This is a genomic window from Pseudonocardia aurantiaca, assembly GCF_039526725.1.
Taxonomy (GTDB): Bacteria; Actinomycetota; Actinomycetes; order Mycobacteriales; family Pseudonocardiaceae; genus Pseudonocardia; species Pseudonocardia aurantiaca.
Genome location: NZ_BAAAJG010000003.1, coordinates 120532 through 178202 on the forward strand (window position 1 = coordinate 120532; position 57671 = coordinate 178202).

Here is a 57671-nt window from a genome sequence, read left to right on the forward strand (position 1 = left end):
TGCTGCACGACGACGCCGGAACCGGCGAGGAACCCGTGCTCGGTGGACAGCGCGCCGACGACCCGCCGGATCTCGGGGCGTCCCCGGCGCGCAACCCGGGGCCCGCGTCGAGGACCCCGGCCGGCTCGAACAGCCCGGCTACGCCATCGACATCGCGCAGGACGAGAGCGTCCTCCAATGCTGTCTCCAACTCCTCGGGACTCATGGCTTCGACCGCAGCGGATGGCATCGAGACATGTGCGCGTGCAATCTTCGGACGCGGTCGGCGAAGAACCTCTTTGGCCGATGAGACATGCCCTCGACGCTACTAAGAGATCCGCCGAACGGACCATTCCACAAATCTGGTATCTAGCGGCCACGCGAGCCGCCGTACCGTGAGCGGCCATGCCGAAGCCGACCTCACAGCGCGCCGCGGAAAAGATCGCGAAAGTGGCGGCGCGACCGAACGACCTAGTGACCTTGTGGCGGGACGTCACCGACGTACTCGCGGAGGCGATTCCGCACTACTGGGAGCCCTGCTCCTACAGCGTGGACCCCGCGTCCTTGCTGATCACAAGCCACTTCCAGGAGAACCTTGCGGAGTTCCCGCCCGAGTGCTTGACCGCCGAGTATTACGACGATGATGTCAACCAGCTTGCCGACCTGGCCCGGTCGGCCAGCGGCATCACCACGCTGCACGACGCCACCCGCGGCGACCCACGCCGCAGTCCCCGCTGGCACCGGAACATGAAACTAGGCGGCGATCAAGAAATGATCGTCGCGCTGAGGAACCGTTCCGGCGAAATGTGGGGAGCGGCAGCCCTGTATCGAGAACCGGGCCGCCCACTGTTCACCAGCGACGAGAAAGAGTTACTGCGCAGCCTCGCTCCCCACCTTGCCGAGGGCACCCGACGGGCGCTGCTGGTCGGCGCGGCCACCGACCCTGAGGGCCTCGAGTCACCCGGACTGATCATCCTCAACGACCGCGGGGACGTCGAGTCCGCGACGCCGGGAACGGATCGCTGGCTGTCCGAGCTCCCGGGTGGCGACGCCGACGGCGCAGCGCTGCCCCCCGCGGTGCTCTCGGTGGCCACCCGCGCCCTACGCACCGCCAAGTCCCGCGACCGGCCAGGCGAGGTCGCGCTCGCCCGGGTGCTCTCCCGCGGCGGTACCTGGGTGGTGCTGCACGGCGCGAACCTGCTCTCCGCCCGCGAGCACCGAGTCGCCGTCATCATCGAGCCGGCGCACCCAGCGCGTATCTACCCGCTACTGATGTCGGCCTACGGCCTCACCGAGCGCGAGCGTGACGTGACCCGGTTGACCCTGCAGGGCTTCTCCACCGCCCAGATCGCCGACGAGCTCGTCGTCTCCACCCACACCGTGCAACAGCACCTGAAGAGCATCTTCGAAAAGACAGGCGTCCGCAGCCGCCGCGACCTGGTCGGCAAGGTGTTCTTCACCCACTACGAGCCACGCTTCCGCGACAACGAAGAACGCGTGGCGACACAGCGTCCGATCCTCGGCGGACCGGCCCACCGATAGGCCGCGTGACCCGCCCGGTGCCCTCGTGAAGCGCCCGGGTGCGCCCACCAGGCCGCCTGAGCGGTGAACTGCAACCAGAACTGCAACCAACGCAGCAACGCCGGAACGAACACCTCGCCCGTCCCGGCGTTGTTGCTGGTCAGATCAGCGGAAGCGGAGGGATTTGAACCCCCGGACCCTTGCGGGTCTCTCGCTTTCAAGGCGAGTGCATTCGGCCGCTCTGCCACGCTTCCCTGCCCGGAAGCGTAGCCCGCGGAGGGCTCACTTCACCCGCAGGTCCACCCAGGTCGCGTGGTGGTCGGACGCGTCGTTCAGCCGGGCCAGCGGGTCGGCCTTCACGGGCCAGAACACCCCGCTCCCCACAACGTCCATGGGCTTGGACGGCAGGACGTAGTCGACGCGGAGGTTGCCGGGAGCGGGTTCGCCGAAGTCGGCCGTGTCCAGGCGCGGGTCGCCGCGGTGGGTGAGGTTCGGGCCACCCTGCAGCTGTGCCGCCTCGACCGCGCCGTCGGAGCCGGGAGCGGAGTCGATCACGCGGTGCGCGGTGAGGATCTGCTGCGCCGCACCGGGGAGAGAGTCGCCGTCGAGCGGGTCGGAGTTCTGGTCGCCGAGGATGACGAAGCGCTCACCGCCGCCGAGACCACCACGCTTGCCCTTGTCGTCGTAGAGCGCGTCGGCAGCCTTGCCGGGCTGCACGTACTGCCGCCAGAACGCGATCTCGTCGGCGTTGCGCAGGCCGTTGCGGTCCTCCGGGCCGTCGAAGGTGGGCGGCGTCGGGTGGCTCGCCAGCACGTGGACTGTGCGCTTGCCGACCCGCACCGGCACGTCCCAGTGCGACTTGGACGACAGCGGGAGAACCGCCAGCTCCTCCGGCGTGTAGTAGCCGCCCGCCGGGAGCCGCGCGCCGGGGAGGTCCTTCCAGAGGAAGTTCTGGAACGTCCGGACGGCTGCGGTGTCGATCGGGAACCGGGAGAGCACCAGCATCCCGTACTGGCCGGGGAACAGCCCGAAGGCGAGCGCGTCGTCGGGGCCGCCGACGGTGCCGTTGTTGTTGAGATCGAACCCGCTCGGCACCCCCGTGTTGGACGGGGCGATGAACGCGTGCGGGTACTCGATCGGCTGCGCGCCGTTCTGGCCGCGCTCCAGGTAGTTGTCGCGGAAGAGGTCGACGGCGGCGGGCGCGTAGTCGAACTCGTTGATCAGCAGCACGTCGGGCCGGACGCGCTGCACCACCTCGGCCACCTCGCGGGCCTGCGGGTCGTCCGGGTTCGACAGGTCGGCCACCAGCTCCCCTTGGACGGCCCGGTTCAGGGAGGCGTTGAAGGTCGCCACCCGGATCTGGTCCGCCGGCGCGGCGGCAGCGGGTCCGGCGAACAGGACGGGGGCGGCCACCGCGGCGAGCGCGGCAGCGACGGTCAACGCTAGGGAGCGACGCGGCATGGCGTCACACTTTCAGGTGATCATGAACGGAGGGTGACTCCCGACGCGGTCTTCACAACGCCGCGATACGGGTATGTGGTGGGATCACGCCCGACGCGGGAGGAAGCGATGCGGTTCGACGAGAACGCCGATCTCGACACCTCGCAGATCGACGATCTGCGGGGCAGCGGCGGTGGCGGCGGTGGCGGGTTGGGTGGCCGCGTCGCGCTCGGCGGCGGCGGGCTCGGTGTCGTCGGGCTGATCCTGTTCTTCCTGCTCTCCCAGCTCGGAGGCGTCGGCGGTGCCGGCGGCGGCGGGCTCGCCCTGCCCGGTGGCCTCTCCGGGCTCCCGAACGGCCAGACCGCCGACACCTCGCAGGCGGCGTCGAACTGCCGGACCGGCGCAGATGCCAGCACGCATCTGGACTGTGAGGTCGTCGCCGTCGTCAACTCCCTCGACGGCTACTGGAGCGACACGTTCGCCCGCTCCGGCATCACCTACCAGCCGCCGCGCACCAACTTCTTCAGCGGCGGCGTGCGCACCGGCTGTGGCAGCGCCACCTCCGACGTCGGCCCCTTCTACTGCCCGGCCGACAACGAGATCTACATCGACCTCTCGTTCTTCAAGGAGCTGGAGACGCGATTCGGCGCGCAGGGCGGCCCGTTCGCGCGCGCCTATGTCATCGCGCACGAGTATGGGCACCACATCCAGTCGCTGCTCGGCACGTCCGAGCGCGTGCGGCCGGGTGAGACCGGGCCGACATCCGGTTCGGTGCGCCTCGAACTGCAGGCCGACTGCTACGCGGGCGTCTGGGCCAACCACGCGAAGTCGGTGCCGACCGCGTCGGGTCGGCCGCTGATCACCGACATCACCCAGCAGGACGTCAACGCCGCCCTCGACACCGCCGAACGGATCGGCGATGACTTCATCCAGAGCCAGCTCGGCGGCGGGCGCGTGGACGAGAGCCAGTTCAGCCACGGAAGCTCCGCGCAGCGGGAGCGCTGGTACACGACGGGCTACCAGACCGGCGACCCGGCGCGCTGCGACACGTTCGGTCGGGGTGTCGACCTCGGCTGAGGCTCGCGGTTGGGCCGACCTGCCACGCGGCGCCGCGTCAGGCACCGAGGAGGGCGCGGCATGCGTCGAACCCGTCGACCTCCAGGTTCCAGTCCGGACGCACGAACTCCGCCGGCGTGAGGATCAGGCGCACGTCCTCGGTGCGCTTCCCCCGGCGCACCACCGTCGCGGTCCCGTCGGGGCGGTAGCCGAGCCGCTGCGAGACCCGGAGCGAGGCGTGGTTGTCGGAGAACGCCGACGAGCGGGCCTGCGCCGCCCCGAGGTGGTCGAACGCGAACGCCAGCACGGCCGCCCGCATCTCGGTCCCGATGCCGCGGCCCTGGTGCCGGAGCCCGATCCAGGAGCCGGTCACGACCTCCCGCCGGATCCCGAAGTCCTCGCCCGTGAGCCCCTGCGTCCCGACGACACGCCCGCCGACCCGGACGAGGAAGTTGATCGTCCACCGCTCCGGGGCGAGCGCCGCGCGCTGGGACCAGTACCACTGGAGCGACCGCATGCCCAGGTGCTCGGGCTCGGCGTCGGTCCACGGGACGAGGAACGGCATCTCGTCCGGCGGATGGACGCCGAGGTGGGCCTCCTCGACGAGCTGGAGCAGCCCGGCGTCCTCGTCCGGCCGCAGTTCGAGGCGCGGAGTGCGCAGCACCAGGTGGCGCAGGGGCCATGGCTCGGGCGTCATGCCGGCACCCTGCCGGATCGACGGGACCGGGTTCGACCGAATAGCGTCGGCCCATGCATGCGATCACCGTGCGCGAGCCCGGCGGCCCGGACGTCCTCGAGTGGACCGAGGTCCGCGACCCGGTCCCCGGGCCCGGCGAGGTCCTCATCGACGTCGTGGCCAGCGGGGTCAACCGTGCCGACCTGCTGCAGCGCCAGGGCCTCTATCCGCCGCCGCCGGGGGCGTCCGACATCATCGGACTGGAATGCTCCGGCCGGATCGTCGCGGTCGGCGAGGGCAACGTCGCGGGCTGGCAGGTGGGCGACGAGGTGTGCGCGCTGCTCGCGGGCGGCGGCTACGCCGAGAAGGTCGCCGTGCCTGCGGTCCAGGTACTGCCCATCCCCGACGGCGTCGACCTCGTGGCGGCGGCCGGGCTGCCCGAGGTGGCGAGCACGGTGTGGTCGAACGTCGTGAACACCGGGCGTCTCGCCGCCGGCGAGACGTTCCTCATCCAGGGCGGCACCAGCGGCATCGGGACCCACGCGATCCAGGTGGCGAAGGCGCTCGGGGCGCGGGTCGCGGCCACCGCAGGCGCCCCGGACCGGCTGGAGCGCTGCCGCGAGCTCGGGGCCGACATCGCCATCGACTACCACGACGACATCCCCGCCGAGCTCAAGAAGGCCACCGACGGCCACGGTGCCGACGTCATCCTTGACAACATGGGCGCCAAGGGCCTGGCCGCCAACCTGGCCGCCCTCGCCGACGACGGCCGCCTGATGATCATCGGGATGCAGGGCGGCGTGAAGGCGGAGCTGGACATCAACAAGCTGCTGCGCAAGCGGGCCAGTATCACCGCGATGAGCCTGCGGGGGCGTCCGGTGCACGGGCCCAACGGCAAGGGCGCCATCGTCGCGGGTGTGCGCAAGCAGGTATGGCCGATGTTCGCCGAGGGCCGGGTGCGCCCGGTCGTGCATGGCACCGTGCCGATGCAGGACGCCCGCGAGGCGCACCGGCAGCTCGACGAGGGCGGCGTCGTGGGAAAGCTGCTGCTCGTCCGGTAAGCGGTCACAGCAACAGGAAGAGGGCAGCCCCGATACGGTAGATGCATGAGCCAGCCAACGGGGCAGAACGGCAACGAGAACGGCGACCAGCAGGTCATGGTCATCGGACCGGACGGCCGGCCGGTCGGTATGGCGCGGGTCCCGCAGTCGCACGACGACGCGGAGGAGCAGGGAGTCGGCTCCATGGTGGAGCAGCCGGGCAAGGTCATGCGGATCGGCACGATGATCAAGCAGCTCCTGGAGGAGGTGCGGGCGGCGCCGCTGGACGAGGCGTCCCGCAACCGCCTCCGCGAGATCCACGAGAACTCGATAAAGGAGCTGGAGGACGGTCTCGCCCCGGAGCTGCGGGACGAGCTGCACCGTCTGAGCCTTCCGTTCACGGACGACAGCACGCCGTCCGACGCGGAGCTGCGGATCGCCCAGGCGCAGCTCGTCGGGTGGCTCGAAGGGCTGTTCCACGGCATCCAGACCACGCTCTTCGCCCAGCAGATGGCCGCCCGCCAGCAGCTGGAGCAGATGCGCAGGGGCCTGCCGCCCGGTTCGACGCCGCAGCAGCCCGGCCCGGAGCCCGGCCTCGGCCGGGGTACGGGGCAGTACCTGTAGGGCACGGATTCACGCGCGAACGGGTGACGCCGGAAATGCCCGTTCGTGTCGCCGGTCCCGTCGCTCGGGCGCGCCCGGCCCCGGGCCCCCGCTTACGCACTCGGAACGGCCTCCGCACGCAAGCACCGCCCACGAGCCCCGGAGTGGACGCCGGTACCCTCCCCTGGTGGCTCAGACGATGACCACCGGTGACGACCGGGCCGAGGAGGCGACGTCCGTGCCGCCCATCGCGGTCGACGCCCCGGGCTCGCGCAGCTGGCAGCGGGCGTTCGGCGACCTCAGGCAGGGCTGGAAGCAGCGCCCGCTCTGGGGATACCTGGGCTGGCAGGACATCAAGCAGCGGTACCGGCGTTCCGTGCTCGGGCCCCTGTGGATCAGCATCTCGATGGCCGTGATCGCCACGGCGATGGGCATCCTCTACGGCGCCCTCTTCGGCGAGGACATCCGGACGTTCCTGCCCTACGTGGCCACCGGCCTGCTGATCTGGAACTTCATCAGCGGCTGCATCCTCGAGGGCAGCGAGGTCTTCATCGCGAACGAGGGACTGATCAAGTTCCTCCCCGCCCCGCTGAGCCTGCACGTGTACCGGCTGGTGTGGCGACAGACGCTGTTCTTCCTGCACAACCTTGTCATCTGGGCCGTGCTGGTGGTCATCTTCCCGCAGCCGCTCAGCTGGACCGTGCTGCTCGCGATCCCGGCGTTCGCGCTGTTGGTCCTCAACGGAGCGTGGATCGCGGTGCTGTCGGGCATCATCGCCACCCGCTTCCGGGACATCCCCCCGATCATCGCCAGCCTCACGCAGCTCCTGTTCTTCATGACGCCGATCGTCTGGCAGTACGACACGCTGCTGCGCAACCCGGCCGTGGCCGAGCGGGCGCGCATCGCCGAGCTCAACCCGGTGATGCACTTCGTCGAGATCCTGCGCCAGCCGCTGCTCGGCTCCCCGATCGTCGGGCACCATTGGATCGTCGTCGGTGCCATCACCGTGGTCGGCTGCCTCGCCGCGCTCGTCTGCCTTCGCAACTACCGCGCCCGCGTGGCGTACTGGGTCTGAGGGACGCATGGTCAGCATCGACATCGCCGGCGCCGCCGTCGACTTCCCGATCTTCGACGCGAAGACGCGGTCGTTGAAGAAGGCCGTGCTCGGCCGGGCGGGCGGGCGCATCGGCACCGACTCGAAGGTCCCGGTCATCGAGGCGCTGCGCGACATCAACGTGTCGCTGCGCAAGGGAGACCGGGTGGCTCTCGTCGGGCACAACGGCGCCGGCAAGTCCACGCTGCTGCGCCTCATGTCGGGCATCTACGAGCCCACCCGCGGCCGGGCGTCGGTCGCCGGCAAGGTCGCGCCGGTGTTCGACCTGGCCGTCGGGATGGATCCGGAGATCTCCGGGATGGAGAACATCCTCATCCGCGGCCTGTTCCTCGGGATGACGCGCAAGCAGATGGAGTCGCGCATCGACGACATCGCCGAATTCACCGAGCTCGGCGACTACCTCTCGATGCCGCTGCGCACCTACTCCACCGGCATGCGGGTGCGGCTCGCGCTCGGCGTGGTCACAAGCATCGACCCGGAGATCCTGCTGCTCGACGAGGGCATCGGCGCGGTCGACGCGGAGTTCCTCGCGAAGGCACGCGTTCGGCTCAACGAGCTCGTGGAGCGCTCGGGCATCCTGGTGTTCGCCTCGCACTCCGACGAGTTCCTGGCCGACCTCTGCGACACCGCCATCTGGATGGAACACGGCACCATCCGCGAGCACGGCCCGCTGCGGGACGTGCTCCACCACTACAAGGGACGTGACGTGCTGGCCGAGATCGACGCCCGGTGAACTCGACCCCGCTCCCGCCAGGGTCGGTCGTCGCTGTGGTGGTCACCCGCCACCGGACCGAGCAGCTCGTCGACTCGCTGGGGGCGCTCGCGAAGCAGTCGCACCCCATCGCGCATCTGATCGTCGTCGACAACGGACCGGATAAGCCGGCCCGTGAGGTCGTCGAGGCCTGTGGCATGCCTGCGACGTGGGTGCCGTCGTGGACCAACCTCGGCGGTGCCGGCGGGTTCGCCCTCGGGATGCTGCAGGCGCTCGCGATGGGCGCGCAGTGGATCTGGCTCGGCGACGACGACGGCCACCCCGCCGACGAGACGACCCTCGCCACGCTCGTCGACCTCGCGGAGCGGCGCGGGCTCGCCGCCGTCTCGCCGACCGTGGCCGACAAGGACCAACCCGACAGGCTGGCCTTCCCCGTTCGCCGCGGGCTCACCTGGCACAAGTCCCGGGCGGAGCTGGCCGCCGACGTCGAGCACGGCGCCGACGACGAGCTGCTCCCCGGCATCGCCGCGCTGTTCAACGGCGCGCTCTTCCGCGCCTCCACGCTCGACGTCATCGGGGTGCCGGACCTGCGGCTGTTCGTCCGCGGCGACGAGGTGGAAGTGCACCGCAGGCTGGTGCGCTCAGGTCTCCCGTTCGGCACGTCGCTGCGGGCGGCCTACCTGCACCCGGCGGGTGGCAACGACGACAAACCGATGCTCGGCGGGCGACTGCACGCCCGCGACCCCGACGACCCGATCAAGCGGTACTACACCTACCGCAACCGCGGGTTCCTGGTGTCGCAGCCCGGGATGCGCAAGGTCGGGATGCTGGAGGTGCCGCGGTTCGCCTGGTACTTCCTCGTGACGAAGCGCAGCCCCCGGGAGTTCCTGCAGTGGGTGCGGCTGGTGCGCCAGGGCCGGGCGGAGCGGTTCCAACGGCCCTGACGGGCGCTGCGCGTCAGCGGCGGAAGACCACCGTGCGCAGCATCACGAAGTTGATCGCGGTGGCTGTGCCCTGCGCGATGACCCACGCCAGGCTGACGCGCAGCGGCATCGCGGGGAGCACGGCGAGCATGAGCGCGTTCATGCCGATGTTGATCGCGAACGTGGTGCCGTAGAGCAGCACGAACCCGGCGAACCGCGCCGACCCGCCCTGGCTCGCCCCGAACGTGAACCGCCGGTTGAGCAGGTACGCCGTGGTGGTGCCGAGGATGAAGCTGATGGCCTTCGCCGCGTGCACCCACGTGCCGAGGGCCAGAAGGCCCTGGTAGGCACCGAAGTCGACGAGCGCCGACAGCACCCCGACCGCGACGAAGCGGCTCAGCTGGGCCCCCAGGCCGAGCTGGGCCGGGGCTGCAGCGGGTTCGGTCGTGGTCACGCGCCCCAGGGTATCGGCAGCAGCACAACGTCCCGCCCGGGAGGCAGGATGGTCAAAATGACCACCAACGCCTCTGGAACCGGCGTGCGCGCGCTCGCCGACGACTACGTCCGCCGACTCACCGACCTCGACACGCGCTACGCGACCTCGCTGGGAACCCACCCTGGCGACGACCGTGTCCCCGACCTCTCCCCCGAGGGCCAGCACGGGCTCGACGACCTCGCCCGTTCGGTGCTCGCCGCGCTGCCCACGGCAGACGTCTCGGACGACGACGACCGCCGGTGCGCGCGACTGCTGCGGGAGCGACTCGAGGCCCACCTCGCGACGAGCGACGCCGGCGAGCACCTGCGGTCCCTGCGCAACATCTTCGGCCCGCACGCACAGGTCCGGCAGCTGTTCCAGATGATGCCCACGACGACCCCGGACGACTGGGCCGTGGTCGCGCGCCGGATGGCGCGAGTGCCGCAGTCGTACGCCGGCTTCATGGCGTCGCTCAGCGAGGGCGCGAGCCGCGGGATGTTCTCGGCGCCGCGGCAGGCGGAGACCGTGGTGAGTCAGCTCGACGAGTGGCTGGCACGCGAGGGCGGCTCGTGGTTCCACGAGTTCGTCGCTACCGCTCCGGACGGCACATCGGCCTCGCTGCGCACCGAGTTGCGGTCCGCCGCCGACGCCGCCGCTTCGGCCACCTCCACACTGCGCGACCACCTGGCCACCGCGTACCTACCCGCCGCGCAGGGCACCCCGGACGGCGTCGGGCCGGAGCGCTACCGGATCGGCGCTCGGATGAGCACCGGGGCCGACCTCGACCTCGCCGAGGCCTACGCGTGGGGCTGGGACGAGTTCCGGCGGCTCGACGCGGAGATGCGTAAGGAGGCCGACGCGCTGCTGCCCGGCGCCGACCCCGCGGCAGCTATGCGTCACCTCGACGAGAAGGGTGAGGCGGTCGACGGCGTCGAGGAGGTACGCATCTGGCTGCAGAAGATGATGGACACGGCGATGAGCGCCCTCGACGGCACGCACTTCGACATCGCCGAACCGGTGCGCACGGTCGAGGCCATGATCGCCCCTCCGGGCAGCGCCGCAGCCCCGTACTACACGCGCCCGTCGCTGGACTTCTCCCGGCCGGGACGCACCTGGCTGCCGACCCTCGGCGAGACCAGGTTCCCGCTGTGGGGCCTGATCAGCACCTGGTACCACGAGGGTGTGCCGGGCCACCATCTGCAGCTCGCGCAGTGGGCGTACCTGGCCGACCGGCTCTCGACCTACCAGACCTCGGTCGGCTCGGTGTCCGGCAACACGGAGGGCTGGGCCCTCTACGCCGAGCGGCTCATGGACGAGCTCGGGTACCTCACGATGCCAGGCGCGCGGCTGGGCTACCTCGACGCGCAGCAGATGCGGGCCATCCGCGTGGTCATCGACATCGGCATGCACCTCGGGCTGCGCGTGCCTGCCGACTCGCCGCTCCACGCCGGCGAGACCTGGACTCCCGAGGTCGCGCGGGCGTTCTTCGGCGCGCACTCCGGGCGGTCCGCCGCGTTCGTGGACAGCGAGATCGTCCGCTACCTGGGATGGCCGGGGCAGGCCATCAGCTACAAGCTCGGTGAGCGCGCGTGGCTCGCCGGCCGCGACGCGGCCAGGGCCGCGAAGGGTGCCGCCTTCGACCTCAAGACGTGGCACGCGGCGGCGCTGTCGCTGGGCAGCCTCGGCCTGGACGACCTGACCGACGAGTTGTCCCGCCTCTGACACCCCGGGCCGAGCGGCTCAGGAGGGCCCGAGAGCCTCTCGGCCAGGTCAGAAGAAGTGGCCGGCGATCTTGTACCGGCGGCGCACCGTCACCGAGCCCATCCCGGCCCGGCCGTGCACGACGAAGTGCGGAATGCCCGGCCGCTGAAGTGACGGGACGTTGCTCTTGACCGTGCCCATGCTCGCGACCACGCCGTCGACGTTGGCGGTGGCGTCATCGGGCACCAGGAGCTTGGCCGAGCCTGCGCCCAGGTCCACCTCGATGTCGATGAGGAGGTGCGAGATCACCGTGTCGCAGAAGTCGAGGACGACCGAGCCCATGGCGCTCTGCACACGCAGCCGCGACGGGACGTCCCACGCGCCGCTGCGCTTGATCGTGGACATCCCGGCACGCAGCACCACCGGCGGCGCGTCGGCCGGGACCGCGGGCACCGCGGCCGGCGTGATGAGCACCTCGGCACCCGGCAGGTCGGCGAGCGGAGGCACCAGGTCGGCCTCGTACTTCGCCGCGTAGACGACCGCCAACCGCTCCTCAAGCTCGGAGAGGGTGATCCGCCCCTCGGAGAGCGCCTGGTGCAGCCGCTCGGCGGCGCGCTCGCGGTCGGCGTCGGAGATCCGGATCCCGCGCGGCTCGGGAGGCGACGGCTGCTCGCTCACCCGGCCGAGCTTAGGACGTCCGGGTCACGGGCGATTCCGATCGGTGTCCGTTCGGTGCCCGTCGCCGGGCTAGGGCGTGTCCGGTGGATCTTGTTCGATGAGAGCCGTGATGCAGGTGGTTCCTGGCGGCGCCGCCGGATCGCCCTCATACCGGGCGTATCCGGGCGATCCGGCGGTGTCGACAGGGGCCGCCTGGGCGCGGCTATCGCGGACGAAGATCCGCCGGACACGCCCTAGTCAGTCCAGCGTGGCATCGACCGGTCCTCCCTGCCCTGATCGTCGAGCCGGACGCCGTACGCCCTCAGGAGCGCCATGTGCCTGCGCTTCACTCCGCGAGCACCCCCATCGAGCGGGCGGTGCCCGCGATCGTCCGCATCGCGACGTCGAGATCGGTGGTGTTGAGGTCGGGCATCTTCCGCAGGGCGATCGAGCGCAGGGCGTCGCGGGTGAGCGTCCCCGCCGGTTCGGTGCCGGGACGGGCCGAGCCCTTCCTGTTCAGAGCGCGCCGGATCAGGAACGCCGTCGGGGGTGTCCTGAGCGCGAGCGTGAAGGAGCGGTCGTCGAACACGGTGACGACGACGGGCACGACGTCACCCCGCTGCGGGGCGCTCATCTCGTCGTAGCGACGCTTCACCTCGACGAGGTTCACGCCGGTCTGGCCGAGCATCTTCCCCAGGTCGGCGACGGGGGCGGAACCCGCCGTCAGCTGCAGGGTCACCTGGTGGACCTGTCTCTTCGGAGGCATGGGAGCGAGGCTGTGACCTCCATCGGGTGGAGGCTCAAACCCGTTTCCGGTGTGCACCCCTGGGGCGCGTAACCTGTCGCGCGATGACCCGAACGGCGAGCTTGCGCGGGTGGGGACGCACCGCGCCCACCACAGCCACGGTGCTGGTCCCCCGGTCCCCCGAGGACGTGGCCGCGGCGGTCTCCGCCGCCGGTCCCCGCGGGATCATCGCCCGCGGTCTCGGGCGCTCCTACGGGGATCCAGCGCAGAACGCGGGCGGCACGGTGCTCGACATGACCGCCCTTGCCACCATCCACTCGATCGACGCCGAGACCGGGATCGTGGATCTCGACGCCGGCGTCAGCCTCGACACCCTCATGCGCGCCGCGCTGCCGTACGGGCTGTGGGTGCCGGTGCTGCCGGGCACCCGCCAGGTCACCATCGGCGGGGCGATCGGCAGCGACATCCACGGCAAGAACCACCACACCAAGGGCAGCTTCGGCAACCACGTCCGCTCCCTCGACCTGGTGACGGCCGACGGCACCGTCCGCACGCTCACGCCAGAGGGCCCGGACGCCGACCTGTTCTGGGCAACCGTCGGCGGCATGGGCCTCACCGGCGCGATCGTGCGCGCCACGGTCGCGCTGCACCGCACCGAGTCGGCGTACTTCGTCGTCGACACCGACCGCACCGCCGACCTCGACGAGCTGATGGGCCTGCTCACCGACGGCTCGGACGACACCTACGGCTACTCGGCCGCCTGGTTCGACACCACGACCACGGGCGCTCAGCTCGGGCGGGCGGTACTCACCCGCGGCTCGCTCGCCACGGTCGACCAACTGCCGGCGAAGCTGCGCCAGGACCCCCTCAAGTTCGACGCGCCGCAGTTGCTGTCGTTCCCGGAGATCTTCCCGAACGGGCTGGCCAACCGGTACACGCTGCGGGCGTTCAGCGAGCTCTGGTACCGCAAGGCCCCGAAGCTGCAGCGTGGTTCGGTGCAGAACATCACGACCTTCTACCAGGTGCTCGACCTGTTCGGGGACTGGAACCGGGTCTACGGCTCGCGCGGGTTCCTGCAGTACCAGTTCCTGGTGCCGTTCGGCGAGGAGCCGACGTTCCGCAAGGTCGTCGAGAAGATCGCGCAGTCGCCGCACGCCTCCGGGCTCAACGTGCTCAAGCGGTTCGGCGCGGGCAACGCGGCGCCGCTGTCGTTCCCGCAGCCGGGCTGGACGATCACCGTCGACTTCCCGATCGCCCGTGGGCTGCACCGCTTCTGCAGTGAGCTGGACGAACTGGTGCTCGGCGCGGGCGGGCGGCTGTACCTGGCGAAGGAGTCGCGGGCGAGCGGCGAGACGATCCGCAAGGGCTACCCGCGGTTCGACGAGTGGCGCAAGGTGCGCGACGCCGTCGACCCCCAGGGAGTCTTCACCTCCGACATGGCCAGAAGGCTGGAGCTGACGAAGTGATCGACCCCCGGAGCGAAGCGACATGATCGACGCAGTCGGTAATCCGCAGAGCGTGCTGCTCATGGGCGGCACCTCGGAGATCGGCCTCGCTGTCGTCGAGGCGTTCGCCTCCGACCGGCCGCTGCGGGTGGTGCTCGCCGCCCGCCCGTCCGACCGGCTTGACGCCGCGAAGGCCCGGCTCGAAGGGCTCGGGTGCGCCGTCGAGACGGTCGCGTTCGACGCCAACGAGCTCGACACCCACGCCGACGTGGTGCGCAAGGCGTTCACCGGTGGCGACATCGACGTGGCGATCGTCGCGTTCGGCCTCCTCGGCGACAACGAGAAGGCCTGGACCGACGTAGACACGGCGGTCGAGTTGGTACAGGTGAACTACACCGCGGCGGTCTCGGTGGGAGTCGCACTCGCAGAGAAGCTGCGCGAGCAGGGCCACGGCTCGCTGGTGGCCTTCTCGTCGGTAGCCGCCGAGCGGGCCCGGCGCTCCAACTTCGTCTACGGCTCCACCAAGGCCGGCCTCGATGCCTTCTACAGCGGCCTGACCGAGGCGCTGCGCCCGCACGGCGTTGGCGTCACGGTGGTGCGGCCCGGCTTCGTACACACCCGGATGACCGAGGGCATGAAGGCCGCGCCGCTCTCCACCACACCCGAGGCCGTCGCCACGATCGTGGTGGACGCCGTGCGCAACCGCCGCGAGCTCGTGTGGGCCCCGGCGCCGGTGCGGCTGCTGATGAGCGTGCTGCGGCACCTGCCGCGCGCGGTGTTCCGCCGCCTGCCGGGGTGACCCACGTCTCTGCCAAGGGCGCGGTGGCAGATGTCGAGAACGGCGCGGCGGATACGACTGGTTCGCGACGGTGCCGGTCGGCGGCACCGACTCAGCGAGGAGACCAGCCGTGAAGTACATGCTGATCATGCAGATCAACCCCGTGGCCCTCGACGCGCTCACCGATGAGCAGCGCGAGGAGATCATGAAGGGCCACGGAGCGTTCGTGGACACGATCAAGGCCTCCGGCGAGATGGTGGAGACCCACGCCCTCGGCATCCCGGCCGACAGCGCCGTTGTGCGGGTCCGTGACGGACAGCCGGTGGTGACCGACGGCCCCTATCTGGAGGCCAAGGAGTTCATGGGCGGCTACTACATCGTCGACTGCGAGACCCGGGAGCGCGCCCTCGAGCTCGCCGCCCTGATCCCGGACGCCGGCGTGGAGGGCCTGGGCATCGAGGTGCGGCCGATCATGTTCAGCTCGGGGCCCACGGACTGATAGGCGGCGACGGCCCGAGCCTGCATGGCCGCCCTCCCACAGATGAGTGCAGTTCACCCGCAAGAGGGCGGCCCGCGTGTCCCGCACGGAGATATGTCCCGCGGATGTACTCGGCACGCTCGTAGTTGGCCCAGATGCCGGCGCGGTGCGACGGGCGGCGCCGTTGTGCGGTGAGCAGTGCCGTGGCCAACGTGGGCGGTCGAAGCGGGGACGCAGCGTGGGCACCAGTCGTTGCCTCGCCTGCGGAATCCAGCCCACTAGCGATCGCGAGGGCCCTGCGCTTCGCGGCGAACCGCGACGCCGCGGTGGCCAGCGCCCCGTCCGTGGACTCGCCGGCGTCGGGAAGTGGGGCCGGCCGGGCGCGCAGAAACCCGAGCGCGATCCCGGCCCGCACCGGCAGCCTGCCGACGACCGCCGCGGCGCGCCGCATCCGGCGCCGGGCGGGCTCCTCGACGGAGTTGTAGACCCACGCCGCCACCGGCAGTGTCGCGAGCAGCACCAGCACCCCGACGATGTGTGCGAGCACGGTTTGCGGTGCGAGCCATGAGAACCGGTGCAGCGCGAGCCAGTAGATCTCGAACATCGGGATGTGCACCAGGTAGAGGCAGTACGACAGGCGCCCGCCGTGCACGGCCCAGTCCGTGGAGAGGATGCGGGCCGGGCCGCGGTCGGCAATGGACAGGACCCCGACGAGCAGCGGGAACAGCGCGATGACGGCGCCGCCGCGGCCGGGGCCGACCAGCTCACCGGCCAGCAGCCCACTCGCGATCGCAACGGGCAGCACGGCCGCGAGCACCGAGGCGGTGTCCAGCGCCCGGGCCGTCCATCGGATGCGGCGCACCGCCAGGTACACGAACACGCCTGCGCCGAAGCCGCAGAGGATCCGGACCAGCCAGCTCCAGTCGTAGTACGGGCTGCCGGTCGTCAGGTACGCGACGGCCTGCGGGGCCATCAGGGCCAGCGCAGCCGCGGCGAGCACGACGGCCGGCAGGCGCCGGAGGCGGAAGAACACGAGCGCGGCCACCGGGAACAACAGGTAGGCGAGCCACTCGGCGCTGATCGACCAGGTGCTGCCCACCCACGACGCGCCGTCGAAGTACCGGTCGTCCCACAGCTGCACCATGAACAGCTGCTGGACGTACTGGCCCGCGTCGAGCACCGGCTGCACGCTCTGGAACGCGATCGCGCTGTCGGAGCCGAGCACGCTGCGGACGACGAGCCAGATCCCGAACAGGTGGAACACCAGGGCGTAGGCAGGCCACATGCGGCACAGGCGGGCCCACACGAACCGCGCGGTGATCCCGGCGCGGAGCGCCGGCCCGAGCTGGTCGAGGTAGGTGTGGGCGATCACGAACCCACTGAGCACGAAGAACAGGTCAACGCCCAGCGCCCCTGCCGTGAGCAGCGGCCCGAGCACCCCGACCACGTCGGCCATTCCGGGCAGCGCCGTGAAGTGGAAGTGGAAGAGCACCACCCACGCGGCGGCGATGATCCGGAGCCCGGTCAGTCCCCGGAACTCACCGGAGAGGGCGGCTTGAGTACCGGATGGGGTGGTTTGCGGCCGTACTGTTCTCACGTTGAGAAAACGAGAAATCTCCGACCTGCGGTGCTACGCGCAGCCTGAACGTACCGGGATGCGCGCCTTGTGACTGACTGTTCACGCACTGTTCGGCCGTTCGAGTGGGCCCACGTGGGCGTGTCCGGCGCGCCTCCCCCAACCGTCAACGACGCACTGCTACGGCTCGTGCCGAGCGCCGCGCGCCTAGTGCGCCCGCATCCCGCGCCCCTACCAGCGGTCGAGGTGCAGAACCGTGTCCAGCGGGTCACGCGGCGCCGGCTTGAACGTCTCGCCGGTGAAGTACGCCGTCGGCAGTAGCACCCCCTGGCGCACGTTCGGCGGGATGCCCAGCAGCCCGGCGACCTCCTTCTCGTAGCCGAGGTGAAGCGTGGTCCACGCGCTGCCGAGCCCGCGGGCGCGCGCCGCGAGCTGGTAGCTCCACGCCGCCGGGAGCAGCGAGCCCCACAGCGGCGCCTGGTTCTCCGCGGGCAGCTCTGCGCTCGCCGCGATGCAGGCGAGCACCAGCACCGGCACCTCACCCATCTTCTCGGCGAGGTAGTCCGACGAGCTTGCGACGCGCGCCTGCACGGCCTCCCGCTCGGGGCTCAGCTTCCGGGCGCGCGCGGCGCGGGCCTCGCGGTAGAGGTCGAAGGAGCGGCGGTAGTAGTCGCCGATCTGCCGCCGCAGGTCTGCGTCCGTGACCACCACCCAGTGCCAGCCCTGCGCGTTGCTGCCGCTCGGGGCCTGCAGGGCCAGCTCGATGCACTCGCGCACCAGCTGGAGCGGCACGGGCCGCTCCAGGTCGAGACGCTTGCGTACGGAACGGGTGGTGGACAGCAGGTCGTCGGGCGAGAGTGGGAGCGTCATAGGCCCGATCATGCCCCTCCTCGGGCGGCGACCGGCAGTGACTCTGCTTCTCCACAGGCTCCCCCAAAGGAGGTGCCCGGCCGCCGGATGGGTGACAGCGGTCCCTACGCTCTTGCCAGTGTCGACCACCGATCAGGTGGCGGTCGCGGCTCCCCCGGCGATTGCTCCCCCGCCAGTACCGTCACGCCGCAGATACAGCGCTGCGGCAGCGCTCGGCGTGCTCGCCACGGCGCTCGCCGTGGCCTTCCCGTTCATGCCCGTGCAGCAGGACACCGCGACCGTGCTCTGGCCGGGCGCGTCGGGTGACACCACGGCCGTGAACGCCCCCGCCGTTGCGCTGCGACCGCTCACCTTCACCGCGGACGTCGGGTGCGCCGCCATCCGCAGTCTCGACGAGCGCAGTCCCGAGCCCGCGCTCGTCCTGGGCACCACGCCACCCGGTGCTCCAGCCGGCCCGACCGTCGGTCTCAGCGCCGTCGTCGCCGATGGGATGCTCACCGTCGCCGACCGCGGAACCCGGCTGACGTCCGCGCTGCTTCCTGCCGGGGCGTGCGACCTCGCGGTGCTGTCCACCGCCACCGCCACCCAGGTGCGGGTCGGTGGGGCGATCGTCGCCGACGTCGAGGGCGACCAGCGGCCGCAGGTCGTGGGCGTGTACTCCGACCTCGACGGCGCCCGCGACGAAATGGCGGGCACCGCGGTGCGCGTCGAGATCGACAACCGGTTCGACAGCAGCGCGTCGGCCCTCAAGACGGTCGTCGGCACGGCCGCCGTGCTCGCGCTGCTGGCCTGCTTGTGGGCATTCCGGCCGGCCGACGCCGCGCACGGCCGCCGTCCCGTGCGGATCGGGCGGCCGAGCAGGCGCGGGATCGGCCGGGACGCGGTCGTCGTCGCGACGCTCGCCGGGTGGGCCGTGATCGGCGGCATCACCGTCGACGACGGCTACATCCTCACGATGGCCAGGGCCGCCGAGTCCTCGGGCTGGATCGGCAACTACTACCGCTGGTTCGACGTGCCGGAGGCCCCCTTCGGCTGGTTCTACGAGCTGTACGCGGCGTGGGCTCAGGTCAGTGACTCGGTGCTGTGGCTGCGGATCCCATCGCTCGTCATGGGGGTCGCGAGCTGGCTGGTGATCAGCAGGCTGCTGCTCCCACGGCTCGGGCCGGCCGTACGGCGCAGTGCCACGGCGTGCTGGGCGGCCGCCACGCTGTTCGTGTGCTTCTGGCTCCCGTTCGGCAGCGGTCTGCGACCCGAGCCGGTGGTGGTGTTCGGCGCGCTGCTGACGGCGTACGCGCTGGAGCGGGCGCTGGCCACCCGGCGGTTGCTCCCCCTCGCACTCGGGCTCGTGGCCGCGGCGTTCGCCCTGGCGGCCACCCCCACCGGCCTGCTCGCGCCCGCCGTGTACCTGGCCGGGATCCGTCCGCTGCTGCGGTTGCTGAAGGAGCGCGCAGCCCTGACCGGCTGGATCGCGACGCTCACCCCGCTCCTCGGCGCGGGCGCGATCGTGCTGGTGGCGGTCTTCGGCGACCAGACCTGGGCGACAGTGGTCGAGGCCACCCGGGTACGCACGGCGATCGGGCCTGCGTTGCCCTGGTACGCCGAGCTCTACCGCTACACCCTGCTCTTCGCCCCGATCCCCGACGGTTCGCTCGCCAGGCGGTTCCCGGTGCTGGTGATGGTGGTGTGCGCGGCGGTGGTCGCGGTCGTGATGCTGCGCCGGATCCGGATCCCCGGCGTCGCCAGCGGCCCGGCGGCCCGGACCCTCGCGACGGTGGGGCTCGGGTTCGTGGTGCTCGCGCTCACCCCCACCAAGTGGACGCACCACTTCGGCGCCTTCGCCGGGCTCGGGGCCATGGTCGCCGCCCTTGCCGCGGTCGCGACCAGCGACGGGGTGCTTCGCGCGCGCCGCAACCGGCTGCTTGCGGGCTCGGCGGTGCTTGCGGCGACGGCGCTGGCGTTCACCGGCCCCAACAGCTGGTGGTACGTCTCCAACTGGGGAGTGCCCTGGTTCGACCAGCCGCCGCGCCTCGGCGGGGTCACCGTTGCCTCGGTGGCGTTGCTCGGGGCGGCCGTGTTGTTCGCGCTGGCGCTGGCCGAGCACCTTCGCGGCGGCAAGGGGGAGCCGCGGCAGGGCCGTTCCCGCCGGACCGGCGCCGCACTCGCGGTGCTGTGCGGGGCGGTGGCGCTGTTCGTCGTGGCATCGACGGTCAAAGCGGTGCAGCAGGCCGGCGGCTACTCGGTGGCCGCGGAGGTGGTGACGGACCCGGGCGGCACCGGCTGCGGCCTCTCGTCCCGGGTGCTCGTGGAGACCGATCCGGCGGCAGGAGTGCTATCACCCGCCCAGGGCAGCGCACCCGCGCTCGACGGGTTCGGCGCCGGGTGGCTCCCTCCGTCCGGGCCCGGCTCGCCGGGGGACGTCGACGGCGACGGCGGCACGGACCCGGCTGTGGCGGCGCCAGGACCGGTCGGCCGTCCGGTGCTCGGCAGCTACCGGCCCGGCGGCGGCGCCGGTGAGCTGACGACGGAGTGGTTCACGCTCCCGGCCGCCGCGCGGGAGGGCCGGGCACCGCTGGTGGTCCAGGTGGCCGGGCAGGTCGGCGACGGCACCTCCGTCACGGTGGAGCTGGGCCGGTCCGACGGGGACGGCACCACGCTCGTCGACCGGTTCGGGACCGATGCGGGGAGCACGATCACAGCCGCGGCCGACCCGTCAGGCACCGGAGCGGGCGGGTGGGGCTGGCGGGACGTCCGGTTCGACCTGAGCGGGCGGCCGGACGCCGACCAGGTGCGGGTGGTGGCCGAGGACCGGACGCTCGCCCCGGCCGGCTGGGTGGCCGTGGCCCCGCCGCGGATGCCTCACCTGACCCCGCTGCTCGACGTCGTCGGCTCCGCGCCGGGCTATCTCGACTGGCCGGTGGCGTTCCCGCACCCGTGCCTGCGCTCGTTCCCGATCCACGACGGGGTGGCCGAGATGCCCGCGTACCGCGTGCTCGCCGACCCGCAGCAGCGCGGGGTGGGTGAGAACTGGTCCGCCCCGCCGTCCGGTGGGCCGCTCGCGTGGCTGACCGTCGTGGCCCGCCAGCGGGTGGTGCCCACCTACCTCGACGGGCAGTGGGGCCGGGACTGGGGGCAGCTGCGGCTTGTGGAGCCGTACGCACCGGCGGCCCGCCCCGCGGACCTTCAGACCGGCCGTGAGCTGGTGTGGGGCTGGAACCAGGCCGCGCAGATCGGCGCGCCACCGCCGGGCAACGCCGCGGGCTGGCGGTGAGCCTCGCGGGACCCTAGTGGCCGGGGTTCTCGATCACGAAGACGGACGACTCGCCGCTGCCGGGACGCAGGAAGAGCCGGCCAGAGAGGAACTGGACGAGCGACGGCACGGCGTGCACGACCGCGTCGAGGAGCTTGGGCAACCTCGAGTACGGGACGTTCCACAGCCCGTCGCTGCCTTCGCGGAGCACCCGGAACCCGGCGTCGAGGAGGAACTGCCGCCACTCGGCGTGCGGTTTGAGGTTGACGTGGGTGGGGTCCTGGTAGCCGGTCCAGCCCGTGCCCGCGAGTGCGCGCGCACGCCCAGCCGGGTCCGGCATCACGACGAGCGCCCGCCCGCCCGGCACCAGCACCCGCCGCCAGCAGGCCAGCACCGCGGTGACGGTGGCGTCATCGAGGTGCTCGAGGACGTGCACGGCGGTGAGCCCGCGGTACCCGCCGGTCGGGATCTCGTCGAGGGTGGTGTGCACAGGGCAGCCCTCGGCCGTCCTGCGGGCTGTCGTCGCCGAATACGGCGAGATCTCGAAACCGGCGGCGGCGCCGTGCTCGGCGAGCCTGCGCACCAGGTGGCCGGTGCCGCAGCCGAAGTCCAGGTAGGGGCCCCGGCCCACGTAGCGGCGGACCAGCCGCACGTACCAGCCCAGCGCAGGACGGTCGCCCGACTGCCCGTTGCGCGCGTAGTACTCGGCGTCGTAGTGGTCGGCGTGCCCGGCGACGGGCTCGAACTCGGCCGTCATCAGCCCCTCACCCTGCCCTGGTGCACCGCTTTGTCCAGCAGCACCTCGTAGTCGTCCAGCACGCTGGCCACCGAGAACGCCTGGTGGGCCCGGGCCGCACCGGCCGCCCGGTCGGGCGGGTCGGCCTTGAGGGACTGCAGCGCCCTTGTGATCGCGGCCGCGTCGCCCGGCCCGACGACGGTGCCGAACCCGGTCTGAGCCACCGGCTGGCGGACGCCAGGGATGTCGCTGGAGACCACCGGCACTCCGGCGAGCATAGCCACGGCCTGCACGATCCCGAACGCCTCGAACGCGTTGACCGACGGCAGCGTGAACACGTCGAGCGAGGCGTAGAAGTCGCCGATCCGCTCCTCGGGCACGAACCCGAGCAGCCGGATGCGCTCGTCGTCGCCGATGGCCTCGCGCACCTGGTCGATGACACTCCCACCGGCCACGTGCGTGAAGTCGCCCCCGATGAGCAGCCGCGCGTCCGGGTCCGGGAGCGCGCGGAAGCCGCGCACCAGGTACTCCAAGCCCTTCTCACGCACGATGCGGCCGAGGAAGCCGACGTGCAGGCCGCTGGTCTCCCGGTACGTCGGCTCGCCCGGGGGCGGCGGCGCGCACGGCGGCGGGACGACGACCATCGACGGCTCGATCGCCGGCCACATGCGGCTGTGCCGCGCGTAGTCCTCACTCGTGACGGCGACAACCGCGGACTTCTGCATGGCGAGGCGGTTCGACGCGTCCACGACGAGTCGCTGCACGGTGTTCACGAGCCCGGAGGGCAGGGTCACGTCGCAGTGATAGGTGGAGACGATGGGCGTGCGCATCCCCGCGGCGATCGCACCCGCCTCCAGCATCGGCAGCTGCAGCGAGCCCACCTTGGCCTTCGCGATGGTCGCGCGGGCCAGCCGCACGAACTCCGGAGCCACCACCCCGCGGCCGAGCCGGGTGAGCACGGGCGCACGCAGGACCCGCACCCCGTTGATCTCCTCCTCGCGCGGCAGCGAGGAGTCGTAGCGGCTGGTCACGACGGTGACACGGCGACCTCGATCAGCGAGGCCCTCCGCGATGTCGCGCGCCATGTTCGTCAGACCCGAGACGTAGGGCGCGTAGTACGTCAGCGCGATGACGAGGTCGTCACGGCGCCCGTCGGCTCCGGCCACGGCGTCAGGCGACACTCTGCAACACTCGCTCCCGTCGTTCACTGAGCACCAGCGCGGTGCCCACGAGCCACCCGGCGGCGGAGCCGAGGAGGAAAGCCAGCTCGGCACGCAGGAGTAGATCTTGCACTAGTGCCAGCACCACGCCGCCGACGACCATCCCGGACAGCCAGCTCCACGCCACCAGCCGGTGGCGCACCGAAGCCACCAGCACCTGGGTGACCAGCACCAGCCCGATGTAGAACGCGACGCCGACCGCGAGCAGAGCGACGTGCGCACTCGGCAGGACGTACGAAGGCCCGAAGACGAGCCCGGCGAGCCAGGGCCCGGCGAGGTAGCCCAGCCCGAAGGCGAGGCCGGCCAGCACGAGCAGTCCGAGCGCCAGGTAGCGCATGAGCTTGTGCAGGGTGGCGCGATCGCCCGCGTGCAGCGCGCCCGTGAGCAGCGGCAGCAGCGCGCTCTGGAGCGGTACCACCAGGAAGAGCGGCACGCGGGTCAGGGTGAAGACCGCGACGAACTGGCCGGCTCGGGTCGCGTCGATCTCGCTGCTGGCCAGCACCGTCACGAGCACCGGCAGCCCGTTGAGCAGCACCTGCGCGCACAGCGAGCCGAGCAGCAGCGGGGCCACCGCGCCCCACACCGCACGCGGACCGAGCCACCCGGCCCCGGGGTCCGGCTCAGTGGTGGCCCTGGTGCGGCGCATCAGCAGCGACACCAGCTGCGGCGCGTGCGCGAGCCCGATCGCGATGACGAGCGTCCACACGAACGCGGGACTCCCCGCGTCCGTGATCAGCGTCGCGACCAGCGCGGCGAGCCCGACGCGCAGCGCGGAGTCCAGCACCATGATCGCGGCGTGCCGCCCCAACCGGTCCATGCCGATGAGGGCACCGCGCACGACGAACTGTCCTGCGGACACCAGGCACAGCACACCCATCGCGACCACGGTGACGGCCTGGCCGCCGAACGCCTCCGACAGCAGCGGCCATCCCAGCGCCACCACGGCCAGCTGCGCGACGGCCATCGCGGCCGCGGTGATCAGCGCTGCCTTGAGGACGCCGAGCGGGCGGCCGGGCGTCTGGAGCAGCCGGGCCGTCTCCTGCTCGATGGAGAGGAACATCCCGAACCCCGCCACCTGCGCCAGCGACCAGAACGCTCCGAAGTACGCGTACTCGGCGGCCGTCAGGTTGCGCGCGACGATCGCGAGGTACACGTTGATGAGCAGGCCCGAAGCCACGATCCCGAGGCCGACGAGCCCGAGCGACCGCGTGCGGGAAACGGGGGTGGTAGCCAGGACGGACCTCCTCCGAATCCTCAGGACGGACAGATTATGCAGCCGACCTCAGCCAACTCGGGCCTGGGCCGCTACATGACGGCCACGGCGGCGGCCCCGTGCATCTGGATCCCGGCGCGCCACCCTGGTCGGTACCCCCTCGGCGAGCGGTCTCATCGCGGCAGCCGCGATCCCGCCCGATTCATGCCGGCCGGTGAGCACCTCCCCCGGCGGCACGACGTGTCCCGTCGCGAGAAAGTGGCTGTCCCGCAACCGGTCGGTGCACGCCCCGCGCGGGTTGCGCCACTCGTTCCTGAAAGCATGACTAGCTGTGACTGACGTGTCCGACGCCGTGGAGCACGACGCACCGGCACGGGCCGAGGACGTGGACGGCATCCCGCCGCGTCCGGCCGGCTCCACACCCGCCCCCGCCGCCGGCCGGGGCAGGCGCACCGCCGTGTTCGCGGCCCTGTCCGCGCTGGTCGCCGTGGTGTGCGCGGCGATGCTGCCGTTCGCGCCCGTATCGGTGAACGATCCGACCGTGAGCTGGCCGGTTGACCCGGCCCGCCCGCAGTCGACGCTCCTGTCGCTCACCGCGTACCGGCCGCTCGCGATGGACGTCCGGTTCACCTGCGACGCCGCGCGCGTCGCCCAGGCGAACGGGGGCGTCGTCGTGTCGACGGCCGCGCCCGCCGCGCCCACCGCAGGGACCACCGGGATGATCGTCACCGCCCGGGACGGGCAGGTGCAGGTGCGCGGCATGGACGCACTCCTGCTCGATGAGCCGCTTCCGGCCGGTCCGTGCGAGTACCGGATCACCGGGGATAGCCGCGGCCTGCCGAGCTTCGTCCGCCCGGCGCCCGACCCCGCCGACCTCGACGCCCCGAACATGTCGGCGTTCGCCACGCCGGTCAACGCGCACGTCACGATCACCCGCGACGGCACCCAAATCGTCAGCCGTCCGTTCGAGCAGCTCCCCGACGTCGACGTGCTGGCCACGGACGCGCGCGGCCTGCCGAACGGGGGCCTATCGGTGCAGCTGCGCGTGGACGACGAGTTCACCAGCAGCCCCACGCCGGTCAAGAGCGTGCTCATCTGGGCCACGGCGTTCGCGCTGGTCGTCACTGCCCTGCTGCTGATGCAGCTGGCTCGGGCGACCCCCCGTGTGCCCCTGGTCTGGCGGCTCACCTGGCCGCGGCTGGTGGACCTGCTGGTGCCGGCGGTGATCGTCTTCTGGATGTTCGTGGCCCCGGCCACCGACGACGACGGCTACTACGCCGCGATGGCCCGCAACTCGGTGCTCTCGGGGGAGGTCGGCAACTACTACCAGCTCTACGACCAGAACTTCACGCCGTTCACGTGGTTCTACCAGGCGCTGGGCTGGTGGCAGCAGTTCGCGGGCACCGCCCCCGTGCTGCAGCGCATCCCCGCCGCCGTGTTCGGCGTGGTGACGTTCTTCGCGCTGCGCCGGTTCGTGGCGATCGCGATGAGCGAATGGGCGCCGGACAGCCGCCGCGTGCGGGCGCTGGCGCACGCGGTCCTCGCGGTGGTGTTCCTGGCCTGGTGGATCCCGCAGAACATGGGTGTGCGACCGGAGACGGTCGTCGCGATGTGCGGGGCGCTCACGATGCTCACCGTGCTGGTGGCGGGCCGCCGGTCGCACCCGGCGCTCGCCTGGCTCGCGTTCGCGCTCGCCGGTCTCGGCTTCACCGCCCACCCCACCGGCTTCACGCTCTTCGCCCCGCTGCTCGCCGGGCTGCCACTGCTGTGGCCCGTGGTGCGGGTGCCGGGCCACAAGTTCGGCACGGCCCTGCGCATGCTCGCCGTGGCGTCCGGCGGGATGGTCGCGCCGCTGCTCGCGTTCGCCGATGGCGCGCTGCGTGACTTCATTCGCGGGCAGGCGATCTTCCTCTCCCTGCAGGCTCAGGAGGGGTGGACGACCGAGATCCAGCGATACGAGTTCCTGCTCTCGCAGATCCCGATGGGCAACTACGCGAAGCGCGCCGCGATCCTGGTCTGCCTGGTCGCGCTGCTGTGGTTCGCGGTGCTCCTCGTCGCGGCCAGGGCCCGCCGCGTGGCCGTTCCGATGCCGCTGTGGCTGGCCGGGTCCAGCACCGCGCTGGCGTTCGCCGCGCTGTGGCTCACACCATCGAAGTGGAGCCACCACTTCGGCGCGCTCGCGGGTGTCGGCCCTGCGTTCCTCGCGCTGCTGCTCGTCACGGCCGTGCCGCTGACCCGCCGGGTGCTCCAGGACGCGAAGCTGCCCTACGGCCTGCTGGCCGCCGCAGGCGCGTCGTTCGTCGCCGTGATCGCGCTCGGCTGGCACGGGCCGAACCAGTGGCCGTACGCGTCGCTCGAGGGGATGCGCAGGCCGGAGCTCTCGCCCGCGATCAGCAACATCGCGCTGGACAGCGTCGGGCTCTGGGCGGGCGTCGCGGTTGTGACCGGGGCGCTGCTGGTCGGCGCGGCCAAGCTGGCGCGCGGCCCGTCGCTGCGGCTGGCGGCGCTGACCGCCGTACCGGCGGTCGTGGTGCTCTCGCTGCTGGGCACCACCGTCTACACGGTCGGGACGTTCGGGGCAGGGGCCGCGGCGGGGGTTCCCCGCGAGTCGGTGTGGGCGCAGGGGCTGGCCGACCCGGCCGGCACTCGGTGCGGGGCAGCGGGTGTCGTCCGAGTCCTGGACCCGACCACGGCCAGCACGCTCCCGGAGGCTCCCGGCCAACCGACTCCGCCGGCGCCGGTCGGCTTCGCGCCCGGCGCCGGCTACTACGAGGGCAACCGCCCGCAGGGTCGCGCGGCCGCCGAGATCTGGGGCAGCCTCATCGTGCGCGACGACCGTGGCGCCGAACGCAACGACGGGCAGATGACCACCAGCTGGTACACGCTGCCGCAGGGGCTCACCGGAGCGGGCGTCACCGTCCTCGCCGCCGGCACCCTCGACCAGGGGAACTCGCTGACCGCCGTGTACGGCCGCACCAGCGCGGACGGGACCGTGTCCGTGATCGAGGAGAACCCGAACACCAAGGCGGAGGAGCAGCAGTCGCTCACCGACCCGACCCACAGCACCTCGTGGCGCACCTTCACCCTCGAGCCGCCCGCCGGCGCCGACGTCGTGCGGCTGCAGGCGGTGGACGGCACCGGCGGCCTGCACGGCTGGCTCGCGTTCAGCGCGCCCGCCGTCGCGCAGCCGGTGGTGCTCTCCGACTACCTGCCCGCCGCCGCGCCCGTCGCGCTGGCGTGGCCGCTGGCGTTCGCCTACCCCTGCCAGCGGCAGCCCACGATCGTCGACGGCATCACGGAGTCGCCGCAGTACGCGGTGCTGTGGGGCAACGAGCCGATGACCGGACTCGACGACGGCGCCTGGGTGCCGTTCCGGGGCGGGGCGTTCGCGCAGGTGCCGCGCACCGAGTCCGTGCAGCGGCTGGCCGTCGCGCCCGGCACCGACCCGCACATCGAGGTGTACGCGTTCCACACCGACCTGGCCCAGGCGGCGTACACGGTGACCGAGACCCGTCGCACAGTGTCGGGCGCGTCGATCGACAACGAGACCGCCACTGCCCCGAACGGGTAACCCCTTGACGACGGCGGCGACGCCAGCACCCTAGGGTGACCGGGTGCTATCGCCCGCACGGTCGGTTCCCCCGTCCGAGCCGGACAGCAGCAGGCAGGATCCGCATCGCGGCGAGAGCTCTTCCGAGCGATCGACGGAGGCCCGCGGCCTTCGTTGGGCTGTGCTCCTGCTCGGGCTGGTCGCCGCGCTCGCCGCGGTGGCGTTCCCGTTCGCACCTGTCGAGCAGCCCCAGGTCACCTACTCCTGGACGGCGCAGGACGGGCCTGCGGCGATCCCGCTGATGCCGTACCAGCCGGTCGAGCTGACGGCCCAGACGACGTGCGCCGCCGCCCGTGACGGGGACCGGGTGCTGCTGTCGACAGTCCCGCTGCGGACCGACCCGGCCGCCGACCCGCTGTACGGGCTCCGGCTGACGGCCACCCGCGGGCAGGTGGCCGTCACGAGCGCGGGCGTCGATCTCGGCGTGGTGACCCTGCCCGACCGGCCCTGCACGCTCTCGCTGGTGAGCGACCCGTCCCGCACCACCGTGCTGGTGGACGGCGTGCCCGTGCTCACCCACGACGGCGACGTGCGCCCCGACGTGGCCGCGCTGGTCAGTGAGGTGCCCGTCGGCATGGACGTGAGTCTGCAGGCCGACACCCGCTTCCAGACCACGATCACCCCGCTCAAGGCGGGCATCGCCGCGGTCGGCGTGCTGGCGTTGCTCGGCATGTTCGTGGCGCTCGCCCTCGCCGACCGGGCCGCCGTCCCACGCCGGGTGCGCCTGCTGCCACGGCGCTGGTGGCTTCCCCGGCCGGTCGACGCCGCGGTCGTCATCCTCCTCGGGGTCTGGTGGATCATCGGCGCCGTCACCGTGGACGACGGCTACATCGCCGGGATCGTGCGCAGCACCGGAAGCAACGGGTTCATCGGCAACGTCTACCGGTGGCTGAACGCCCCGGAGTCGCCGTTCAGCTGGTTCTACGAGCTCTACTACCTCTGGTCGCTGATCTCGCCGTCCACGCTCTGGATGCGGCTGCCGTCCACGCTGCTGGGCCTCCTGTGCTGGTGGTTGCTCTCCCGGTTCGTTCTGCCCCGCCTCGGCAGCTTCGCCGCCCGCCGGTCGACGCCGTGGCTCGCCGCGCTCGCGTTCGGGACCTGGTGGATCCCGTTCAACCTCGGGCTACGCCCGGAGCCGTGGGTGGCGGTCGGTGCCCTCGCGGTGTTCCTCGCGGTCGAGCGGGCGATGGCCACGCGGCGACTGCTGCCGCTGGCCGTCGGGCTCCTCCTGGCCGGGGCCACCACGGCGATCACCCCTGGCGGGCTGCTCGCCTTCACCCCGTTCCTCGCGGCCGCCGTGCCCGTGCTGCGACTGCTGCGCGCGCGCCGCGACCTACAGGTGCTGCCGGTGCTCGTCGCCGTCGTGGCGGCGCCCGCCGCCGCGGTGTTCCTCATGGTCTACGACCAGAGCTTCGCCGGGATGCTCGAGGCCACGCGCGTCCGCGCCCTCATCGGGGGCGGGCAGCAGTGGTACGAGGAGTACGCGCGTTACTCCAACCTGCTGGAACCCGGCTCGTTCCAAGGCGCGATCGGCCGGCGGGCGGCGGTGCTGTTCACGCTGCTCGCCGCAGTCGGCGTGCTGTGGGCGCTGCGCCGCGTCCCGGCCGGGATCGCGACCGGTCCCGCCCGGCGGCTCGTGATCGGGCTGCTGCTGAGCCTCGCCACGATGGCCGTCGCCCCGACGAAGTGGACGCAGCACTTCGGAGACGTCGCAGGCTACGGCGCCGCCGCGCTCGTGCTGGGCGCGGTCGCCTTCTCGGCAGCACCGCTGCGGGCGCGGCCCCGCGCACTGGTGGCAGGGCTGGGTGCCGCCACGGCCGTCGGCTCGCTGGTGCTGGCCGGCTACAACACATGGCCCTACGTCGGCGACTGGTTCACGCCGACGTTCAGCACGCTCCCCTCGCAGGTCGCAGGCGTGCCGGTGGCCACGATCGCCGCCGTTGCGGGCGCTGTGCCGGTGCTGGTCGTGCTCGCCCGATGGGCGTGGCAGCGCGCGGGTGGGGCCACCGAGGTGATGCTCACCCGCCGGCTGCCGGCCCCGGCGCCGATCGTGGCCGTGGTCCTCGTCGCGGTGCTCGCGCTGCAGGTGCTGGGCCTCGGGCGGGTCGCCGTCACCCACCGCGACAGCTACACACTCGCGTCGGACTCCCTCGCCACCCTGCGCGGCGAGCCCTGCGGGCTGCAGCAGGCGCTCTCGGTGGAGACCGACCCCGCGGCCGGGCTCCTGCCGATCGCCACGCCGTCACCGACGGCCCGCACCCTGCCCGTCGACGTCGGCGGACGGGACCTGCCGGGCGTGGCGGTCGCCGGTGTGATGAACACGCCCTGGTTCAGCCTCGACCCCGAGCAGCGCTCCGGCGCACTCCCCGTCGTGGTCACGACCTCGGGGGCGCTCCGCCCTGGCGACCAGCTCTTCCTGGAGTTCGCCCGCGGCGAGCAGGTGCTCGAACGCCGCTCGATCGCGCCCGAGGGCGCCGAGCCGCGCGACGTGCGCCAGATGGCCCCGGCGCAGGCCGACACCGTGCGGCTCGCCGTGGACGCGCCGAACGCGGGGCCCCGCGCACCCGCCGTCGCGTCGCTGCCGAGGGTGCCACGGCTGACCCCGATGTCGGAGGTGCTGCCGCCGGGCAGTACGGCGATCCTGGACTGGCCGGTGGCCTTCCTCTTCCCGTGCCTGACCCCCGAGCCGCTGCCGCTCGGCACCGCCGGGCTCGCCGAGTGGCGCGTCGGCCCGCCTGCGAGCGACCCGTCGGCCGGGATCACCTACAAGGCGGGCTTCGGCGGACCCTTCACCGCATCGCGGCTGCTGATCACCGAAGAACGAATTCCGACCTACCTCCGCGGGGACCCAATTCGGGACGCCGCGCAGTTGTACCGTTGGATCCCGGTTGCACCGTTCCGCACGCTGGAGCCGATCGTCGCAGCTCAGAGCATCGCAGGCTGGCAATCCGACGGGCATGCCCGGGTGCCGGGGCTCGATCCGGTGGGGTGACCCCGGGCACACCCGACACAACGGGCGCCCGCACAATGTCAACAGGCACGCCCGGACGGGCGGGGCCTGTATTTGCGCAACACCAGATCTCGCCCGCGACCGGAGGACGGCCAGCCCGCATGCTTCGCACATCGGACATCACGGAGTCTGCTGACGCCCTGCCTGCCGCAACGGGGCACGCCGCGCCACAACGCGACCGGGAAGGCTCGCCGTCGCGGTTACTGGCCCAGCGCGGCCTGTTCTTCGGACCATCCGCCCTGGTGCCGGAGGACCTCTACTCGGTGGTCGAGAAGGGCGCGGCCCGCCGCGAGCGCTCCCGTGTGCATCTCGCGCCCGCCACCCGCGTCAGCACCAACACCTACTTCGGCCGGTTCCACGCCACGTACTGGCAGCGCTGGACCTCCGCCGGCGAGATCGAGGTCGACGCCGTCGTCTCCGGCGAGGGACGGGTCCGGCTCATGGCGTCCGACACCAACAAGGTCTGGCGCATCGTCGCCGCCGAGGAGGTCGTGGCCGCGGACGGCGCCGCGATCCGACTGGTTGCGCCCATCGACCGGTTCATCGACGGCGGTGGCATTTGGCTCGAGCTGACCACCGAGACCGGCGAGATGACCGTGGCCGACGTGCGGTGGACGATCGCCACCACCCGCCGCGTACCGCGCACCGACGTCGTCATCTGCACCTACAACCGGGTGGACGACTGCCTCAACACGCTGCAGGCGATGGCCGACGACCCGGAGGCGCTCGCCACTGTCGGCACCGTGCAGGTGGTCGACCAGGGCAGCGACCCGCTGGAGTCCCGCCGGCGGTTCGCGGAGGTCTCGGCGGCCCTCGGCGATCGCCTTCGCTACGTCCGCCAGCCCAACCTGGGCGGAGCCGGCGGTTTCACCCGCGGCCTGTTCGACGCCACCGCGGGCGACCCGAGCGAGCACGCGGACGTGCTGCTGATGGACGACGACGTGCTGCTGGAGCCGGAGATCCTCGTGCGGCTCACGGCGTTCGCAGCGAGCACCCGGCACCCGTCGATCGTCGGCGGGCAGATGCTCAACCTGCTCCACCCGGCCCACCTGCACATCTCCGCCGAGTACGCCGACCCGGAGCTGCTCCAGGTGGGCAAGCCGGTGCCGGGTGCGCTGAAGGAGGCCTACCTCCTCGGCCTGGACGATCGGCAGCTCCCGATCAACCAGGAGCGGCGCGTCGACACCGAGTACAACGGCTGGTGGTCCTGCCTGATCCCGGCCGAGATCGTGCGGGCGATCGGCTACCCGCTCCCGCTGTTCTTCCAGTGGGACGACGTGGAGTACGGCTACCGGGCCCGCGCGCACGGGTTCCCCACGGTCGCCCTGCCCGGGGCCGGCGTCTGGCACGCCGACTTCGGGTGGAAGGACTGGGACGAGTGGCACCGGTACTTCAACATGCGCAACGGCCTCATCACCGCCGCCCTGCACACCGATTTCTCGGTTCGGCGGATCACCCGGCGGCTCGGCCAGCTGCTCGCGCAGTACCTGATCAGCATGCAGTACGGGCTTTCCGCCACGCTGCTGCAGGCGATGGAGGACTTCCTCGACGGGCCGAAAGTCCTGCAGGACGGCTCGGCGGCCGCCGCGGCCGAGATCCGGCGGATCCGCTCGAACTACGCTGAGACCGTCATGCGGCCGATGTCCGACGCGCCTGCGGACTTCCGGGATGTCGAGGTCGTCCGCGCTGCCAACCCGCCCGGCCGGGAGCGGCTCACATGGGCCAAGCGCGCGGCGTACCTCATCGCAGGCAGGGCAGCCCGCCGTTCGGGCTTTGTCCCCGCCGGGGACGCGCACTGGTGGCACATCTCCACGTTCGAGCGCGCGATCGTCACCGACATGTCGGAGCAGGGCGTGCGGATCCGCACCCGCGACAGAGAATTGGCCAGCGAGCTGGCGAAGCGCGCCGCTCGCACGTTCCGCCGGTTCGTGACCGACGGCCCGGCCGCGGCCCGCGCCTACCGGGCCGAGATGGGTCGGCTGACGAGCCGCGAGAACTGGGCTCGCCTCTACGGCATGGACAAGTAGCCGGCCAACGGCTCACCCGACCAGCGCTCCCGCCCCGACCCTGGGAGCGAGAGCGCTGGTCACGCACGCACGCACGCACGCACGCACGCACGCGCCCGCCCAGGCTCTGCACACACATACGCACCCCCGGGCCCGATCACACGAACGGCCCTCTGGTCCGCAGGTTGAGGCGGACGAGAGGGCCGTTCGTGGTTGTGAGGGTCAGCGGTCGAAGACCTCGCGCGCCCACGCCTCCCGGCTGGTGAGCTCCGGCAGGGCCTCGCGGTAGCGACGACGAAGCTCCGGCCACGCCTTCGCGACCTCCCGGTGCTGGAGGATCGCGTTCTTCAGCATCGAGCGGAACAGCTGCGGGTCGCGCCTGCGGAACGTGACGCCGCGCCCGTCCGGCGTGGCGACGGTGGCCGAGTCCAGCCGGGACAGGACGAACCACTGCGCCTGCCGCGACGGCACGTTGCGCTGCGGCACCGCCTGGTGGGCCGGGTCCGTGGGCCGCAGGTTGTGCACGATGCTGCGCGCCAGGCCCTTCGCGATGGCGACCTTGCCGGTCGGCGGGTCGGGGAAGGCCTGGGCAGCCAGTGCGTCCAGGTCGGACAGGGGCACCTGGCTGGCCGAGTCGAGCGGACGGCCGTCGTCATACTCGGCGCGCTTCGCCCTGATCTCCCCCAGCACCGTCGGCAGCTTGGGGAACAGCGCCTCGGGGCCCGCGAGGAAGTCACGCAGCGCCATGTCCTGCAGCGCGACGGCCGAGTACTCCATCAGCATCAGGTGGCGCAACGTGCGCTTGAGCGTGTCGCGCAGCAGCGCCGTCGGGCTCGCGGGGCCGTGCAGGGCCGCCGCGACGAACCGGTTGCGGTAGTGGAAGTAGGCCTGCCAGTCGCTCGTGTCGTCCTTCTCCAGGAACGACATGTGCCAGATCGCGATGCCGGGCACGGTCGCGGTGCGGTAGCCGCGCGCGCGGGCGCGCAGCCCGTACTCGGCGTCGTCCCACTTGATGAACAGCGGCAGCGGCAGCCCGATGTCCTCCGCGACCGAGCGCGGGATCAGGCACATCCACCAGGCGTTGTAGTCGACGTCGGTGCGCCGGTGCAGCCACGGCGATTGGCGCAGCGACTTGTCGGCGAGGTCGTGGTGCGGCTCCGTGCCCGGGGCGTTGCGCCACAGGAACGTGTTCCGGTCGACGACCTCACCCATCGTGGAGAGCTGCGAGCGCGCCTGCAGCGAGAGCATCTGCCCGCCCACGAGCATGGGCTCGCGCGCGTACCGGGAGAACGCCACCGCCCGCAGGATCGAGTCGGGCTCCAGGAGGATGTCGTCGTCCATGTAGAGGATCTGCTCGCAGTCGGTGCCGAGCGCCTCGTACATGATGCGCGCGTAGCCGCCGGAGCCGCCGAGGTTCGGCTGGTCGATCATCTGCAGCCTGTCGCCGAGGACGGCCGCTGCCTGCTCGAAGCCGGGCTCGTCGCGCACCTTCTTGGTGCCCTGGTCCGGCACGATCACCGCGGTGACGGCGGCGAGGACCAGCGGGTCCTCGCCGATCGCGGTCAGGGTGGCGACGGCGTCGGCCGGCCGGTTGAACGTCGGTGTACCGAGCGCGACCGCGGCGCGGCCGGTGGGTTCCTCGGCCGCGTACCAGCCGCCTGCGTGCAGCGTCAGGTCGCCTTCGTCGGTGGTGAGGTCGAACCAGTACCAGCCGCCGTCCTCGAACGGGCGCAGGTCGAGGCGCACGTCCAGCTCATGGCGGCCGGGGCCGCGCAGGATCTCGCCACGCTCGAAGATCGGCGACCCGTCGGCCTTGGTGCGGTAGATGTCGATGCGGCCGCTGCCCTCCAGGGAGAGCTTGAGGTGCACCTCGGTGAGGCGGCTCCAGCGGCGCCAGTAGCCGGCGGCGAAGGCGTTGAAGTAAGCCCCGAAAGACACCTCGCTCTGCTCGGGCAGCACGGCCGACGTGCGCGACGTGGCCTGCAGCCGCCGGCCGCTCATCGAGGAGCCGACGAGGTCCACTCTCGGGTTCGGTGGCGCTCCGACCGGGGCCGGGACAGTGGTCAGGCGGATGCCGGTGCGCTCGTCCATGTACAGCGACCGGACGCTCATCGGGTCCCCCGAGCGGGGCAGGATCACCCGCTGAAGCAGGCTCCCACCGCTCGGGGGCGGTACCGCGCCGGGTTGGGGCGACGGCGACGGGCGAGTCGGTGTCTCGGAGATCGTCATGGCGGGAAGTCCTGTGTCGTCGTCGAGGGCCTGGAGAAGCCGGGAGCAGGGGTCCGGCTGCGCGCCGATGCGTGTACGGCACCCGAGGGTAGCGACACCGGGCGCATCCACCGATCGGTGGGACGCGGGCTGGGCCGCCACAGCTCGAGACCGCGGGCGCTATCCCACACGGTGGTCGATCTGTCAGGATCGTGGTGATGTCCCAGTCAGCCACGCTGCGTGCGCGCCGCCACGTCGACCTCCGTCGGCAGGCCAGCGCGCTCTGTCCGGCACCCGTCGTGCGCGGCTGACCCACCGTCCTGCGGGCCGGGCGCGCCACCGCCGCCCCGTACCGCCGTCGGCAGGGACGCCCGATGACCGCTCTCCTCTCCACCGGCCAGCAGACCACCCCTACTGATGACGGCAGGCGCGCCACCAACGCGGCCGCCGTGCTGCGCGCGGTCCTCGACCGTGGACCGGTGGCCCGCAGCACGGTCGGGCAGGTCACGGGGCTGAGCGCGGCCGCCGTGAGCAGGCAGCTCGCGGAGCTGGCCGACCTCGGGCTGGTCCGCGACCGGCCGTTGCGTGCGACCCGGTCCGTCGTCGGGCGCCCGCATGTGCCGGTCGACGTCGACACCCGCCGCCACGTGGTCGCCGGCATCCACATCGCGGTGCTGCACGCGACGCTTGTGCTGATGGACCTGCGCGGCCGCGTGCTCGTGGAGGAGCGGGTGCCACATCCGGCCGGCCGCCCCGCCGCCGAGGTGCTCGCGGGGCTCGCCGCCCGCATGGCGGCGTTCCTGGCCGAACACGCCGAGGGCAGGCGCCCGCTCGGCGTGGGGGTGGCGACCGGCGGCTGGGTGGACCCGGGGAGGCGCGTGGTCGTGCGCCACGCCCAGCTCGGCTGGCTGGACGTGCCGGTCGGCGCCGTGCTCGAACAGGCGCTGGGGCTCCCGGTCAGTGTGGAGAGCCATGCCAGGGCGCTCGCTCGGGCCGAACAGCTCATCGGCCAGGAGCGCGGACGCGCACGCACGAGCCTCGTGCACCTCTTCGTCGGCAACGTCGTGGATGCGGCCATCGCCACCTGCGGCGCCGTGCACCAGGGCCCGGGCGCCGCGGCGGGCGACGTGAGCCACCTTCCGGTCGGCGCGAGCACGCCGTGCCCCTGCGGTCGCACCGGCTGCTTCGAGGCCACCGTGGCCGAGCGGACGCTCGCCCGGCGGGCCGTGGCCGACGGGAGGCTGGCCGTACCCCGCTTCTCGGACGTGCTCGCCGCGCTGGATGCGGGCGAGCGGTGGGCTGTGGACCTCTTCCGCGAGCGCGCGCGGTCGGTCGGCCGGGCCGCCGCCCTACTGCTCGACGTGATCAACCCGGAGATCTTGGTGCTGTGCGAGGCCGCGACCGCGCGGCACCCCGAGCTCCTCGCCGACGTCCACGACGAGGTCGCCCGGCGCTCGCACGTCTGCACCGACCCCGAACGCGCAGTCGTGGCCGGTTCCTTCGGCACCCGCGCGCTCGGCGTCGCCGCCGGTTCGGTCGTGCTCCATGAGACTTACGCGCGACCGCTCGATCTACCTGCGCGGATTTAATTGCCATCGTCCGAAAATTGACTTCGGACACTTCACAACACACGATTAACGACATGAGCGCACCGCGTCTGAGCAGGCCTTGTCGGCCTTGCGGCGGTTCCTGTAAGCGCTCGTCCAGTCGCTGACCAACCCCCGCGTGGAACTGTCCGGACAATTCGTCCGGACATTTCTCGCGCTCATTCGTGCAATCCATCCGAGAGGACCACCATGACCATCGCACCCGAAAGAACCGGCGTCACCGTCCGGCCGGTCGCCGGACACATCGGCGCCGACATCACCGGCGTCGACCTCGCCGCCCCGTTCGATCAGGCGACCGTCGCGGAACTCACCGCGGCCCTGCATCGCCACAAGGTGATCTTCTTCCGCGGCCAGGACCTCGACCACGCCGCCCAGATCCGGTTCGGCAAGCTGTTCGGTGAGCTGACCTACGCACACCCGCACGACGACGCCCCGCCGGAGGGCTACGCGGAGATCTTCACGGTCGACCCCGAGCGCTACAAGCAGCGCTACGGCGGCGAGTACACCGTGCGTACGCGGCGGAAGTACAGCTACGTCGCGGGCTGGCACACCGACGTCACCGCTGCCGTGAACCCGCCTGCCGCGTCGATCCTGCGGGCCGAGGTGGTGCCGGAGATCGGCGGCGACACCACCTGGACGAACCTCGTGGCCGCCTACGAGGGGCTCTCGGCCCCGGTGCGGGCGTTCGTCGACGGGCTGCGCGCCGAGCACCGCTACGGCGGGTCGGACAAGCCCAAGGGCGACGACGCCTACGCCCGCCGGGTCAACGACAACCTGCTCGTCTCGATCCACCCGGTCGTGCGGGTCCACCCGGTCACCGGCGAGCGGGCCCTGTTCGTCAACCCCGGCTTCACCAGCCACGTCGTCGACGTGGAGCCGCGGGAGAGCAAGGCGATCCTCGACCTGCTCTACGCCGAGATCACCCGCCCCGAGTACACGGTGCGGTTCCGCTGGGAGCCGGGCAGCGTCGCGTTCTGGGACAACCGCGCCACGGCCCACCTGGCCCCCGCCGATCTCGACCACCTCGACGTCCGCCGCACCCTGCACCGAGTGACGGTGATCGGCGAACGGCCCGTCGGGCCCGACGGGTTCGAGTCCGAGATCGTCGCCGGCCGTCCGTTCACGGCCGACCACGCCGTGGTCGTCGACTGACATGACCCTCTCCCGAACACCGCTCGCCGTCGCGGCCGTGGTCGGGGCGCTCCTGCTCGCCGCCTGCTCCGGTTCGCCGGCAGGCGGCGGGCTGGACGCCGCCGCTCCCCTGCCCACCGAGGTGCCGCCGGGCACCACTCTCGTGATCGCCGACCAGGCCGAGGCGCAGCAGGTGGCGCTGCGTGCCTCCGGCGAGCTGGACCGGCTGCCCTTCACCGCCGAGTTCGCCAACTTCACCGGCGGCCCGGCCATCCTGGAGGCGTTCCGCGCCGGCGCCGCCGACGTCGCGAGCGTCGGTGACACCCCGCCGATCCAGGCGCTCGTCGCAGGCGAGGACGTCCCGATCATCCTGGCCCGGCGCACCGACCCGACCAGCACCCAGCTCGCCGTGGCTCCCGGCGTCGGGGCGCGCAAGCTGGCCGACCTGCGCGGCAAGAAGATCGCCTACGCCGAGGGCACGGCCCAGCAGGTGATCGTGCTGCGGGCGCTGGAGAAGGCCGGCCTCTCGACGTCCGACGTGGAACTGGTCCGGCTGCAGCTCGCTGAGTTCAACGACGCCGTCCGCACCGGGCAGGTCGACGTGGCCCCGCTCAACGAGCCCCGGCTCACCCGCTTCCTCACCGAGGCCGGGCCACGCGGCGGAGGGGTGATCGACCCGGCCGAGACCGCCGACACGTCCTCGGGGCTCAACTACCTGTACGCCCGACGGGAGGTGCTGCAGGACCCCGCGAAGGCTGCGGCGCTGCGCGCTTACGTCGAGCACTACATCCGTTCGCAGCAGTGGATCAACGATCACCGGGACGACTGGGTCCAGCAGTACTACGTGCAGAACCAGGGCATCAGCGCCGACGACGGGCACCGGATCGTGGAGTCGCTCGGGCAGATCACCTTCCCGCGGCTGGACCAGGCGCTCGTGCGGCGACAACAGGACACGATCGACGTGATCAACCGGGCCGGGGAGCTCCCGCGCGACGTGCAGGCGACCGACGGGTTCGACCTGCGGTTCGACGAGGTCGTGGCGTCCGCCGTGCCCGCGGCAGGAGCGTCGTTCGAGCCGGAGGGCACAGGGCCATGACCCAGCTTTCGGTGTCCGCGCCACGCGCGCGGACCGCACCCGCCTCAGGAGCCGACGAGCGGCTCGCGGTCCGCCCGCGCGTCCGGCGCCGGCTCGGGCCCGGCCGCACCAGCGCCCGGGGGCTCGCGCTGGGCCCGCTGCTGCTCGTCGTGGCCTGGGTGGCCGGCTCGGCCAGCGGTGCCCTCGACCCGGCCACGCTGTCCCCGCCGTGGACCGTCGTGACGACGTTCGGCGAGCTGATCGCAGACGGGCGATTGCAGTCCAACCTGCTCACGTCCGTGCAGCGGGCTGCGATCGCACTCGTGCTCGGGGTCGGGATCGGGGTGGCGCTCGCGCTCGTCGCCGGGCTGACGCGCCTCGGCGAGGCCGTGGTCGACGGCCCGGTGCAGATCAAGCGCGCGATCCCGACACTCGCCCTGATCCCGCTCGCGATCATCTGGTTCGGGATCGGCGAGGAGATGAAGATCATCATGATCGCGCTGAGCGTGTTCGTGCCGGTCTACATCAACACGCACGCGGCGCTGCGCGGCGTGGACGCCCGATACGTCGAGCTGGCCGAGAGCGTCGGGCTCAGCCGCAGGCGGTTCATCCAGCAGGTGGCGCTGCCCGGTGCGCTGCCCGGGTTCTTCGTCGGGCTCCGGCTCGCCGTGACGATCTCCTGGACGGCGCTGGTCGTCGTCGAGCAGGTCAACGCGACGAGCGGCATCGGCTACCTCATGACCCAGGCCCGCACGTACGGGCAGACCGAGATCATCGTCGTCGGGCTGGTCGTCTATGCCGTGTTCGGGCTGGTGGGCGACATCGCCGTGCGCGCGGCCGAGAGGAGGGCGTTGTCGTGGCGACGATCGCTCGGGAGCTGACCGCCGTCCGCACCAGGGGCCTGACCAGGGGATTCGGTGGGCGCGTGGTGCTCGACGACGTGAGCCTGGAGATCGCGCCCGGCGAGTTCGTGGCCCTTCTCGGGCGCAGCGGGTCGGGCAAGTCCACGCTGCTACGCGCGCTCGCCGAGCTGGACGACGGCGTGGCCGGGTCAGGTGAGCTGCACGTTCCGGCGGAGCGCGCGGTGGTGTTCCAGGACTCGCGGCTGCTGCCCTGGGCCAGGGTGCTGGACAACGTCGTGCTCGGGCTGGACGGGTCTGCCGCGCGGGAACGGGGCCGGGCCGCGCTGGCCGAGGTCGGGCTCGCCGGGCGGGAACGCGCATGGCCCAACGAGCTGTCAGGCGGCGAGCAGCAGCGGGTGGCGCTGGCGCGCTCGCTCGTGCGGGAGCCCGCGCTCCTGCTCGCCGACGAGCCGTTCGGCGCGCTCGACGCGCTCACGCGCATCAAGATGCACGCCCTGCTGCGCGAGCTGTACGACAAGCACCGCCCGGCCGTCCTGCTCGTCACCCACGACGTGGAAGAGGCCGTGGCGCTGGCCGACCGCGTGCTCGTGCTCGACGCCGGGCGGATCGCCGTCGACCGGGCGATCGGGCTGGAACGGCCCCGCAAGCCGAGCGACCCGGAGTTCGCCGCACACCGCACGCAACTGCTCACAGCCTTGGGAGTCGAATCATGAGCGAGCGTCAGCGAGCGAATCGTCAACACAGTGACCGCGCGAAGCGCCGTCTGAGCGTCAGCGAGGACGAGCAATGAGCAGGCAGCTGTCCCTGAACGCCTTCATCTACCCGGCCGGGCACCACGAGGCCGCCTGGCGGCACCCGTCGAGTGCGGCCGAGCGGATCTACGACGCCTCCTACTACCAGGAGATCGCCCGCACGGCGGAGGCGGGAACGCTCGATGCCGTCTTCTTCGCCGACGGCCCGGCGCTGCAGGGCGACGTCGCCCACAACGCCGTCGGGCGACTGGAGCCGATCACGCTCCTCACGGCGATCGCGGCGGCGACCGAGCGGATCGGACTGATCGCCACCGCCTCCACCACCTATTACGAGCCCTACAACCTGGCCAGGCTCTTCGGCTCGCTCGACCACATCTCGGGCGGGCGGGCCGGCTGGAACATTGTCACCACCGCGAACGACGCCGCCGCGGCGAACTTCGGGCTGGATGCCCACCCGGAACACGCCGATCGGTACGCCCGCGCCCGCGAGTTCGTCGACGCGGTTGTGGCGCTCTGGGACAGCTGGGAGGACGACGCCGTCGTTCTCGACCGGGCGGCCGGGATCTACGCGGACCGCTCCAAGATCCACGAGATCGGTCACGCCGGCCGGTACGTGCGCGTCAAGGGCCCGTTCAACCAGCCACGGCCGCCACAGGGTCACCCCGTGCTGGTGCAGGCGGGCGCGTCCAACGACGGGCGGGCCTTCGCGGGGCAGTACGCGGAGGCGATCTTCACCGCCCACCAGCGGCTCGCCGACGCGCAGGCCTTCTACGCCGACATCAAGGACCGCGTCGCGCGGCTGGGGCGCCGGCCCGACCACGTGAAGATCCTCCCGGGGATCAGCCCGTTCATCGCCGGCACCGAGACGAGTGCCCGCGATCTGGAACGGGAGTTCAACGAGCTGACCGTGCCGGCGTACGGGCTGCGCCAGCTCGAACGCATCACCGGGGCGTCACTCGGGCACCTCGACCTCGACGGGCCGGTGCCCGCCGAGCTGTTCGCGGACGCGGGCGACGTCACCGACAACGGGCGCAGCAGGCTGCAGGTGGTGGCCGGGATCGTGGAGCGCGAACGCCCGACCGTCAGAGGGCTGCTGCACCGGCTCGCGGGAGCGCGGGGCCACCGCGTGTTCGCGGGGACGCCGGAGCAGGTCGCCGACACGATCGAGGAGTGGTTCACCGCCGGGGCGGCCGACGGCTTCAACGTGATGCCGCCGTACTACCCCGGCGGCCTCGAGGTGTTCGTCGAGACGGTCGTGCCGATCCTGCGCGAGCGGGGGCTGTTCCGCACCGAGTACAGCGGGACGACACTGCGCGACCACTTCGGCCTGCCCCGCCCGGAGAGCCGGTTCGCTACGCGGGCGGCTGTGGCGGGTGGTTGAGGGCAGCGGCGAAGCGGCGTGCGGATTCGTCGATGATTTGCTTGACTACAAGCAAACAATCGCAAAGCAGCAATCGTCGCCCTTCGTCGGAGGACTCTGATGATCGTCGAGACCGTGCGTGCCTGAGCCCCGGCCGCTGCGACGGCTCGTCGTCCCGGTGTTCCTGCCCGCCGCCGTCTTCGGCGTCGGGCAGGGCGCGTCGGCCCCGGTCGTGGCGCTCCAGGCCCGGGAGCTCGGGGCGTCGGTCGGGGTGGCGGGCCTGATCGTCGCGGTCCTCGGGCTGGGGCAGGTGCTCGGGGATCTCCCGGCGGGCCGCATCGTCGCCCGCATCGGCGAGCGCAACGCCGTGCTGCTCGGCTCTGCCGTCGGCGCCGGAGGGGTGGCGCTCAGCCTCGTCGCGTGGACCCCGGTGGTACTCGGGTTCGGCGTCGGCCTCTTCGGTGTCGCGAGCGCGGTGTGGGGGCTCGCCCGGCAGGCGTACATCGTCGACACGGTGCCGCCGGGCCTGCGGGCCAGGGCGTTGTCGGCGATGGCCGGGCTGACCCGGTTCGGCTTTCTGATCGGGCCGTTCCTCGGTGCGGGCGTGGTGCACCTCATGGGCACGCGCGGCGGGTTCGTCGTGCAACTCGCCGCCGTGCTGGCCGCCGGTGTGCTGATGCTCGCCATGCCCGCCGTCGACGGGGACGCGGGCGGCGCGCGCCCCGGCATGCCGCTGCGGCGTGTCCTCGTCGCGAACCGGCGGGCGCTCGGCACCCTCGGCGTCGGCGCGCTGGTGCTGGGCGCGGCGCGCGCCTCGCGGACGGCGGTGCTGCCGCTCTGGGCCGACCAGATCGGCCTCGACCCCGTCACCACCAGCCTGCTGTTCGGCGTCGGCGCCGCCGTCGACGTCGCGCTCTCCTATCCGGCCGGCCGGTGGATGGACCTGCGCGGACGCCGTCCGGTGGCCGTCGGGGCGCTGTTGACGTTCGCCGCGGCGCACCTGGCCCTGCCGCTGGCCGACGGGCTCGTCGCACTCGGGGCCGTCGCCGTGCTGATGGGCATGGCCAACGGGCTGAGCAACGGCATGATCATGACGATCGGCGCGGACGTGGCGCCCGCCGAGGGCCGCACCGAGTTCCTCGGGGCGTTCCGGCTCTGCCACGACCTCGGGATGCTGGCCGGGCCGCTGGTGATCGGGGCCGTCAGCGCCGCCGCCGGGCTCGCGGTGGCGGCGGCGGCGCTGGGCGGGATATCAGGCGCGGGTGCCGGCGGTATGTGGCACTGGCTCCGCCCGAGCCGGGTTGCGGGTCAGTCCTCGGACTCGGTGCCCGACAGGGCGCGCCCTTCGGCGAAGTAGGGCCGCAGGCGGTTCTCGAACATCGTGAGCGCCGAACCGATCGCCATGTGCATGTCGAGGTACTTGTAGGTGCCGAGCCGGCCGCCGAACAGCACACCCGCGTTGGCGGTCTCCTTGCGCGCGAGATCCCGGTAGCGCTGCAGCCGGCCGCGGTCGTCGGAGGTGTTGATCGGGTAGTACGGCTCGTCGCCGGACTCCGCGAACCGCGAGTACTCCCGGACGATCACGGTCTTGTCAGTGGGGTAGTCGCGCTCGGGGTGGAAGTGCCGGAACTCGTGGATCCGGGTGAACGGCACGTCCGCGTCGTTGTAGTTCATCACCGACGTGCCCTGGAAGTCGCCCGTGTCCCGGAGCACCTCCGTCTCGAAGTCCAGCGTGCGCCAGCCCAGCTCGCCCTCGGCGTAGTCGAAGTAGCGGTCAAGCGGGCCGGTGTACACGGTGGGGGTGCCGGCCGGGATCTCCTCGCGGACATCGAAGTAGTCGACGTCGAGCCGCACGTCGATGTTCGGGTGGTCGGCCATCTTCTCCAGCCAGGCGGTGTAACCGTCGACCGGGAGCCCCTCGAACGTGTCGTTGAAGTACCGGTTGTTGAACGTGTAGCGCACCGGCAGGCGCGTGATGATCGCCGGATCGAGCTTCGTCGGGTCGGTCTGCCACTGCTTGGCCGTGTAGCCCTTGACGAACGCCTCGTAGAGCGGGCGCCCGATCAGCGAGATCGCCTTCTCCTCGAGGTTCTTCGCGTCCTTGGAGTCGAACTCGCCTGCCTGCTCGGCGATGAGGGCGCGAGCCTCGTCGGGTGTGTGGGCCTTGCCGAAGAACTGGTTGATCAGGCCGAGGTTCAGCGGGAAGGGGTAGACCTGCCCGTCGAAGCGGGCGAAGACGCGGTGCTGGTAGTTCGTGAACGAGGTGAAGCGGTTGACGTACTCCCAGACTCGCTCGTTCGAGGTGTGGAACAGGTGGGCGCCGTACCGGTGGACCTCGATGCCGGTCTCCGGTTCCGGCTCCGAGTAGGCGTTGCCACCGATGTGCGAGCGGCGGTCCAGCACCAGCACGCGCTTGTTCAGCTCGGCCGCGGCCCGTTCGGCGACCGTGAGGCCGAAGAACCCGGAGCCGACAACAACGAGGTCGTATCCCGCGTAGGTCACGGCGCCCGAGGGTAGCGGTGTGACCCGCGCCTCACGCGACTGGCGCCGTTCGATCACTACGCGTATACGGCGAGGACCAACGCTGCAACCCATATCAAGGCGAGGACCTGCAGTACCCGGTCGCCCAGCGCGATCTCCTCGGGCTCGCCGCCGTTGCCGGAGTCGACGTCCACCGAGTAGCGCAGCACCGCGATCACGAACGGGACGATCGAGATCACCGACCACACCGTGTTGTGCGTGTCCACGCCGATGTCGAACGCCCACAGCGAGTACGTCGTGATCAGCACGGTGGCCGACAGGGCCCACACGAACCGCAGGTAGGACGCCGAGTAGCTCTCGAGCGACTTGCGGATCTTCGCGCCGGTGCGCTCGGCCAGCATCATTTCCGCGTACCGCTTGCCCGCGACCATGAACAGCGACCCGAACCCGGCGACGAGCAGGAACCACTGCGACAGCGGGATGCTCGCGGCCGCGCCACCCGCGATGGCCCGCAGCAGGAAGCCGGAGGCGACGATGCAGATGTCGAGCACCGGCTGGTGCTTGAGCCAGAAGCAATAGGCGATCTGCACCGCGATGTACACGGCGAGCACGACCAGTAGCTGCACCGTCGCGAGCAGGCTCAGCGCGAGCGCGCCCAGCAGCAGCACGACGGCGACGGCCATCGCGAGTCGCGGCGGGACGATCCCGGCCGCGATCGGCCGGTTGCGCTTCGTCGGGTGGGCGCGGTCGGCCGCCACGTCGTTGGCATCGTTGATCAGGTAGATGCCCGACGCGGCGAGCGAGAAGGCCACGAACGCGATCGCGAGGTTGACCGCGATGCCCGGGGTGAACAGGTCGCCGCCCACGAAGGGCGCGGCGAGCACCAGGACGTTCTTCACCCACTGCCGTGGGCGCATCGTCTTCAGCACACCGCGCGCAACACCCACCGGAGTACGGGGAGCGGGAACGGCTTGTTCGGTTGACACGTCGGCGTCGGTGCTGGTCATCGGTTCCCCTTCCGGGAGAAACGGCGGGCGACGACGGCGACCGCGGCGCCGAGCATGGAGCCTGCGACGACGTCGGTGGGGTAATGGACGCCTAGCACCATCCGGGAAAGCGCCATGGGCGGCACGAGCGCCGCCACGAGCGGCTTGCGCACGAGCGCGCCGAACATGATGGCCGCGGCGGTGGTGGAGGTGGCGTGCGCTGAGGGGAAACTCAGTTTGCTGGGGGTGCCCGCGAGCACCTGCACCCGCGGATGCTCCGGACGGGGCCTGCGCACCACGCGCTTGACCCCGACGGACGCAGCGTGCGCGACCGCGACGGCCGCGGTGGCGGACACCCAGTCGCGGCGGCGACGCCGGTCGACCAGCGCGCCGACGGCGCCGATCGCGAGCCACCCGGCTGCGTGCTCTCCGAAGAGCGACATCCCGCGTGCCACGTTCACGACCTGCGGCGTGCCGATGCTGTTCTGCACGGCCTCCAGGACGCGCACCTCGATGGCGGCCGACGGGACTTCGACGGCGCCGTCGGAGGTGACGACCGGAGCGGCGGGTCTGTCGAGGAGCTCGGCCACGAGCGGAGCCTCCAGTAGGGCGTGGCGGGACGCAACCCGAGCGACCGGCCGTGCCGACCAGCAGGGTCCGCAGCCGCACGGTGGGTTGCGCTGTCGGCCGCATATGCTACGCCCGGTCACCACGGGTAGTGGTGCATGGTCGTCGAGACGTCGATCCGACGTCGAGCGGGCCTCTCGTTTGCGCCGGTCAGAACCAGCGTTCGAGCACCAGGGCAAGACCGTCCTCGCCGTTGCTCGCCGTGACCTCGTCGGCCACTTCCAGGAGCGCGGGGTGGGCGTTGCCCATCGCGACGCCGTGGCCCGCCCAGCGCAGCATCTCCAGGTCGTTGGGCATGTCACCGAACGCAACGACCTGCGCGGCGTCGACCCCGTGCCGCCGCGCCACCTCCGCGAGGCCGGTCGCCTTGGTGACCCCGGGCGGCGAGACCTCCAGCAACCCGCGCCCGGTGGAGAACGTGAGGCCAGCGGCGTGCCCGAGCTTTGGTCCGAGCACGGCGACCATCGCGTCGCTGGAGAGCCCCGGGTTCCGCACGAGGAGCTTCACCGCGGGCTGCGACAGCACCTCCGCCCGCTCCGCCACGATGTCCGAGCCGGAAGGCCAGGCGTGCCGGTACTCCGGCTCGGCGACGAACGGGCGGCCGTCGGCGGCGCTGGTGGGCACCCTCTCGACGGCGATGCGGCAGCCCGGCAGCGCCTCCTCGACACCAGCCGCCAGCTCGCCGAGCGCGACGGGATCGAGCGCCCGCGACCAGACCACGCGGTCAGCCGCGGCGTCGTAGAGCACGCTGCCGTTGGAGCAGACGACGAGCCCGACCTCCGGCACCTGGTTCGCCACGTCGGGGATCCACCGCGGCGGGCGGCCCGTGACCAACGCGAACCCGACACCGGCGGCCACCAGCCTGCCGATCACAGCGGCGGCGCGCGGCGGAACCCGGTCGTCGGGGTCCAGAAGCGTGCCGTCGACGTCCGTGGCGACGAGCTTGGGAGCCTGCACCCGTTCAGATTACGGGCGCGGCCCGCCACCGACCCCGGCGCCGACGCGGCCCCGGATGCCGAGCCGTGGCTCTCAAGGGCCGGCCAGCTCCGCCCGGAGGCGGGTGATGCCGCCCCAGATCATCCGGCCGTAGCCGTCGTCCGGCAGCGCGGCGAGCTCCGCCTCCGCCGCGGTGAGGTGTTCCGGGGCGGTCATCGGCGCACCGGCATCAGCAGCGACAGCGACCGCGGCGAGCGCACCACGAGCGGCACGATCGGCCCGTCGAGGGAAATCACGAGCTGGCCGGGCCCGCCCGCGTCGAGCGCTTCGAGCAGAAACTCCCGGTTGACCGCGACCCCGTCGCCCCCCGCGCCGACCGTGATCCCGTCCGGCCCTTCCGCGAGCACGACGACCTCGTACTCGGCGCCGTCCTGCTCCCGTCGCATGGTGGTCGTCGGGGCGGTGGCCAGGGCGGTCCGCTGCACGTCGTCCACCAGCAGTGCGGCGGGGCACGGCCCGTCCGGGAGGAGCCTGCGGTAGTCGGGGAAGGACTCCTGGATCAGCTCCCCGGTCAGCGTCTCCCCGACAGCCGCGACGGCGACCGTCGCGCCGTCGAGGGTGATCGTGACGAGGTCCGCGGCCGGGATCCGGTCGACGAAGGCCACCGGCACGACCGCTCTCACCGGCGGTCCCACCAGCTCGGAGACGCGCATGCCCGCCACCGCGAGCCGGTAGCGGTCGGTCGCGACGAGCGTCAGGGCCGCCGCCTCGACGTCCAGCAGCACACCGCCCAGCACGGGCAGGTCGGGATCGGACCCGACGGCGAACCGGACGGCGCGCAGCGCCTCGGACAGCTCGGATCCGCGGACGGTGACGGTGGTCGGGGACACGGAATGCTCCTCCTGCTCGATCAGGGACCGGACGGAGGAGAGCTCGCGGCGGGCGTCGTCGAGCCCCTGCTCGAGACGGCGCAGGTGGGCGTCGAGCAGCGTGCCGACGGCCACGGAGTCGGTGCGGCGGGCGAGGACCTCCCGGATGCCGGCCAGCGGCATCCCGACCCGGCGCAGCGCCGCGACCAGCCGGGCCGCGACGAGCTGCTCGGGCGCGTAGTAGCGGTAGCCGGTCTGCGCGTCGACGTGGGCAGGCACCAGCACGCCGGCCCCGTCGTAGAACCGCAGCGCGCTGATCGTCAGGCCGCTCTCCCGGGACATCAGCCCGATGCCGCGCGTCCCCCTGTGCAAGCTCTCCACGTCAGCGACCCTGGTGCCTCGACATGGTCGAGAGTCAACTCCGGGCGTCAGACCCGGATGACAGCGAGCCCACCGATCCCCTCGACTGGGCCGAAGTCGTCGTCCTGCCCACATGAGCGCGGCCTGTTCGTCCACGCCGATCAGTTCGACGTCGGCCACGGCGTCGAGCATTGCGAGCCGCCGCGCGCACCTCCACGTCCGCCGCCGCGAGCACACCGGCCTGGAGCTCCGCGAGGGTCACCACCGACACAGCGGTCTCGTCGGGGATCCGGGCCTCGTCCAGCGGGCGGCCGCTCTCTGCGGCGATGAAGACGCTGGTGTCCAGCAGACCCCTCACCGGATCGGCCCGAGATCGTCCGTCGTCTCACCCGCGAGCCGGGCGAGATCGGCGCGCAGTTCCGGGTCGGCCTGAGCTCGGCGCAGGCGGGAGACGAGGTCCTCGCGCCGGATCCACGACCGCCGGGACCGCTGCACCGGCATCATGACGGCCACTGGCCTGCCGTTGACGGTCCGATCGGCCAACGCCGCGAGGTGCCCGCCTGGGCGCCGCGCAGTAGGGCCGAGGTGTTCAGGGCGCTTCTAGCCTCAGATGATCGAGACCGCCACCACCAGGCCGAGCGCCAGGTGCGCCGCGGACACCACGAACGCCTGCGGGCGGACGCTGTCGGCGGTGAGCACCGAGCCGATGTCGATGCCGGTGACCCACTCCAGCAGCCGCACCCCAAGGACCTGCACGATGATCCCCATCAGGCCGAACACGAGCGACGCGACCAGGCCCTCCAGCAGCGCGCCCGACGATACGTAGATCGCCACCACGACGATGAACGCCATGCTCACCATGCCGGCCGCGGTGATCACGACGGCGTTGGGCAGGCCGTCGCGGACCATTCGGTTGAGCTTGCCCGGGGTCGTCAGGTCGACGGCGTAGAAGCCCAGCAGCATGAGCAGCACACCGAGCACGGCGTAGAGCAGGATCGCGCCGATCCCGCGGCCGAGCACCGACACGAACCCAGGGTCGATCTGGGCCAGCGTCACGAGGAACCTCCAGTGGGAGCGTCAGGAGAGTGCGGGGAAGAGAGTGCGGGGAGTCTTTACGCCGATGTCTGGATGCGGTGCGGCACGAAGGCCGCGCCGTTGTCGGTGACGAGGCCGACCGTCTCCCGGATGCCGAGCCCGGCCGCGGCGTCGCCGACCACCCAGGCGCCCAGCGCGGGACGGTAGCCGTCGAACTCGGGGAGCGGGTCGAAGAGCTGGTAGACGTACCCCTCCTCGCCGTACACCCCACCCGTCTGGTGCTCGAAGCCCGGCGCGACGATCGCGATGTTCGCGCCCTCCCGGCCCAACCTCGGCTTGCGGACGTACTCGGTGAGCAGGCCGGGCTGATCGAGGTAGGCGGGCAGCAGGTTGGGATGGCCGGGGTACATCTCCCACAGCACGGCGAGCAGCGCCTTGTTGGACAGGATCGACTTCCACAGCGGTTCGAGCCACAGCGTTTCGGGGAGGCTGCGGGTGACGTGCTTGCCGAACTGGTCGGAGAGCACCCACTCCCACGGGTAGAGCTTGAAGACCGCGGCCATCGGCGCCTCTTCGAGGTCGACGAACCGGTCGAGCGCGGCGTCCCAGCCGATGTCCTCGATCGCGAGGCCGACCGTGTTGAGTCCCGCCTCGGCGGCGGTCTCCTGCAGGTACCCGACCGTGATGTGGTCCTCACCGCTGGATTCAGCGCCCGACCACGTGAAATGGACCTCGTCGCCCGGCATCCGGCTCTTGATCTCAGCCCAGCGCTCGACGAGCTTCTCGTGCAGGGAGTTCCACTGGTCGTCGGCCGGGTACACGTCCTTGAGCCAGTACCACTGCAGGAGCGAGGCCTCCAGGAGCGTGGTGGGGGTGTCGGCGTTGTACTCGAGGAGCTTCGCCGGCCCGCTTCCGTCGTAGCGGAGGTCGAACCGCCCGTAGACATGCGGGTCGCTGCGCTTCCAGGACGCCCCGACCGCCTCCCAACACCACTCGGGGAGTGCGAAGTCGCGGTATCGCTCGGTCGTCACGACGTGGTCGACGGCCTCGAGGCACATCGAGTGCACGACCTCGACGTCCGCCTCGAGCGAGAGGATCTCGTCCATCGAGAAGACGTAGTGCACCGACTCGTCCCAGTACGGGCGCGGCCCGCCGCCGACGCCCTCGCCCGGGGTGTTGTAGACCATCCCCTGCTCGCGAACGATCCGCGCCCAGTCCGGCCGGGGGTCGCCCGTGTGTCTTTCCATCGGTGACCGGCCTACGACCCGCTGCTCGAGCTGCCGCCGGACACGCCGAGACCACCGCGCGACACCGAGCTGCTGCTCGACTGGCCGGCGACCGGGCGACCGGACGACGTGGTGACGCGGGTGCCTTCGCGCGGGACGGTGGCCGTGCCGCCCACCACAGGTTGGCCGATGGTGCCGCGGCCGCCGTAGTTGTAGTGGTACTGGCGCCCGCCGGTCCCGATGAAGATCGGGTAGAAGCCGCCGCCACCGTAGTAGCCGCTGCTCGCGGCGGTCGGGGTGACGCAGTTGGCGTCCTCGACGACGACGTTGGTCTGCTCGTCGACGCACTGGGCGACGACCTCCTCGTCGGGCTGCGCGACGGCGTACCCGACGGCGATCAGCGCGACAACGCCGACGGTGACGCCGGCGCCGACGAGGATCCGCTTGCGCTTCTTGCGGGAGCGCTCCTGCTCGGCGGCGGCGCGCTGCTCCTCTTCCTCGGCCCGACGTGCGGCCTGCTCACGGGCGCGACGTTCAGCGAGCGTAGGTTCGCGCGGCTTCGTGGTCTCGTCCTGGAAGCGCATCCGGCCGGTCGGCGCCGCGTCGGCGGGCGGTCGATCGCCCTCGGGCACATCGGACCCTGGCTGCTCCTGGTCTGGCACTTCGCCCCCTTCGGCCGCGCTCACCGGCCCGTTCACCGCATTCGCCTAACAAGCCCCCTACGAGAACGGTACCGGTCGCCGGTGGACGGGCAAACGTTGACGCTCGCAGCACGCCGACGACCGATGGTCGCGCGATCACGGTCGTACCTCTGGACCGAATGCGCGGTAACGGCATGATGACGGCCGACATGGACCGACTCCTCACCGCGCCGCGCGGCGCCGGCTCCCCCGACGGGCCCGCGCACAACCCAGGCGATGCACGTCTCGGTTCCGCGCCAACAGCCGCCTTCGGCCGCCCCGACATGGCCGGACAACGACCCGGGCGTGGGCATGGCCCCGCTGGGCCGCCCCCGCCGCCCTCTGGGCCACCGGCGGGCTTGGGCTCGGGATTCGGTCCCACTCAGCGGGCAGGTCGCCACGGAGCGCCCCCGCCGCCACCGGTCGATCCCGCTCCCCCGGCCGGTCAGGTGCTTCCCGGTGTTCGTGTCCCCGAGCCGCGACACGTCCGCCGGATCGTCATCGGCGTCCTCGTCGGGGCGTTGACGATGCTCGGCGTGGCCACGCTCGACACGTTCGCCGGTGCCACGGTGCCGGTGCTCGGCACGTTCGCCGCGCTCCCGGCCGCCAACAGCGGGCCGGAGGTCGTGGAGGTCCAAGCCCCGCCCGCAACGCCCGGCACGTGTCTCATGTGGACCCGTCCCGACGCCGCCGACACGTCGGTGGTCGACTGCGGGGAGCCGCATCTGTTCGAGCAGGCAGGCTCGGTCGCTCTCGTCGACCAGACCACGCTGCCCGACGACCAGCAGTGGCGCCAGCTCGTCAACGAACGGTGCACCCCGGTTGTGCTCGACTACCTCACCGGGAAGTTCGACCCCGACGGCCGCTACCGCGTCGGCGCGCTCAAGCCATCGCCTGCCAAGTGGGCGGAGGGCGACCGCGAGCTGCGCTGCGGCCTGCAGAGCGCGTCCCGCTCCGGCGCGCTGTACCCGCTGGCCGGCCGGGTGGCCGAGTCCGACCAGTCCGCCGTTCAGCAGCCGGGCATCTGCCTGGCCATCGACGGCCGCACGATCGGTGACCCGGTCGACTGCGCCGGGCCGCACGCCGTCGAGACGGTCGGCGTCGTCGATCTCTCCGGCAAGTTCCCCGACGCGTTCCCCGCGGTCGGCGACCAGGACGCGTACCTGCAGCCGGAATGCGGCCGGATCGCCAACGAGTACGCGGGCACTGCCGAGGTGATCACCCAGAAGGGCCTCACCGTGTACTGGGACAACCTCACCGAGGAGTCCTGGAAGGCCGGCACCCGCAAGGTCAACTGCAACCTGGCCGCCCTGCTCCCCGACCGCAGCGGCTTCGCCCCGGTCACCGGGCCGGTGCGCGGTGACGTCGTGGTGGGAGACCAGCCCGCGCCGCCGGCGAGCAACACCCCCGAGCCGGGTGCCCCCGCGCCGACCACCACGCCTGCACCGCCCACCGACGGCCCTCCGGCCGAGGGCCCGTCCGCCGAGGGCCCGCCGACCACCGGCACGGGTGCGCCGCAGCCGGGTGATCCCCCGGCCGACCAGCAGCCCGCCGACGGCGAGCAGCCGCCCACGACGGACGGCCCGCTCCCCGGTGAGCCGGTGCCGCCGATCGGCGAGCCGCAGGTGCCGGTGTCCGACGGAGGGGCCTGACAGGCACACTCGCGGCCGTGGACATGACCCGGCGGAGCTTCGAGGGGCTCGTCGCCGACGCGCTCGACACGATCCCGCCCGAGCTGACGGCGGCGATGGACAACGTCGTGGTGCTCGTGGCCGACCGCAACGACGCGGAGCCCGAGCTGCTCGGCCTGTACGAGGGTGTGGCGCTCACCGAGCGCACGTCGAGCTACGGCTGGGTACTGCCGGACCGCATCACGATCTACCAGGACGCGATCCTCGAAATCTGCGAGGACCAGGACCAGGTCGTCCAGGAGGTCGCGATCACCGTCGTCCACGAGGTGGCTCACCACTTCGGCATCGACGAGGAGACGCTGCACGAACTCGGCTGGGGCTGACCCACCACCCCGCCGGCGACCGCGAGTCGGGGTCTGAATGCGCGCGAGTTGCGACGCCCGCCCACTCCATCCGCCCCAACTCGCACGCATTTCTGCGGCGACTCGCGCTCTCGAATCCAGCGACTCGCGGGGTGGGCGGGGGCCTCAGTCGGGGGTGCCGCCTGCTGTCACGTCGCGCGGGACTGCCACGGCCCGGTCCCAGTGCTCCAGCTTCCAGCCGCCGTCTTCGGCGGGCTCGAGGACGACCAGCCCGGTGTTGGGCACGTACCACGTTTCGGCCGTGTCGCCGAGCAGCGCCGCAGCGACCAGCCTGATCGCGGCGCCGTGGCTCACGACCACAACGTCGTCGGTGGTGCCGTCGAGGACCCGCTCGAGGGCGGGGAGGAACCGGGCGCGTACGTCCTCCGCGGACTCGCCGCCGGGGAGCCGGGCCTCGAGGTCGCCTGCCCACCAAGCGTCGTAGACCGCATCGAACGTCTCGCGCGCGGCGGCGTCGGCCCGGCCCTCGAGATCGCCGACGAACACCTCGTGGACGCCCTCGATCACCGTGACCTCGAGGCCGTGGGCGGCGGCAATGGGCGCCGCGGTCTGCTGGGCCCGGGTGGCGAGCGAGGCGTATACCGCCGTGACCTGCTCGGTCGCGAGCCGCTCGCCCACCGCCGCGGCCTGGGCCAACCCGAGCACGTTCAGCGGGGCGCCGGGCGGGCGGGTGTCGAGCGCCCCGCCGACGTTGGAGTCGGTCTGCCCGTGGCGCACCAGAAGCAGCCTCACGCGAGGCTCCCCGCCCGCACACCGGCGAGCCACTCGTCGGCCGCTGCGAAATCCGCGGCGTCGCCGACCCCGACTACCGGGGTGGCGGTCCCGGCGCCGGGCTGCGCCGCCCCGTTGCCGGCCCGCGGATAGGAGCCGAGGAACCGCACGAAGTCGCAGCGGCGGTGCAGTGCGGCGAGCGCCTCCCCCATGGCCGGCTCGGCGGCGTGCCCCGTGCAGTCGAGGTGGAACCAGTACTCCGCGTGCCGGTTCTTGATCGGCCGGGACTCGATGCGCGTCAGGTCGATCCCGCGGACGGCGAGCTCCGTCAGCAGCCCGAGGAGCGCACCGGGCCGGTTCTGTGTGGTGGCGGCGATCGTCGTGCGGTCGTGGCCGGTCGGCGCGGGCAGCGGCCCCGGCGGCGCGACGAGCGCGAAGCGCGTGACCGCACCCGGGTTGTCGGCGATGTCGTCGACGAGCACGTCCAGCCTGTGCTCCTCGCCTGCCAGCGGCGCGGCGACGGCAGCGTCGAACTCACCCCGAGCGACCTGCGCCGCGGCCTCGGCGGTAGAGGTGGAGAGCAGGACGTCGGCATCGGGCAGCCGCTCGGCGAGCCATCCGCGGGTCTGCGCGATGGCGTGCGGGTGCGACGCCACCGTCTTGACGTCGGCGAGTGCGGTGCCGGGCCGGACGAGCACGGCGAACCGGACGGCTACGACCGCCTCCCGCACGATCACCAACGGCGGGTCGGCGACGAGCCCGTCCAGCACCGCGGGCACCGCGCCCTCGACAGAGTTCTCGATCGGGACGCAGCCGGCGTCGACCGAGCCCGTGCGCACGGCGGCCAGCACGGCGGGGGTACCCGCGCAGGGCACCAACTCCGCGCCCGCCGACTCGGGGAGCGACCGCAGCGCCTGCTCGGTGAACGTGGCGCGCGGTCCAAGGAACGCGAGTCGGGGCACGCCCGCGACCATACTGTGGCGCCGGTGAGTCCCCTGATCCCGGTGTTGTCGCGATGGACGAGCCGAGGGCTACGCGAGCAGGCCCAGCCCGGCCAGCTGGGCCGCGGGGACCGGTTCGGGGTCCGCACCGCAGCGGGAGAGCAGCCCGCGCACACCCTTGACGCCCCGTTCGGACAGCTCGCTGATCTCTCCGGCGAGCGCGACGCCGTCCGTGCTCTCCAGGGCTCCGCGGACGTCGCCGTCACCCAGCGCCCGTGCGACGGCGACGAGGAGGTTGAGAATCCCGTGCTGGCCGTCGTCGTCCGAGCGCACGACCTGCTGCAGCCCGAGGGTGGTGAACGCGCGGCCCGTCTCGACCACGACGTGGACGAACTCCTCGACCTCCACCGGCGTCGGCACGTCGGAGGCGCGTGGCCCGCCGCAGCGCAGCTTCGGAGCGCATCCGTGCTCGGCCACCCGGCGCACGGCCTTGAGCCACGCCGCGGTGCTGTCCGGCTCGGACGCGACCGGCCGCCGCGGCTCCACGACCGCGACCACGTCCTCCGGCACGAACTCGGCCACTCGCTCCAGCCACACGGCGTCGACGTCCGGCGGGGCCGCCGTCTCGACGGTGCGCGGGGTGAGCAGGCTCGACCGGGAGAACACGGTGGAGAGCGCCTTGGGGACCGCGCCGAGCCCGGTGTCGACCACGAGCGACACCTCGACCGGCCGGGAGGGCACGGATCGCGCGAGTTCCGCCACCAGTGCCGAGAGCCTCGACACCGGGCACACGAGCTGCCCGACGATTCCGCCGTACCGGCCCTCCCGAGCCGCGAGGTACCGGGCCACGACGGTGTCGACACCCGGTGCCGAGCTCCGCGGCTGGAGAAGGCTCGTGTCGTCGACCAACTGCGCGAACAGCGGTGGGATCGCCCACGGGTCCGCACCTGCCGCCGTCGTCACGGCCCAGACGCTAACGGGTGCGCTGACAGCGCTCCCAGCGGGCTACTGGTTGCACCGTCAGAGACGCTGCCGATAGCTTAGGCTCACCTAACTTACGGAGGTGCTTGTGGGATCTACGCGGACACGGCGACCGCCCACCCCGACCGCCGCGGAACGCGCCCGCAGCATGGCGATGCGCGGGGGCACAGCAGGCCTCGTCGGCACCGGGTTCCCGCAAGCCGCACCGCTCGTCCACCACGTGCGGGCCGACGGCTCGGCCGTGCTCCTCTTCGACGACGCCGAGCCGGTGCTGGACGCCGTCCGGGCCGCGCCCGGCGGCGACTTCGCCGTGATGCTGGAGCTGGCCGACCACGCGCCCGTCGATCTGCGGGAACCGGTGCGCGGGCTGCTGTGGATCACCGGCTGGCTCTGGGTCCCCGACCCCGAGAGCGCCCGCCGCAACGCCCTCCAGGTCGCCGAGGTGCGGCCCGACGGCAACCTGCTCCGCCTGGGCCACGGCGCCACGCTCGTGCGGCTCCACCCGGGATCCGCGGTGCTCTCCGACGCCGAAGGCACCGCCGCGCTCGCACCCGTAGACCTCGCGGCCGCCCGGCCCGACCCTTTCTGCCGCTACGAACAGCCGTGGCTGGCCCATCTCGAACAGGCCCATCCCGAGGTGCTCGCAGCCCTCGCCCGGCATCTCCCGCCCGCCCTTCGCGACACGCGCGGCGCGCAGATCCGCCCGCTCGGCGTCGACCGCTGCGGCATCCGGCTGCGGATCGAGTGCACGGGCGTCGACCACGACGTGCGCATCGCCTGGCCGGGCAGCGCCACGACGGTGGAGGAGCTGCGCGTGCAGATGGGCCTGCTGGTGACCTGCCCCGCGCTGGCCGACTAGCTGGCCTGCTGGCCGACTAGCTACTGACGGGGGTGCGGCCGGCGCGGACGCGGTGCGTGACCCTGCGCTCGGCGATGAACGATGCCACCGGAATCGTGCCCGCGATCAGGATCAGCAGTGCGTCGAGCGGCTTCCAGCGGCAGCGCTCGGCGAGGATCAGGGTGCAGACGATGTAGATCATGTAGAGGAAACCGTGGGTCACCCCCACCACTGAGACGAGCGCCGGCTGCCCGAAGAGGTACTTGAGCGGCATCGCCACCAGCACGAGCACGAGCAGCCCGACCCCGGTGACCCACGCGGCGACGCGGTAGTTGCGCAGAGCGGTCTCGATCGACAAGGCATACCTCAGTTGTCGGGGTGGCGGGCGGCCAGCTCGGCCAGCATCCGGTTGTAAGCGGCGAGCTCGGGGTCGTCCTCCTCGCTGACCGCGGGCACCGACCGCGGCCGCGGCCCGAACGGCGACGGCGCGTCAGGGGCGGTGGCGGCCCTCGGCTCGGCGGTGCGGACGGCGGGCTGCTCGGCCTCGGTGCCGGGGGCGGCGTCCGCGGCCAGCTTCGCGGCCTCCATCCGGAGCATCCGCCACCACATCACGCCGAAGAACACCGCGAACACCGGCCACTGCAGGCCGTACCCGACATTGAGCGCGCTGCCCATCGCCGATCCGGCGCGCTGCCACTGCCAAGCCGCGAGCCAGCCGCACGTGGCCATCGCGCCGAGGGTGAGCACGTGCCACATGATCCATCGTGGGGAGAGGACCAGCTGTCGCACGCGGCAAGACTACCCGCGCCTGCCGGCCGGTAGCGTCGGCGATCGTGTCCCGCTCGAACACCGTCCGACCTGGCTCGCCCCGCCGCCGCGGGGCACTGCAGTGATCACCGACCCGCGCACGCGCCGGCTCGTCGGTACCGAGGTCCTGGTCGTCCTGACCGTCACGCTCGGTCTCTCGGCCCTACGCAGCGGACTCAGCCTGATCGACGCCGTGATGCAGCCCGTGCCGCTGAACGAGCAGCAGGTGGCGCTCAACGCCCCCGCGGCCCAGGCCGATCTCGTCGACCTAGCGCTGCAGCTCACCCGCGTGCTGCAGCTCGTCGGGTGGGGC

Annotated in this window: 53 protein-coding genes and 1 tRNA gene (1 of these 54 running past the window's edge); 26 read left to right on the forward strand and 28 right to left on the reverse strand. The window is 72.2% G+C overall.

What is annotated here, in order from left to right; translation table 11 throughout:
* Window positions 1–205: hypothetical protein (locus ABD143_RS05100; RefSeq protein ID WP_343971899.1), on the reverse strand; the 205-nt coding region annotated here is incomplete at its 3' end.
* Window positions 206–384: 179 nt separating this feature from the next.
* Here ABD143_RS05100 and ABD143_RS05105 point away from each other — a divergent pair.
* The gene (locus tag ABD143_RS05105) at window positions 385–1521 is read left to right on the forward strand and encodes a helix-turn-helix transcriptional regulator (RefSeq protein WP_343971901.1); all 1137 of its coding nucleotides are present in this window, start codon (window positions 385–387) and stop codon (window positions 1519–1521) included.
* Between the two features lie 148 nt (window positions 1522–1669).
* Here the strand turns inward: ABD143_RS05105 and ABD143_RS05110 are convergent.
* Window positions 1670–1754, reverse strand: a tRNA-Ser gene (locus ABD143_RS05110).
* 28 nt (window positions 1755–1782) lie between these two features.
* A complete protein-coding gene (locus tag ABD143_RS05115; RefSeq protein WP_343971903.1) occupies window positions 1783–2961 on the reverse strand; it encodes an endonuclease/exonuclease/phosphatase family protein in 1179 nt (392 codons plus the stop codon).
* Window positions 2962–3069: 108 nt separating this feature from the next.
* On the opposite strand from ABD143_RS05115, the gene ypfJ reads away from it, so the two are divergent.
* Window positions 3070–4017, forward strand: a complete 948-nt coding sequence (gene ypfJ, locus ABD143_RS05120) for a KPN_02809 family neutral zinc metallopeptidase (RefSeq protein WP_343971906.1) — start codon at window positions 3070–3072, stop codon at window positions 4015–4017.
* Window positions 4018–4054: 37 nt separating this feature from the next.
* On the opposite strand, the gene ABD143_RS05125 is transcribed toward ypfJ, so the two are convergent.
* Window positions 4055–4693, reverse strand: a complete 639-nt coding sequence (locus tag ABD143_RS05125; RefSeq protein ID WP_343971909.1) for a GNAT family N-acetyltransferase — start codon at window positions 4691–4693, stop codon at window positions 4055–4057.
* A gap of 53 nt (window positions 4694–4746) precedes the next feature.
* Here ABD143_RS05125 and ABD143_RS05130 point away from each other — a divergent pair, with 53 nt between their 5' ends.
* The 5 genes from ABD143_RS05130 to glfT1 all read left to right on the forward strand — a co-directional run bounded on the left by ABD143_RS05130 (window position 4747) and on the right by glfT1 (window position 9085).
* A complete protein-coding gene (locus ABD143_RS05130; RefSeq protein WP_343971912.1) occupies window positions 4747–5733 on the forward strand; it encodes an NAD(P)H-quinone oxidoreductase in 987 nt (328 codons plus the stop codon).
* Between the two features lie 45 nt (window positions 5734–5778).
* Window positions 5779–6336: a bacterial proteasome activator family protein gene (locus tag ABD143_RS05135; RefSeq protein WP_343971915.1), complete on the forward strand. Its 558-nt coding sequence runs from the start codon at window positions 5779–5781 to the stop codon at window positions 6334–6336.
* Between the two features lie 178 nt (window positions 6337–6514).
* A complete protein-coding gene (gene wzm, locus ABD143_RS05140) occupies window positions 6515–7390 on the forward strand; it encodes a galactan export ABC transporter permease subunit Wzm/RfbD (RefSeq protein ID WP_343973343.1) in 876 nt (291 codons plus the stop codon).
* Window positions 7391–7397: 7 nt separating this feature from the next.
* The gene (gene wzt, locus ABD143_RS05145) at window positions 7398–8162 is read left to right on the forward strand and encodes a galactan export ABC transporter ATP-binding subunit Wzt/RfbE (RefSeq protein WP_343971918.1); all 765 of its coding nucleotides are present in this window, start codon (window positions 7398–7400) and stop codon (window positions 8160–8162) included.
* On the forward strand, window positions 8159–9085 hold the full coding sequence (gene glfT1 / locus ABD143_RS05150) for a galactofuranosyltransferase GlfT1 (RefSeq protein WP_343971921.1): 927 nt from the start codon (window positions 8159–8161) through the stop codon (window positions 9083–9085). The genes wzt and glfT1 overlap by 4 nt, the downstream gene beginning before the upstream one ends.
* A 13-nt stretch (window positions 9086–9098) precedes the next feature.
* Here glfT1 and ABD143_RS05155 read toward each other — a convergent pair whose 3' ends face one another.
* Window positions 9099–9518 carry a GtrA family protein gene (locus ABD143_RS05155; RefSeq protein WP_343971924.1) on the reverse strand — a complete coding sequence of 140 codons (420 nt, stop codon included), beginning with the start codon at window positions 9516–9518 and terminating at the stop codon, window positions 9099–9101.
* A gap of 57 nt (window positions 9519–9575) precedes the next feature.
* Here ABD143_RS05155 and ABD143_RS05160 point away from each other — a divergent pair, with 57 nt between their 5' ends.
* Entirely contained in the window at window positions 9576–11261 is a 1686-nt protein-coding gene (locus ABD143_RS05160; RefSeq protein ID WP_343971927.1) for a DUF885 domain-containing protein, read from the forward strand.
* Between the two features lie 48 nt (window positions 11262–11309).
* Here the strand turns inward: ABD143_RS05160 and ABD143_RS05165 are convergent, their stop codons facing one another.
* Together ABD143_RS05165 and ABD143_RS05170 are read right to left on the reverse strand one after the other, a co-directional pair.
* Window positions 11310–11918: a DUF1707 SHOCT-like domain-containing protein gene (locus ABD143_RS05165; protein ID WP_343971930.1), complete on the reverse strand. Its 609-nt coding sequence runs from the start codon at window positions 11916–11918 to the stop codon at window positions 11310–11312.
* 325 nt (window positions 11919–12243) lie between these two features.
* Window positions 12244–12663 (reverse strand): uL11 family ribosomal protein, encoded by a 420-nt coding sequence (locus ABD143_RS05170; RefSeq protein WP_343971933.1) that lies wholly within the window; start codon window positions 12661–12663, stop codon window positions 12244–12246.
* A gap of 83 nt (window positions 12664–12746) precedes the next feature.
* Here ABD143_RS05170 and dprE1 point away from each other — a divergent pair, with 83 nt between their 5' ends.
* The 3 genes from dprE1 (at window position 12747) to ABD143_RS05185 (ending at window position 15364) form a co-directional block, all read left to right on the forward strand.
* Complete coding sequence (gene dprE1 / locus ABD143_RS05175; protein WP_343971936.1) at window positions 12747–14108, forward strand: decaprenylphosphoryl-beta-D-ribose oxidase; 1362 nt, start codon at window positions 12747–12749, stop codon at window positions 14106–14108.
* 22 nt (window positions 14109–14130) lie between these two features.
* The gene (gene dprE2 / locus ABD143_RS05180) at window positions 14131–14886 is read left to right on the forward strand and encodes a decaprenylphospho-beta-D-erythro-pentofuranosid-2-ulose 2-reductase (protein WP_343971939.1); all 756 of its coding nucleotides are present in this window, start codon (window positions 14131–14133) and stop codon (window positions 14884–14886) included.
* 109 nt (window positions 14887–14995) lie between these two features.
* The gene (locus ABD143_RS05185) at window positions 14996–15364 is read left to right on the forward strand and encodes a YciI family protein (RefSeq protein WP_343971942.1); all 369 of its coding nucleotides are present in this window, start codon (window positions 14996–14998) and stop codon (window positions 15362–15364) included.
* On the opposite strand, the gene ABD143_RS05190 is transcribed toward ABD143_RS05185, so the two are convergent.
* The gene (locus tag ABD143_RS05190; RefSeq protein WP_343971945.1) at window positions 15342–16940 is read right to left on the reverse strand and encodes an acyltransferase family protein; all 1599 of its coding nucleotides are present in this window, start codon (window positions 16938–16940) and stop codon (window positions 15342–15344) included. The two genes, ABD143_RS05185 and ABD143_RS05190, sit on opposite strands and share 23 nt — an antisense overlap.
* 210 nt (window positions 16941–17150) lie before the next feature.
* Entirely contained in the window at window positions 17151–17789 is a 639-nt protein-coding gene (locus tag ABD143_RS05195; protein ID WP_343971948.1) for a nitroreductase family protein, read from the reverse strand.
* A gap of 118 nt (window positions 17790–17907) precedes the next feature.
* Here ABD143_RS05195 and ABD143_RS05200 point away from each other — a divergent pair, with 118 nt between their 5' ends.
* Window positions 17908–21057 (forward strand): arabinosyltransferase domain-containing protein, encoded by a 3150-nt coding sequence (locus ABD143_RS05200; protein ID WP_343971951.1) that lies wholly within the window; start codon window positions 17908–17910, stop codon window positions 21055–21057.
* 13 nt (window positions 21058–21070) lie between these two features.
* Here ABD143_RS05200 and ABD143_RS05205 read toward each other — a convergent pair whose 3' ends face one another.
* Genes ABD143_RS05205 through ABD143_RS05215 form a run of 3 tightly spaced genes read right to left on the reverse strand, consistent with a single transcriptional unit; the run spans window position 21071 to window position 24169 of the window.
* A complete protein-coding gene (locus tag ABD143_RS05205) occupies window positions 21071–21793 on the reverse strand; it encodes a class I SAM-dependent methyltransferase (RefSeq protein WP_343971953.1) in 723 nt (240 codons plus the stop codon).
* A complete protein-coding gene (locus tag ABD143_RS05210; protein ID WP_343971955.1) occupies window positions 21793–22938 on the reverse strand; it encodes a glycosyltransferase family 4 protein in 1146 nt (381 codons plus the stop codon). Before ABD143_RS05210 ends, ABD143_RS05205 begins: the two co-directional genes overlap by 1 nt.
* A gap of 4 nt (window positions 22939–22942) precedes the next feature.
* Window positions 22943–24169, reverse strand: coding sequence for a lipopolysaccharide biosynthesis protein (locus tag ABD143_RS05215; protein WP_343971957.1), 1227 nt, complete (start codon window positions 24167–24169; stop codon window positions 22943–22945).
* Window positions 24170–24536: 367 nt separating this feature from the next.
* Here ABD143_RS05215 and ABD143_RS05220 point away from each other — a divergent pair, with 367 nt between their 5' ends.
* From ABD143_RS05220 to ABD143_RS05230, 3 genes are all read left to right on the forward strand, one after another.
* A complete protein-coding gene (locus tag ABD143_RS05220; protein WP_343971959.1) occupies window positions 24537–27776 on the forward strand; it encodes an arabinosyltransferase domain-containing protein in 3240 nt (1079 codons plus the stop codon).
* Window positions 27777–27936: 160 nt separating this feature from the next.
* Entirely contained in the window at window positions 27937–30807 is a 2871-nt protein-coding gene (locus ABD143_RS05225) for an arabinosyltransferase domain-containing protein (RefSeq protein ID WP_343971961.1), read from the forward strand.
* Window positions 30808–30926: 119 nt separating this feature from the next.
* On the forward strand, window positions 30927–32852 hold the full coding sequence (locus tag ABD143_RS05230) for a glycosyltransferase (protein ID WP_343971964.1): 1926 nt from the start codon (window positions 30927–30929) through the stop codon (window positions 32850–32852).
* 201 nt (window positions 32853–33053) lie between these two features.
* Here the strand turns inward: ABD143_RS05230 and ABD143_RS05235 are convergent, their stop codons facing one another.
* Window positions 33054–35060, reverse strand: coding sequence for a glycosyltransferase (locus ABD143_RS05235; protein WP_343971967.1), 2007 nt, complete (start codon window positions 35058–35060; stop codon window positions 33054–33056).
* Window positions 35061–35413: 353 nt separating this feature from the next.
* Here ABD143_RS05235 and ABD143_RS05240 point away from each other — a divergent pair, with 353 nt between their 5' ends.
* From ABD143_RS05240 to ABD143_RS05270, 7 genes are all read left to right on the forward strand, one after another.
* Window positions 35414–36628 carry an ROK family transcriptional regulator gene (locus ABD143_RS05240; protein WP_343971970.1) on the forward strand — a complete coding sequence of 405 codons (1215 nt, stop codon included), beginning with the start codon at window positions 35414–35416 and terminating at the stop codon, window positions 36626–36628.
* A 207-nt stretch (window positions 36629–36835) separates the two neighbouring features.
* Window positions 36836–37798, forward strand: coding sequence for a TauD/TfdA dioxygenase family protein (locus tag ABD143_RS05245; protein ID WP_343971973.1), 963 nt, complete (start codon window positions 36836–36838; stop codon window positions 37796–37798).
* A gap of 1 nt (window position 37799) precedes the next feature.
* Window positions 37800–38873 carry an ABC transporter substrate-binding protein gene (locus ABD143_RS05250; RefSeq protein WP_343971976.1) on the forward strand — a complete coding sequence of 358 codons (1074 nt, stop codon included), beginning with the start codon at window positions 37800–37802 and terminating at the stop codon, window positions 38871–38873.
* Window positions 38870–39733, forward strand: a complete 864-nt coding sequence (locus ABD143_RS05255) for an ABC transporter permease (RefSeq protein WP_343971979.1) — start codon at window positions 38870–38872, stop codon at window positions 39731–39733. Before ABD143_RS05250 ends, ABD143_RS05255 begins: the two co-directional genes overlap by 4 nt.
* Complete coding sequence (locus ABD143_RS05260; RefSeq protein WP_379659599.1) at window positions 39709–40428, forward strand: ABC transporter ATP-binding protein; 720 nt, start codon at window positions 39709–39711, stop codon at window positions 40426–40428. The genes ABD143_RS05255 and ABD143_RS05260 overlap by 25 nt, the downstream gene beginning before the upstream one ends.
* A gap of 73 nt (window positions 40429–40501) precedes the next feature.
* Window positions 40502–41848, forward strand: coding sequence for an LLM class flavin-dependent oxidoreductase (locus ABD143_RS05265; protein WP_343971982.1), 1347 nt, complete (start codon window positions 40502–40504; stop codon window positions 41846–41848).
* 118 nt (window positions 41849–41966) lie between these two features.
* Window positions 41967–43184 (forward strand): MFS transporter, encoded by a 1218-nt coding sequence (locus tag ABD143_RS05270; RefSeq protein ID WP_343971985.1) that lies wholly within the window; start codon window positions 41967–41969, stop codon window positions 43182–43184.
* On the opposite strand, the gene glf is transcribed toward ABD143_RS05270, so the two are convergent.
* The 10 genes from glf to ABD143_RS05320 form a co-directional block, all read right to left on the reverse strand.
* A complete protein-coding gene (glf, locus tag ABD143_RS05275) occupies window positions 43136–44329 on the reverse strand; it encodes a UDP-galactopyranose mutase (protein WP_343971988.1) in 1194 nt (397 codons plus the stop codon). The genes ABD143_RS05270 and glf overlap by 49 nt on opposite strands.
* Before the next feature lie 56 nt (window positions 44330–44385).
* Window positions 44386–45315, reverse strand: a complete 930-nt coding sequence (locus ABD143_RS05280) for a decaprenyl-phosphate phosphoribosyltransferase (RefSeq protein WP_343971991.1) — start codon at window positions 45313–45315, stop codon at window positions 44386–44388.
* On the reverse strand, window positions 45312–45884 hold the full coding sequence (locus tag ABD143_RS05285) for a phosphatase PAP2 family protein (protein WP_379659600.1): 573 nt from the start codon (window positions 45882–45884) through the stop codon (window positions 45312–45314). Before ABD143_RS05285 ends, ABD143_RS05280 begins: the two co-directional genes overlap by 4 nt.
* Window positions 45885–46071: 187 nt before the next feature.
* Window positions 46072–46878, reverse strand: a complete 807-nt coding sequence (locus ABD143_RS05290) for an HAD family hydrolase (protein ID WP_343971994.1) — start codon at window positions 46876–46878, stop codon at window positions 46072–46074.
* 72 nt (window positions 46879–46950) lie between these two features.
* Window positions 46951–47073, reverse strand: coding sequence for a hypothetical protein (locus ABD143_RS05295; RefSeq protein ID WP_343971997.1), 123 nt, complete (start codon window positions 47071–47073; stop codon window positions 46951–46953).
* Complete coding sequence (locus ABD143_RS05300) at window positions 47070–48107, reverse strand: DNA polymerase III subunit beta family protein (protein WP_343972000.1); 1038 nt, start codon at window positions 48105–48107, stop codon at window positions 47070–47072. Before ABD143_RS05300 ends, ABD143_RS05295 begins: the two co-directional genes overlap by 4 nt.
* A 333-nt stretch (window positions 48108–48440) precedes the next feature.
* The gene (locus ABD143_RS05305; protein ID WP_343972003.1) at window positions 48441–48629 is read right to left on the reverse strand and encodes a hypothetical protein; all 189 of its coding nucleotides are present in this window, start codon (window positions 48627–48629) and stop codon (window positions 48441–48443) included.
* Window positions 48630–48692: 63 nt separating this feature from the next.
* The gene (locus ABD143_RS05310) at window positions 48693–49142 is read right to left on the reverse strand and encodes a DUF350 domain-containing protein (RefSeq protein WP_379659601.1); all 450 of its coding nucleotides are present in this window, start codon (window positions 49140–49142) and stop codon (window positions 48693–48695) included.
* Window positions 49143–49198: 56 nt separating this feature from the next.
* The gene (locus tag ABD143_RS05315) at window positions 49199–50368 is read right to left on the reverse strand and encodes a glutathionylspermidine synthase family protein (protein ID WP_343972006.1); all 1170 of its coding nucleotides are present in this window, start codon (window positions 50366–50368) and stop codon (window positions 49199–49201) included.
* Between the two features lie 11 nt (window positions 50369–50379).
* A complete protein-coding gene (locus ABD143_RS05320; RefSeq protein ID WP_343972009.1) occupies window positions 50380–51009 on the reverse strand; it encodes a hypothetical protein in 630 nt (209 codons plus the stop codon).
* Window positions 51010–51563: 554 nt separating this feature from the next.
* Between ABD143_RS05320 and ABD143_RS05325 the strand changes: the two genes are divergently transcribed.
* Window positions 51564–52679: a septum formation family protein gene (locus tag ABD143_RS05325; RefSeq protein ID WP_343972013.1), complete on the forward strand. Its 1116-nt coding sequence runs from the start codon at window positions 51564–51566 to the stop codon at window positions 52677–52679.
* Window positions 52680–52702: 23 nt separating this feature from the next.
* Window positions 52703–53041: a metallopeptidase family protein gene (locus ABD143_RS05330; RefSeq protein ID WP_343973354.1), complete on the forward strand. Its 339-nt coding sequence runs from the start codon at window positions 52703–52705 to the stop codon at window positions 53039–53041.
* A gap of 144 nt (window positions 53042–53185) precedes the next feature.
* Here ABD143_RS05330 and ABD143_RS05335 read toward each other — a convergent pair whose 3' ends face one another.
* From ABD143_RS05335 to ABD143_RS05345, 3 genes are all read right to left on the reverse strand, one after another.
* Window positions 53186–53812: a histidine phosphatase family protein gene (locus tag ABD143_RS05335; protein ID WP_343972016.1), complete on the reverse strand. Its 627-nt coding sequence runs from the start codon at window positions 53810–53812 to the stop codon at window positions 53186–53188.
* On the reverse strand, window positions 53809–54753 hold the full coding sequence (gene pheA / locus ABD143_RS05340; RefSeq protein WP_343972019.1) for a prephenate dehydratase: 945 nt from the start codon (window positions 54751–54753) through the stop codon (window positions 53809–53811). Before pheA ends, ABD143_RS05335 begins: the two co-directional genes overlap by 4 nt.
* A 69-nt stretch (window positions 54754–54822) precedes the next feature.
* A complete protein-coding gene (locus ABD143_RS05345) occupies window positions 54823–55695 on the reverse strand; it encodes a hypothetical protein (RefSeq protein ID WP_343972022.1) in 873 nt (290 codons plus the stop codon).
* Window positions 55696–55861: 166 nt separating this feature from the next.
* On the opposite strand from ABD143_RS05345, the gene ABD143_RS05350 reads away from it, so the two are divergent.
* Entirely contained in the window at window positions 55862–56572 is a 711-nt protein-coding gene (locus ABD143_RS05350; protein ID WP_343972025.1) for a DUF2470 domain-containing protein, read from the forward strand.
* 16 nt (window positions 56573–56588) lie between these two features.
* Here the strand turns inward: ABD143_RS05350 and ABD143_RS05355 are convergent, their stop codons facing one another.
* A complete protein-coding gene (locus tag ABD143_RS05355) occupies window positions 56589–56909 on the reverse strand; it encodes a DUF3817 domain-containing protein (protein ID WP_343972028.1) in 321 nt (106 codons plus the stop codon).
* 8 nt (window positions 56910–56917) lie between these two features.
* Window positions 56918–57340, reverse strand: a complete 423-nt coding sequence (locus ABD143_RS05360) for a hypothetical protein (protein ID WP_343972031.1) — start codon at window positions 57338–57340, stop codon at window positions 56918–56920.
* A 100-nt stretch (window positions 57341–57440) separates the two neighbouring features.
* Between ABD143_RS05360 and ABD143_RS05365 the strand changes: the two genes are divergently transcribed.
* Window positions 57441–57671, forward strand: the beginning of a protein-coding gene (locus tag ABD143_RS05365; protein WP_343972034.1) for a CPBP family intramembrane glutamic endopeptidase. Its footprint extends 528 nt past the window's final position; 231 of the gene's 759 nt are visible here — the first part of the coding sequence; the start codon lies at window positions 57441–57443; its stop codon lies beyond the right edge, outside the window.

Bases quoted from the DNA above. Each gene is read 5' to 3' on its own strand.
- ABD143_RS05105 (WP_343971901.1), top strand. From the start codon at position 385: ATGCCGAAGCCGACCTCACAGCGCGCCGCGGAAAAGATCGCGAAAGTG.
- ABD143_RS05115 (WP_343971903.1), bottom strand. From the start codon at position 2,961: ATGCCGCGTCGCTCCCTAGCGTTGACCGTCGCTGCCGCGCTCGCCGCG.
- ypfJ (WP_343971906.1), top strand. From the start codon at position 3,070: ATGCGGTTCGACGAGAACGCCGATCTCGACACCTCGCAGATCGACGAT.
- ABD143_RS05125 (WP_343971909.1), bottom strand. From the start codon at position 4,693: ATGACGCCCGAGCCATGGCCCCTGCGCCACCTGGTGCTGCGCACTCCG.
- ABD143_RS05130 (WP_343971912.1), top strand. From the start codon at position 4,747: ATGCATGCGATCACCGTGCGCGAGCCCGGCGGCCCGGACGTCCTCGAG.
- ABD143_RS05135 (WP_343971915.1), top strand. From the start codon at position 5,779: ATGAGCCAGCCAACGGGGCAGAACGGCAACGAGAACGGCGACCAGCAG.
- wzm (WP_343973343.1), top strand. From the start codon at position 6,515: ATGACCACCGGTGACGACCGGGCCGAGGAGGCGACGTCCGTGCCGCCC.
- wzt (WP_343971918.1), top strand. From the start codon at position 7,398: ATGGTCAGCATCGACATCGCCGGCGCCGCCGTCGACTTCCCGATCTTC.
- ABD143_RS05160 (WP_343971927.1), top strand. From the start codon at position 9,576: ATGACCACCAACGCCTCTGGAACCGGCGTGCGCGCGCTCGCCGACGAC.
- ABD143_RS05170 (WP_343971933.1), bottom strand. From the start codon at position 12,663: ATGCCTCCGAAGAGACAGGTCCACCAGGTGACCCTGCAGCTGACGGCG.
- dprE1 (WP_343971936.1), top strand. From the start codon at position 12,747: ATGACCCGAACGGCGAGCTTGCGCGGGTGGGGACGCACCGCGCCCACC.
- dprE2 (WP_343971939.1), top strand. From the start codon at position 14,131: ATGATCGACGCAGTCGGTAATCCGCAGAGCGTGCTGCTCATGGGCGGC.
- ABD143_RS05195 (WP_343971948.1), bottom strand. From the start codon at position 17,789: ATGACGCTCCCACTCTCGCCCGACGACCTGCTGTCCACCACCCGTTCC.
- ABD143_RS05205 (WP_343971953.1), bottom strand. From the start codon at position 21,793: ATGACGGCCGAGTTCGAGCCCGTCGCCGGGCACGCCGACCACTACGAC.
- ABD143_RS05230 (WP_343971964.1), top strand. From the start codon at position 30,927: ATGCTTCGCACATCGGACATCACGGAGTCTGCTGACGCCCTGCCTGCC.
- ABD143_RS05235 (WP_343971967.1), bottom strand. From the start codon at position 35,060: ATGACGATCTCCGAGACACCGACTCGCCCGTCGCCGTCGCCCCAACCC.
- ABD143_RS05240 (WP_343971970.1), top strand. From the start codon at position 35,414: ATGACCGCTCTCCTCTCCACCGGCCAGCAGACCACCCCTACTGATGAC.
- ABD143_RS05245 (WP_343971973.1), top strand. From the start codon at position 36,836: ATGACCATCGCACCCGAAAGAACCGGCGTCACCGTCCGGCCGGTCGCC.
- ABD143_RS05250 (WP_343971976.1), top strand. From the start codon at position 37,800: ATGACCCTCTCCCGAACACCGCTCGCCGTCGCGGCCGTGGTCGGGGCG.
- ABD143_RS05255 (WP_343971979.1), top strand. From the start codon at position 38,870: ATGACCCAGCTTTCGGTGTCCGCGCCACGCGCGCGGACCGCACCCGCC.
- ABD143_RS05265 (WP_343971982.1), top strand. From the start codon at position 40,502: ATGAGCAGGCAGCTGTCCCTGAACGCCTTCATCTACCCGGCCGGGCAC.
- ABD143_RS05280 (WP_343971991.1), bottom strand. From the start codon at position 45,315: ATGACCAGCACCGACGCCGACGTGTCAACCGAACAAGCCGTTCCCGCT.
- ABD143_RS05295 (WP_343971997.1), bottom strand. From the start codon at position 47,073: ATGACCGCCCCGGAACACCTCACCGCGGCGGAGGCGGAGCTCGCCGCG.
- ABD143_RS05315 (WP_343972006.1), bottom strand. From the start codon at position 50,368: ATGGAAAGACACACGGGCGACCCCCGGCCGGACTGGGCGCGGATCGTT.
- ABD143_RS05330 (WP_343973354.1), top strand. From the start codon at position 52,703: ATGACCCGGCGGAGCTTCGAGGGGCTCGTCGCCGACGCGCTCGACACG.
- ABD143_RS05350 (WP_343972025.1), top strand. From the start codon at position 55,862: ATGGCGATGCGCGGGGGCACAGCAGGCCTCGTCGGCACCGGGTTCCCG.